Below are 57014 nucleotides of genomic sequence, written 5' to 3'. Positions count from 1 at the left end.
CTGTGGTTCATCGGTCTGGGTGTGGGCGCCCTGTATGCGGGGTTTCGGCCGCGCCAGAACGCGATGTTCCGGCGTTGACCGTTGCAGCCGCGGGCGGTGCAGGGGATGATGCACAGCCCCATTGCTGCAGATCGTTTGTCATCTATGTCCAGCGCGCCCGTACCTGCATCCCCCGTGACTGCGCCGTCGGCGCAGAGCTGGGCGCCGTCGAGCTGGCGCAGTAAACCCGCCGTGCAGATGCCGGTTTACCCGGATGCGGCCGCGCTGGCTGCGGCGCAAGACGAGTTGCGCACCCTGCCGCCGCTGGTGACCTCGCGCGAAATCCTGGCACTTCGCCAACAGCTGGCCGATGCCCAGGATGGGCGCCGGTTCGTTCTGCAAGGGGGCGATTGCGCCGAGAGCTTCGCCGACTGTAATGCCGGGGTCATCACCAACCGGCTCAAGGTGTTACTGCAGATGAGCCTGGTGCTGGTGCACGGGCTGAAGGTGCCGGTGGTGCGGGTGGGCCGCTTTGCGGGTCAATACGCCAAGCCGCGCTCGGCGGACACCGAAACCCGTGATGGCCAGACCTTGCCCAGCTATCGCGGCGACATGGTCAATGGCCCGGAGTTCACGGCAGCCGCGCGGGTGCCTGATCCGCGGCGGATGATCAAAGCGCACGCCCGTTCGGCGATGACCATGAACTTCGTGCGTTCGCTGATCGACGGCGGATTTGCCGACCTGCACCATCCCGAATACTGGGGGCTGGGCTGGGTTGAACAATCCCCGCATGCGGCCGAATACCAGAAGATGGTGGAGAGCATCGGCGATGCCGTGCGCTTCATGGAGACGCTGGCCGGGCGCACCATGCAGAGCCTGAACCGGGTGGAGTTCTACACCTCGCACGAGGCGCTGCTACTTCCCTACGAAGAGGCGCTGACGCGGCAGGTGCCGCGTGCCGACGGGTGGTTCAACTTGAGCACGCATTTCCCCTGGATCGGCATGCGCACGGCAGCGCTGGACGGGGCGCATGTGGAGTATTTCCGCGGCATCCGCAATCCGGTGGCGGTCAAAATCGGGCCGTCGGTGACCGCAGACCAGCTGTTGCGGCTGATCGATGTGCTCAATCCGGATGATGAACCCGGCCGGCTGACGTTGATCCATCGCATGGGGGCCAGCCAGATTGCCGAGCGTCTGCCGCCTCTGTTGGAGGCGGTGCGGCGTGCTGGGCGTCGGGTGCTGTGGATCTGTGATCCGATGCACGGCAACACCGAGTCCACCCATAACGGTTACAAGACCCGCCGTTTCGAGAACATTCGTCACGAGATCGAACAGGCCTTCGACCTGCACGCAGCAGCCGGCACACGGCTGGGCGGTGTGCATCTGGAGTTGACCGGGGAAAACGTCACCGAGTGCCTGGGCGGTGCGCGCGAGTTGACCGAGATCGATCTGCAGCGTGCATACCGCACCACGGTCGATCCCCGGCTGAACTATGAGCAGGCGTTGGAAATCGCCATGCTGATCGTGCGCAAGCGCGGCGCGATCGCCGGCTGATTGCGATCCGGGTCAGCGGGCGTCTGGCAGCACCACGCTGGGCAGAAACCGCGGTGGTGTGCGCGCCTTGCTGGCCTGCTCGAAGGCGTAGCCCAGCGCGATCAGACGCGGTTCGCTCCAGGCGGTGCCGATGAACACGATGCCGACTGGCAGGCCGTGCACGTCGCCCATCGGCACGGTGAGGCTGGGATAGCGCGCTACCGCAGCGGCACCGTAGCCAGCGCCGATGAAATGGTCGCCATTGATCGGGTCGGTCGGCCACGCCGGGGACATCGCAGGGGCGACCAGCGCATCCAGCTGCTGTGCCTTGAGCGCGGCGTCGATGCCTTCGGGGCCGGCCAGGCGGCGGATCCGGTCGCGTGCGGTGCGGTAGGCCGGGTCGGTCAGCGGCCCCTTGGCCTGGGCCTGCTCGAACAGCTCCTGTCCGAAATACGGCATCTCCTGCGCGGCATGTGCCTTGTTGAACGCGATCAGCGCCGCGAGCGAGGAATAGGGGGCGTGGCTGTCGGCCAGATAACGGTTCAGACCGTCCTTGAACTCATAGAGCAGTACGGTCAGTTCATCTTGATCCCACTGCCCCAGGGTGGGGATGTCGGCATCGACCACGGTGGCGCCGGCGGCTTTCAGGGTTGCGATCGCGCGTTCCATCGCGGCGTCGGTATCAGGCTGGTAGCCCATCAGCTTGCGCACGACGCCGATGCGGGCGCCTTTGAGAGCATCGGCTTTGAGGTAGGCGGTGTAGTCGGTCGGCAGGGAGGCTGGCCGTTCCGCGCTGGCCGGGTCTTTGGGGTCGGCGGCGGCAATCGCAGTCAACAGCACGGCCGCATCGGCCACGCTGCGGGTCATTGGGCCGGCGGTGTCCTGCGAGATCGAGATCGGAATGATGCCGCTGCGGCTGACCAGGCCTACGGTGGGCTTGAGGCCGACCAGCCCGGCCACGGCAGACGGGCAGATGATGCTGCCGTCGGTTTCGGTGCCGATGCCGACGGTGGCCAGGTTGGCGGCGATGGCGGTGCCGGTGCCGGCGCTGGAGCCGCAGGGGTTGCGATCCAGCGCATACGGATTCCGGGTTTGGCCGCCGCGCCCACTCCAGCCGGAGGTGGAGCGGGTGGAACGGAAGTTGGCCCATTCCGACAGATTGGTCTTGCCCAGGATCACCGCGCCGGCCGCACGCAGTTGGGCGACCAGGAAGGCATCGGTCTTCGGGTGATGTTCGGCCAGCGCCAGCGAACCGGCGGAGTTGGCCATCGGCACCGCGTCGATGTTGTCCTTGAGCAGCACCGGGATACCGTGCAGCGGCCCGCGCACCTTGCCCGCCTTGCGCTCGGCGTCCAGCGCATCGGCTTCTTTCAGGGCATCCGGGTTGCGTTCGATCACGGCGCGCAGGGCCGGCCCTGCGGCGTCGATGGCGGCGATCCGGTCGAGGTAGGCCTGCACCAGCGCGTGGCTGGTCAGCTGGCCTGCCGCCATGCGTGCCTGCAGATCGGCGACGGTGGCTTCCTCGAACGCGAATGCCGGCGCAGCGGCAGCCGTTTGCGGCGGTACTGCATCGGCGGCCTTCTTCGGGGGGCGCGAAGCGGGCTGGCAGGCGGCAAGCAGGCAGGCGAGGGAAAGCGCGAGAGGCAGAAGACGCATGGCGGGCTCCGGAATGGCACCGCCAGCATTGCGCGCACCGCGCGGGGATGCAACCAGGTCAGTGCCGACGGCGGCGCAACAGGTCGCGCGCCAGGGCATAGACCACGACCAGGTTGATCAGCAGCACCAGCGCCGACAGCCAGCCTGGATGCTGGTAGATCGCGCCGATGTCCAGTGGCAGATACAGCGCCGCCGAGACCACGCCCAGCCACGAGGCCCACGCGCGCACCCGCCACAGGCCCCATGCTTCGACGAAACGCAAGGTGGCATAGCCCAGCAGGACCAGCGCGGTCAGATGCACGGTATGGGTGCTGATGGTGTCCAGAAAATGCGCGATCAGGCCGCGTTCCGGATGCAGATGCAGGCGCCAGGTGAGCTCGAGCACCCAGTGCCGGATCGGCTGTGGGCCGAGCAGTGCCAGCCCGCTGGCCGAGGCCAGCGCCAGCACACCCTTGAACGCCTCGAACAGGGCGATGGCATGCAGGCCCGGGTGGGCGTGCGGATCCGGGTTGTAAGCAGGGGGCTTGCGCATGGCGTCGCGGCAGTCAGGGCCTATGGCTGTGGCAGCAGTGGCGCCATGATGGGGGGCTCAGGCGGCGCGGCTGGCGCGCTTGCGCTCGATCTCGGTTCGCAGCTTTTTGCGCAGGCGGATCTGTTTGGGCGTGACCTCCACCAGTTCGTCGTCATCAATGAACTCCAGCGCCTGTTCCAACGAAAACTTCAGTGGTGGCGTCAGCATCAGGTTGTCATCCTTGCCCGCAGCGCGGAAGTTGGTGAGCTGTTTGGCACGCAGTGCGTTGACCGTCAGGTCGTTGTCCTTGCTGTGGATGCCGATGATCTGGCCTTCGTAGATCTCCTCGCCGGGCTCGATGAACAGCCGGCCACGTTCCTGCAGGCCGAACTGTGCATAGGCGGTGGACGTGCCGGTGTCGTTGGAGATGAGCACGCCGTTCTGACGCTGACCGATCGCCCCGTCGGCCTTCGGGCCGTAATGGTCGAATACGTGAAACAGCAGGCCAGTCCCGGCGGTGAGGGTGCGGAACTCGGTCTGGAAGCCGATCAGCCCGCGCGCCGGGATGATGAACTCCATGCGCACCCGGCCTTTGCCGTCCGGTTCCATGTTGCGCAGCAGCGCCTTGCGCTCGCCCAGCCGCGCCATGACGCCACCCTGGTATTGCTCTTCGAGATCGACGACCAGCTGCTCGTAGGGCTCGTGAGGGACGCCGTCGATCTCGCGGATGATGACTTCCGGGCGCGAGACCGCCAGCTCATACCCTTCGCGGCGCATGGTTTCGATCAGGATCGACAGGTGCAGCTCGCCACGGCCGGAGACCTTGAACTTGTCGGCATCGGCAGTGTCTTCGACCTTCAGTGCGACGTTGTGCTGGGTTTCACGCAGCAGACGATCGCGCAACTGCCGGCTGGTAAGGAACTTGCCGCCGCTGCGTTCTTTGTGGCCGGCAAATGGCGAATCGTTGACCTGGAAGGTCATCGAGATGGTCGGCTCGTCGACGGTGAGCACCGGCAGCGCCTCGGGCGCGCTCGGGTCGCACACGGTTTCGGAGATGCCGAGGCCTTCCACGCCGCTGATGGCGATGATGTCGCCGGCCTGCGCCTCCGGCACCTCGATGCGCTCCAGGCCCATGAAGCCGAGCACCTGCAGCACCTTGCCGCTGCGCGGCTTGCCGTCGCGGTCGATCACCGTCACCGGCATGTTGGTACGGATCCTGCCGCGCTGGATGCGGCCGACGCCGATGATGCCGACATAGCTGTTGTAGTCGAGCGAGCTGATCCGCATCTGGAACGGGCCATCCGGATCGACCGGCGGCGCCGGGACGTGCTTCACGATCGCCTGAAACAGCGGTGTCATGTCGCCGCCACGCACGTCCTCGGTCAGGCCGGCGTAGCCTTGCAGGCCGGAGGCGTAGACCACCGGGAAGTCGAGCTGCTCGTCAGTGGCGCCGAGGCGGTCGAACAGGTCGAAGGTCTGGTCCAGCACCCAGCCTGGCCGGGCGCCGGGGCGATCGATCTTGTTGATCACCACGATCGGCTTGAAGCCCATCGCAAACGCTTTCTGGGTGACGAAGCGTGTCTGCGGCATCGGCCCGTCCATGGCATCGACCAGGATCAGCACCGAGTCCACCATCGACAGCACGCGCTCCACTTCGCCACCGAAGTCGGCATGCCCTGGGGTATCGACGATGTTGATCCGCCACTGTTCGCCGGTCTCAGGGTCGGTCCAGCGGATCGCCGTGTTTTTCGAAAGGATCGTGATGCCGCGTTCCTTCTCGAGATCGTTGCTGTCCATCACGCGATCCGGTACCACCGCGCGCTCGTTCAGGGTGCCGGACTGTTTGAGCAGCTGATCGACAAGGGTGGTCTTGCCATGATCGACGTGGGCGACGATGGCGATATTGCGAAGGCGTTCGACGGACATTCGTTGGCTCGTGGCGCGGCAGCAGACAGCGGTGTGGCTGCTGCGGGAGAGAAGGGAAAAGGCAAGCCGGCTATTATAGCCGGCAGATGGCCCACTCCCGGGCCCGGAGCTGAACCCATGACCCTGATCGCCGATTTCGATACTGACCGCGGCCACATCCGCGTGGCGCTTGCGGCCGAGCAAGCCCCGCTCACCGTGGCCAATTTCGTCAACCTTGCCCGGCGCGGGTTCTACGACGGGCTGAACTTTCACCGGGTCATTGCCGATTTCATGATCCAGGGCGGCTGCCCGGAAGGCACCGGTCGCGGCGGCCCGGGCTATCGGTTCGAAGATGAAACCGACAACGGGCTACGCCATGAGCGCGGCGTGCTGTCGATGGCCAATGCCGGCCCCAATACCAACGGCAGCCAGTTTTTCATCACCCATGTGCCCTGCCCGTGGCTGGATGGCCGCCATACCGTGTTCGGCACGGTGGTGGAGGGCATGGACGTGGTGGATGCCATCCGGCAGGGGGATGTGATCCGTTCCGTGCGCATCGAAGGCGATGCCGACGCCGTGCTCGCCGCTCAGGCCGACCGGGTGGCCGAGTGGAACCGGATCCTCGCCCCCTGAGGATGGGTCATTTCCAGCGCAGGGTGTCGAGCATGGCCGACACCTTGGCTTCATCACGCGGGTAGTAGTACTCGGCAGGCGCATAGAACATCGCCAGCGCCAGCCCTTTCTCGTGCTCGAAGCCCGCCACCATGGCGCGGTATTTCAGGCCGCTTGAGCTGTCGAGTGTCATCTCGAAGCGGAAGCCTTCGCGGTCACCGAAGCGGGCCGGGCGCAGGTTGAGGGTCGTGACATTGACTGCACCAGCGGCGCGCATACCGTCGGCGATCAGGTCACGCAGTTCGTCCGGGCGCATGCCGCGGTGATAGAACGCGCCATCCGGCCGGCGCTTGCTCTGGCGTTGGCCGAGGAAGATGAAGTCGCCCTCGCGTACGGTGGGGATCAGGTGCAGCGCATTGAGCAGTGGGCCGTCGATCGTCCACAGCTGTTCGCGTGGATCGCCCAGCCGGGTCCATTCCATGCCGGCTTCGATGCTCAGGTGGCCACCTGCGGTGGTGCGGCCTGGAGTGACCAGCGGGCCGCCGCTGGCGCAGGCCAGAAGCAGCAGTGTCAGGACGATCAGGGGGAACCAGCGCAACCGGGTCATCGGTCACCTCCGAGGCGGTCGAGTTCGCGTTGGACAAAGGCGCGATCATCGGCATCGGGTGCCTGCGCCAGATAGTGTTGCAGTGCCGTCCGGGCACCGTCGCGGTCGCCGGCATCGCGGCGGGTGTAGCCGTATTCGCGCCAGGCCGCGGGTGGCGCACCAGGCAGAGTGATCGCCTGGGCGTAGTAGCTGGCCGCGCGGGCGCGGTCATCGTTCAGGCCGCGCCGGCGGTAGGCTTCGCCCAGATAGAACGTCAGCAGGCCCTTGTCCTCGGCGGGCGCGTCTTCCAGCAGCTCGCCGATGACCAGAATCGAACCGGCATAGCGGCGTTGTGCCAGTTCTTCATCCAGCAGCCGGGGCAGCAGCGGGCGGATTGCCGCGTAATAGCGCTCCCGGCCGTAGTCCTGGGGCGGATTGGGGATTGCCTCGGCGGCCCGGCGGATGTCGTTCAGCCGTTCCTGCGAGGCCGGGTGGGTGGAGAACACCTGGGCCGGGCGGTCGTATTTGCGGGTCTGTTCCTCCCGCCACATCCGCGCCCACATGTCAGCGCCGGCCTGCGGGGCCCAGCCATGGGCCACCACGCTGGCAAACCCCAAGCGATCGGCCTCGCGTTCCATGTCGCGGGAATATTTCATCATCGCCATGACGCCGCCCAGACCAGCCAGTTCGGCCGCACCGCCAGCACCAGTGCCATAGGCGGCGACCTGGAAGACACTCAGCCAGGCACTGGCGCTCCTGGCCGTGCGCCATTGCCGTAGCGTGTGGCGGGCGGTGAAGTGCCCGACCTCATGCCCCAGCACAAAGGCCAGCTCGGCCTCGTTGCGCATGCGCAGCAGGGCGCCGGTCCACAGCAGCAACATGCCGTTGGGGGACATGCTGGCGTTGAACTGCGGCACGTCCATGATGTACAGGCGGATGTGCCCGCAGTGGTCGCCAGCCACTTTGCAGGCGACATCGCGCACATAGGCATTGAGTGTCGGGTCGCGGACCAAGAGCGGCGAGCGTTTGAGCTCGGCCTCGGCACGATCCATCGCGTACCACAGTTCGGCTTCATCACTGGCCTGGGCCGGTGGCGTGTTCGGGGTGTCGCCGGGGGCGTTGGCGGCGTCGGCGGGGCCCGCCAGCCCGGCCAGGATCAACGTCATGGCGCACAGGCGGGGCCAGGCGGTCATGGCTGCCTCCCGTTCACGGTGGCACCACGGATGCCCTTAAGCAGCTTGGTCGTGGTCTCGCGGGCGCCAGCCAAGGTGCGCAGATCTCCGGACTGGGCGATGAGCACGTTGTGCCAGACCACTTGGCCCGTGCGCAGATCGACCAGCGAGGCCAGACCCACCTGCATGCCGCCGCCGATGTCGCCGCCCAGCAGGAGCAGACCGGCGATGCGCAGAGCGGCGCGGCCGCTGCTGGTGTAGCTGTCGCGGATGTAGGTGAACAGGGCGTAGTCCGCCCCGGTGGCCTCGCGCAGCACGGAAACGCCGGGGCCGAGCGACCAGTCGAAGCGGCCGTGCTTGTTGCGCAGGGCCTGGGCGTTCTGGCTCTGGCTGAACTGCAGGATGCTCATCGAGACGGCCTGGTTGAGCAGTAACAGCTGGCGGCGGCGGTCGTCCGGGCCGACCTCAGGCGGGAGCAGGTAATCGGGCTGCATCCCGATGCCCTCTCGTGCCAGCACTTCCCGCGCCGCCTGGGAATACAGCCGGCGCGCGGCGGCAGTCCATTCCCGGCGTGGTTCGGTCATGCCGCCGGCCAAGACTTCCGCCAGCTCGATATCCGGTTCCACCAGCACCACCGTGCCCTGCACGGCCAGCGGAGCACCCCGCTCGTCACGGGCGGTACGTACAGACGTGCTGCTGCAACCGGTCAGTACGGCCAGCGCCAGCAGCATCAGCAGCCAGCCTGCGTGCGGCAGACGGCGGGCAGACGCTGCGACGGAAGGGATCGGGTCCAGGCGGTGTGCTAGCATCTGCGTGTTTCCTCCCACGTCATGCCGCTTTCGCGGCGCGTAATTCGAGGTTCACCACGATGCCCAACCTCGCACGGCGCATGGGTCGCGCCAAGCCAAGCGTCATCATGCAGGTCGCCGAGAAGGCCAAGCGCCTGAAGGCAGAAGGCCGCGACATCATCAGCTTCTCCATCGGGGTCCCCAACTTCCTGCCCGGCGAGCACGTCTATGCTGCCGCACGCGAGGCGTTGGCGAAAGACAGCGGCCAGTACGGCAGCAACCGGGGCAGCGATGCCCTTCTGGATGCGTTCATCCAGCATCTGGATGGCTTGGGGCTGACCGGCTACACCCGGGCGCACTGCAGCACCGGGATCGGCGCCAAGCATGTCATCTACAACCTGGCCGAAGCGCTGCTGGATGAAGGCGACACCATCGTCTTTCCAGTGCCGTACTGGACCAGCTACATGGACATTGCCGAGATCGTCAATGCCCGGGTCGAGCTGCTGCAGTGTCCGGCCAGCCAGGATTACAAGGTGACGCCGGCGCAGCTTGAGGCCGCGCTGGCGAAAAAGCCTAAGGTGTTCCTGTTCAACAACCCGTCCAACCCGACCGGGATGGTCTATACCCGCGACGAGATCGCCGCGTTGGCCGAGGTGTTGGTGAAGTATCCGGACACCTGGATCATTACCGACGACATCTACAACCGCATGCTGTTCGACGGCCTTGAGTACGTGAACTTCATGCACGTGCGCCCGGAGCTACGGGAGCGCACCATCTTCATCGATTCGCTGTCCAAGACCTACGGCATGCCCGGCTGGCGTGTGGGCTTCATGGCCGGGCCGGAGGTAGTGGCGCAGGCGGTGACCACGCTCAACTCCAACCACATCACCAATCTGCCGGAAATCACCACGGCGGCGGCGATTGCCGCGCTGACCGGGCCGCAGGACGTGCCCGCGGCCCGCTGCGCCGAGTTCCAGGCCAAGCGCGATCAGGTGCTGGCGGCGCTGGCGCAGATTCCCGGCGTGGTCTGCCCGCGCCCGCAGGGAGCCTTTTACGTGTTCCCCGATATCCGCTGTGCGTTCGGCAAGTCGCATGGTGGGGTCACGATCGAAAACGATGTCGATTTTTGCAATGCCCTGCTGGAAGCCAAGGGCGTGGCCTGCGTGCCGGGCTCGGCCTTCGGTGAGCCGCATGCCATGCGGATCAGCTACACCTGTCCCACCCCGCAGCTCGCGCCGGGTCTGGCCCGGCTTCAGGAATTCTTTGCCGAGCTGCGTTGACCCTGTCCTGACATTTCCATCCCAAGAATCACGGAGCATTCCATGAAAGCCCCCGTTCGAGTCGCCGTCACTGGCGCCGCTGGTCAGATCGGTTATGCCCTGCTGTTCCGCATCGCATCCGGCGAAATGCTGGGTAAGGATCAGCCGGTCATCCTGCAGATGCTGGAGCTGCCGCTGGAAAAAGCGCAGGCCGCGCTGAAGGGTGTGATGATGGAGCTGGAAGACTGCGCCTTCCCGCTGCTGGCCGGCATGATCGGCACCTCCGACCCGCTGGTGGCCTTCAAGGATGCTGACTATGCGTTGCTGGTGGGTGCCCGTCCGCGTGGCCCCGGCATGGAGCGCAAAGACCTGCTGCTGGAAAACGCCAAGATTTTCATCGAGCAGGGCAAGGCCTTGAACCAGGTGGCCAGCCGTGACGTCAAGGTGCTGGTGGTTGGCAACCCGGCCAACACCAATGCCTACATTGCCATGAAGTCGGCGCCGGACCTGCCGGCCAAGAACTTCACCGCGATGCTGCGTCTGGATCACAACCGTGCCCTGTCGCAATTGGCGGCCAAGGCCGGGGTGCCGGTGGCCGATATCGAAAACCTGGTGGTGTGGGGCAATCACAGCCCGACCATGTATCCGGACTACCGCTTCGCCACCGCCAAGGGGGTGTCGCTGAAGGACAAGATCAACGATCCGGACTGGAACGCCAACGTGTTCATCCCCACCGTGGGCAAGCGCGGTGCGGCGATCATCGAGGCACGCGGGCTGTCGTCGGCCGCCTCGGCGGCCAATGCCGCCATCGACCACATGCGCGACTGGGCGCTGGGCACCAACGGCAAGTGGGTGACCATGGGCGTGCCGTCCGACGGCAGCTATGGCATCCCGGAGGGCATCATCTACGGCGTGCCGGTGACCTGCGCCAATGGCGAGTACACGCGGGTTCGCGATCTGCCGATCGATGAGTTCAGCCGCGAGCGCATGGACAAGACCCTGGCCGAGCTGGAAGAGGAACGGGCTGGCGTGGCTCACCTGCTCTGATAACGGCATCCGTCTGTCGCCACCGCGCCGGGCCATGCCCGGCGCGCGTGTTTTGGGACGCCTGCCAGCGGCGTGCGCGCTAGAATCTTCGCCCGCAAGATCCGAACACGGCCATCCCTGGCCGCTGGATCCCCTGATTGGGTTCAGGGGTTTCTTTTTGCAAGGAGCCACGCATGTCGATGTCTGCCGGGGCGCGTTTCCGCGCCGCACTCGCCGCCGAATCACCGTTGCAGGTGATCGGGGCCATCAATGCCAACCATGCGCTGCTGGCCAAGCTTGCCGGGTATCGTGCGATCTATCTGTCCGGTGGTGGGGTTGCCGCGGGCTCCCTGGGGATGCCGGATCTGGGCATCAACACCCTCGAAGACGTGCTGGTGGACACCCGGCGGATTACCGATGTCTGCGACCTGCCGCTGTTGGTCGATATCGATACCGGGTTCGGCCCGAGCGCGCTCAACATCGCCCGCACCATCAAGAGCCTGATCAAGGCAGGCGCTGCCGCCTGCCACATCGAGGATCAGGTGGGCGCCAAGCGCTGCGGCCATCGACCCGGCAAGGAAATCGTGTCGAAGCAGGAGATGGTCGATCGCGTCAAGGCGGCGGCGGATGCCAAGACCGACCCCGAGTTCTTTCTGATCGCCCGTACCGATGCGATCGCCGTGGAGGGTGTGGATGCGGCGATCGAACGCGCGCTTGCCTGTGTCGAGGCCGGTGCCGATGGCATCTTCGCGGAGGCCGCCTACGATCTGGACACCTACCGCCGTTTTGTCGAGGCGGTCAGGGTGCCGGTGCTGGCCAACATCACCGAGTTCGGCAAGACCCCGCTGTTTTCGCGGGAAGAGTTGGCCAGCGCCGGTGTCGCCATCCAGCTGTTCCCACTGTCGGCGTTCCGTGCTGCCAACAAGGCAGCCGAGCAGGTGTATGAGGCCATCCGCCGCGATGGTCACCAGCGCAATGTGCTGGACAGCATGCAGACCCGCGAAGAGCTGTACGAGCGCATCGGCTACCACGCCTACGAGCAGCATCTGGACGCGCTGTTTGCGGCAAAGAAATAAACCTCGGCGATTTTTCAGGAGCACCCATGAGCGAGACCACGACCCCAGGCTTCAAGCCCAAGAAGTCCGTTGCCCTGTCCGGCACGACCGCCGGCAACACCGCGTTGTGCACGGTCGGCCGCAGTGGCAACGATCTGCACTATCGCGGCTACGACATTCTCGATCTGGCGGACGCCTGCGAGTTTGAGGAAGTGGCGCATCTTCTGGTCCACGGCAAGCTGCCCAACCGGGCCGAACTGGCTGCCTACAAGGCCAAGCTCAAGGCGCTGCGTGGTATCCCGGCGGCGGTCAAGGCCGCGCTGGAGGAGTTGCCGCCATCGGCGCACCCGATGGATGTCATGCGCACCGGCGTGTCGGTGTTGGGCTGCGTGACTCCGGAGAAGGACGACCACAACCATCCGGGGGCGCGCGACATCGCCGACAAGCTGATGGCCTCCCTGGGGTCGATGTTGCTGTACTGGTATCACTACAGCCACAACGGTCGGGTGATCGACGTCGAGACCGATGACGACAGCATCGGTGGTCATTTCCTGCATCTGCTGCACGGTGCGCCGCCGCCGGAGAGCTGGGTGCGGGCGATGCATACCAGCCTGATCCTGTATGCCGAGCACGAGTTCAACGCCAGCACCTTCACCGCGCGGGTGATCGCTGGCACCGGCAGCGATATGTATTCCTGCATCGCTGGGGCGATCGGGGCGCTGCGCGGGCCCAAACATGGCGGTGCCAACGAAGTCGCGTTCGAGGTGCAGAAGCGCTACGAGACACCGGATGAGGCCGAGGCCGATATCCGGCGGCGGGTCGAAAACCGCGAGGTCATCATCGGCTTCGGTCACCCGGTCTACACGGTGTCCGATCCCCGTAACAAGGTCATCAAGGAAGTTGCACGTCGGCTCTCCGCCGAGCAGGGCAACATGAAGATGTACGCCATCGCCGAACGTCTGGAAGCGGTGATGTGGGACATCAAGAAAATGTTCCCGAACCTCGACTGGTTCAGTGCGGTCAGCTACCACATGATGGGTGTGCCCACGGCGATGTTCACTCCGCTGTTCGTGATCGCCCGCACCAGCGGCTGGAGCGCGCATGTGATCGAACAGCGGATCGACGGCAAGATCATCCGCCCGTCCGCGAACTACACCGGGCCGGAAGATCGGCCGTTCGTGCCGATCGATCAGCGGCCGTAAGACGCGCCTGGTCTTGCACTTAAGGGTTAAGGGTGATCGGTCAGGGCTATCCGCTGGCAGCGTTGGTCACCGCCTTGGTGACCGCGCTGGTGGTGCTGATCCATTACGAGGGGCTGCGTTTGCTGGCGGCGGTGACCGCCGGCCGGGCGTTTCGCCGCCATCGCTCGGCGCTGCTGGCGATGATGTTTGCCCTGCTGGCCCTGCATGTGCTGGAGATCATCTGCTATGGCCTTGGGTACTGGGGGCTGAACGCCCTGCCCGTGTTGGGCAGTGTGCAGGGAGATCCTGATTTATCGCTGTTTGATGGTATTTATCTGTCGGCCATGGCGTATAGCACGGCCAGCTTTGGTGATCTGTGGCCGAGTGGCGCCATACGCGTCATGGCTGGAATGGAAGCAATCACCGGGCTGGTGATGATCGCCTGGTCGGCGAGTTTCACCTACATGGCGATGACCACCCTGTGGCCGGGGCACCGGCGACGCGAGTGATCGCACGGCGGATCGTGTCCGCCTGCGGTCGGGTGGGTGGCGTTGCATTCGGACAGGCTCACGTCCCGATGTGGGCGGATGCAGCCGGGATGTTTGCGCTTAAGGCGTATGCTCAGATGCGTTGCTGTGGCCGCAACGATTGCACCTTATAGAACGTGTGGTCGCCGATCGTGGCGACCTGCGCGGCATTGGCCCAGACCGGGCTGACCAGCGCGTGTGCTGCGAAATGGCTGGCGCCGGGGACCACCAACTTGCGCTGGTCGCGTGGCAAGGCCCAGTTGTGCTGCGAGTCCAGCGCGACACTGACGGCCTGGGTCCAGGCCGTGATGTTGGATAGCCGGGTCTGAGGCGGCAGTAGGGTGGGGGCGAACTGCCGACGGGCGGTGACCACCTCGCACAGGGTGCTGCCCCACAGGCCGCTGTCGCGGCGGCGCAGGGCAACCTCAGCGACGGCCTGCTGGCCGAGCGCGGGTTGGTTGCGTGCCTCCAAATAGACCGTCGTGGACAGGCACAGCGAATCGGCGGCGGGCTGCGGCAGGATATGCGACAGCCAGAGAATCCACGCCAGTTTCATGTCGTACTCCTTGCTCCGTTGCGGCGCAGGGCAGGACATCGGTGGTGCAGATGTCATGCGTCTGCGTCATGGCGTACTGGGGAGGGCGGCTGCTCTGTGGCGGCCTTTGCCCGGGCGCGTCGTCCGGATGGGCGATAGGGACGGCGCGCCGGTGTGCCTGCCGGTCGGGGGATGCGGGCCCGGTCAGGTCAAAAGTGCTGGCAAGGTAGGGGGTGGATTTGCAATGCCAGCTGAATCGAGGTGCTTTTCCCTATTGACTTTTCATGCTCGTCGATGATCAAAGTCGGGCAGCCAGCCGGCTGCCTTCCGCAATCGCTCGCTTGGCATCCAGCTCGGCAGCCAGCTGGGCGCCGCCGATCAAATGCGCCGTGCGTCCCTGTGCCTGCAGGGCCAGGTACAGGTCCCGGCAGGGCTCCTGACCGGCACAGATCACGACATGATCCACCTTGAGCCGCTGTTCGCGGCCGTCCACCCGGATATGCAGGCCGCTGTCATCGACGCCGAGGTATTCCACGCCACCCAGCATGTGCACGCCTTTGGACTTGAGGGTGGCGCGATGGATCCAGCCAGTGGTCTTGCCCAGTCGTGCGCCTGGCTTGCCAGGTGTCCGTTGCAGCAACCAGAGCTGGCGCGCCGGGTGCTCGCGGCGGGGCGGTACCAGCCCGCCGGGCGTGGACACGGTGGGGTCCACCCCCCATTCCGCCATCCAGCGCGCCGGGTCGAGACTGGGTGAGGGGCCGGATTCGACCAGGAATTCCGCCACGTCGAAGCCAATTCCGCCGGCCCCGATGATCGCTGCCCGTGCCCCGACCTGAACCCGGCCTTCCAGCACGTCCAGATACCCCACCACCTTGGGGTGGTCGGCGCCCGGAAAGGCCGGGCGGCGCGGAACCACACCGGTCGCAATCACGATCTCGTCGAACCCGGCGAGATCCTCGGGCTGGGCGCGATGGTTCAGGTGCAGGCTGACGCCGGTTTCCTCGAGCCGATGCCGGAAATAGCGCAGGGTCTCGTGGAACTCTTCCTTGCCGGGAATGCGCTTGGCCAGATTGAACTGGCCGCCGATGTCGGGGCCGGCTTCAAACAGGGTGACCCGATGCCCGCGTTCGGCGGCGACCGTGGCGCAGGCCAGCCCGGCGGGGCCGGCGCCGACCACGGCGATGCTGCGCGGCGTGGTGGTCGGGATGTAGTTCAGCTCCGTTTCTGCACATGCGCGGGGGTTGACCAGACAACTGGCGCGCTTGTTTTCGAAGACATGGTCCAGGCAGGCCTGGTTGCAGGCGATGCAGGTGTTGATGGTGTGTGACCGACCGGTGCGTGCCTTGTTCACCCACTGCGGATCGGCCAGCAGCGGGCGCGCCATTGAGACCAGATCGGCGTGACCTGTGGCCAGCACGGTTTCCGCCACCTCCGGCATGTTGATGCGGTTGCTGGCCACCAGCGGAATCTCGACATGTGGCTTAAGCCGTGCGGTCACGCCCGTGAATGCCGCGCGCGGCACCGAGGTGGCAATGGTGGGAATGCGGGCTTCGTGCCAGCCGATGCCGCTGTTGATGATCGTCGCGCCCGCGGCTTCCACGGCCTTGGCCTGGGCCACGATGTCCGGCCAGGCGTTGCCCTCTTCGACCAGATCCAGCAAAGAGAGGCGGTAGATCACGATGAAATTCGGGCCGCAGGCTTCGCGTACCCGCTGCACGATTTCGACCGGAAAGCGCATCCGCCGCTGGGCATCACCGCCCCAGGCATCGTGACGGCGATTGGTGCGCGGCACGGTGAATTCGTTGAGCAGGTAGCCCTCGGAGCCCATGATTTCCACGCCGTCATAACCGGCGTCCTGCGCCAGCCGGGCGGCGGTGGCGAAGTCGCGCAGGGTGCGCTCGATTCCCCGTGCCGACAGGGCGCGCGGTGTGAATGGATTGATCGGTGCCTGCAAACGCGAGGGTGCCACCGACAGCGGGTGATAGGCATAGCGGCCGGCATGCAGCAGTTGCAGGCAGATCTTGCCGCCTTCGCCATGCACGGCCTGGGTGACCTGACGATGCCGGCGCACATGCCAGGGCAGCGACAGCCGGCCGGCGAAGGGCTTCAGCCAGCCAACGATATTGGGGGCAAAGCCGCCGGTGACCATCAGGGCAACGCCGCCGGCTGCGCGTTCGGCGAAATAGGCGGCCAGCTTGGGGAAGTCCTGGGCGCGATCCTCAAGTCCTGTGTGCATCGAGCCCATCAGGACCCGGTTGCGCAAGGTGGTAAAGCCAAGATCGAGCGGGGAAAGCAGGTGCGGGTAGGGTGGCGTCATGGCGATAGCATACCGTTGCGTATGGCGGGAGATGAGTGCCAGCCCAATGGTTTTGCATGGCTATGAAGTTATGGTAGTGTTAACCCGCTTTCGCCTGTCCTTGCTGTCCGAGGCCGGCGAGCGGGCGCCGTGTGAATCACACGTTCCACATCCCGTTGCGTCGCACGTTTTCCACTGAAACCAAGGAGCTTAAAGCATGAACAAGAAACTCCTCTGCGCTGCCCTGCTGGGTGGTCTGGGTCTGGCACAGGCTGCGGCCGCCCAGGAGTTCGATGACCGTTGGTACGTCTCGGGCTCGGTCGGCGTGAACTTCCAGGACAAGGATCGCGGTACCGATGATGCAATTTTTGGGACCTTGGGCTTCGGCAAGTTCCTGACCCCGCGCGTGTCGTTGGATACCGAACTCAACTATCAGAATCCCAAGAAGCAGATCAACTCGAACTACCACTGGAGCCAGTACGGGGTTTCGCTGGATGCGCGCTACCACTTCCGTGATGCGGGCGACAAGTTCTGGCCATACCTGCGTGGTGGTTTCGGCGTGCAGCGGCACGAGGAGGAATACAACGGCACCCCGGGTCCGAACCCGGCCCGTCATAAGGCCTCCAACCTTGCGCTCAATCTCGGCATTGGTATGCAGCTCAACTCGGGCCGTGCCAATGTGCGCACTGAGCTCGGCGCGCGTATCGACTTTGATGACGAACAGGCGCGCATCGGTCATCAGCAAAACCAGTTCGTCGATTATCTGGCCTCGGTTGGACTGACCTACGCGCTTGGTCCGGAGCCGGTGGCCCCGGTGGCGCCTGCGCCTGCGCCGGAGCCGATGAAGACCTGCGCTGACATGGATGACGATGGTGACGGTGTCAACAACTGCGATGACAAGTGCCCGGGTTCGCAGGCTGGCCAGACCATCGGTCCGGATGGCTGCCCGGTGGCAGTGTCGATCGACCTCAAGGGCGTGAACTTCGACTTCGATAAGGACACCTTGCGGCCTGACGCGGTGGCGATCCTCAACGAGGCCGTTGAGATCCTCAAGCGCTATCCGGAGCTGAAGGTCGAAGTGGCCGGCCACACCGACCAGTGCGGCAAGGAGGGCTACAACCAGAAGCTGTCCGAGCGTCGCGCCAAGGTGGTCTATGACTTCCTGACCAGCAACGGCATCGATGCCAGCCGCCTGGCGGGCCCGAACGGTTATGGCTTTAGCCGTCCGCTCGAAGACAAGGGGCACAAGTTCCCGGCCTGCAAGAGCGAGCTCAACCGTCGCACCGAGCTGAACAGTCAGTAAGGCAAGTGCGCTTTCCGCGCATCATCGCGAAGCCCGGCTCTGGCCGGGCTTCGTTGTTTTTGACGTTGCTGCATGTGTATCTGCCTGGATGCAGTGTGCGTGCGCGTGTTGTCACCGCTGCACCTGCTGCCTACACTGTCGCAGGCATGTCTGCCGGAGTTTTTGCCATGTCCCCCGCACGTCGTTTTCTTGGCTTGTTCGTGTTGCTCGGGTGTCCGGCGCTGGCACAGGCGGGAGGCATGACCTGCCAGGCTGAAGCGGTGTCTTCCAGCCCGGTGCGCACTGCCGTGCTGGCTCCGGTGGCGATTGAGCTGGCCCCGTTGCTGAGCCCACTGGGAGCGGCACGCGGCGTGTTGGCGCAATCGTTCGACGAGGCGCTGGCGGCGGACTTGGTGCTTGCCCGCATTCGCCTGGATGGTTGTCTGGCGATGTTGCGCAAGGCCAGCCAGGTCGCGCCAGCGGCGCTGGATGCGGCGGCGTACAAGCCCAAAACCCAGTACGACAATACGCCGTGGCGGTTCAACATGACCCAGAACGGCAAGCGCATGACCGCTGACGAGTTCGACGCCTGGATGAAGGCACGTGGGGTGCGTGTGGTCGGTCGCAAGGACGCCGGTGCCGCTGCAACACCTGCAGCCACGGGGCAACCCTGAAGCGTCAGCGCGCACGACACATGCGGGGGGTAGGGCGCCCGTCTGCCGGGAACGACGGTGGTCGTCGGATCGGTTTGGCGCGGGTGCTGTCCAAGCGTGGGCTGTGTTCCCGCAGTCAGGCTCGACAGTGGATCGAAGCGGGCCGGGTGACGCTCGACGGCGTGATCGTGCGTGATCCCGAGTATCCGGTGCGCGACGTCATGCGTGCGGCGATCGAGATCGATGGCCGGCCTGTCGGCGCAGCCAATCGCCTCTATCTGATGCTCAACAAGCCGCGTGGGCTGGTGACGACCGCGCGTGACGAACATGGGCGCGATACCGTCTATCGCTGCTTTGACGGCGCTGGTTTGGGCTGGATCGCCCCGGTCGGGCGGCTCGACAAGGCCAGCGAAGGGCTGCTGTTGTTCACCAATGACCCACAGTGGGCGGCGCGCATCACCGATCCGGACACCGGTCCGGACAAGACCTACCACGTGCAGGTGGATCGGATTCCTGACGGGGCCCTGTTGGACGCCCTGCGCGCAGGAGTCGAGGTGGATGGTGAGTGGCTGCGCGTGGTGTCGGTGGATGTGCTTCGCGCCGGGGAAAAGACCGCCTGGCTTGAGATCGTGCTGGACGAGGGACGTCACCGGCACATCCGCCGGCTGCTTGCGGCGTTCAACATCGGCGTGCTGCGGCTGGTGCGGGTGGCGATCGGGCCGCTGGCCCTGGGCGAGTTGCCCAAGGGCCAGTGGCGGCCACTGACGGCGGATGAGGTCGCCGCGCTGGCTGGCGGCTGAGCGTCAGGCCTTCAGTACGCCCAGCTCGCGGCCGATCCGGGTAAAGGCGTCGATGGCGCGATCCAGGTGCGCGCGGGTGTGCGCGGCCGAGATCTGGGTGCGGATGCGCGCCTGGCCCTTGGGCACGACCGGATAGAAAAAGCCGATCGCGTAAATGCCTTCTTCCAGAAGCCTCTCCGCGAACCGCTGTGCTAACGGCGCGTCATACAGCATCACTGGGCAAATCGGGTGGATGCCGGGTTTGAGCTCGAATCCGGCAGCGGTCATACGCTCGCGGAAGTAGGCGGTGTTTTCGCGCAGCCGCTCGCGCAGGTCGTCGGCTGCGGCGAGCATGGCAAAAGCCTTGATCCCGGCCGCCACCACGTGCGGCGGTAGCGAGTTGGAGAACAGATAGGGCCGTGAGCGCTGGCGCAGCAGTTCGATCACTTCCTTCTTCGCCGTGGTGAAGCCACCCAGCGCGCCCCCCATGGCCTTGCCGAGGGTGCCGGTGAAGATGTCGATCTTGTCCAGCACGCCCTTGACCTCGGCGCTGCCGCGGCCGGTGGGGCCCAGGAAGCCGGTGGCATGGCATTCGTCGATGTGCACCAGCGCACCGTACTTGGCCGCCAGTTCGGTAATCTGATCCAGTGGCGCGATGAAGCCGTCCATCGAGAACACGCCGTCGGTGGTGATCAGGATGGTGCGCGCACCATCGGCACGAGCTTGCTGCAGCTGCTTCTCGAGGTCGGCCATGTCGCAGTTGGCATAGCGGTAGCGCTTGGCTTTGCACAGGCGCACGCCGTCGATGATCGAGGCGTGGTTGAGCACGTCGGAGATGATGGCGTCGTTTTCGTCCAGCAGCGGCTCGAACAAACCGCCGTTGGCGTCGAAGCAGGCAGCGTAGAGGATGGTGTCCTCGGTGCCGAAGAAATCCGCGATGGTGCGCTCCAACTGCTTGTGCAGGTCCTGGGTGCCGCAGATGAAACGCACGCTGGCCATGCCGAAACCATGGGTGTCCAGCGCCTCCTTGGCGGCGGCAATGATGTCCGGGTGGTCGGCCAGGCCCAGGTAGTTATTGGCGCAGAAGTTCAGCACCGTGCGCCCGTCGGCAAGCCGGATCTCGGCCGACTGCGGGCTGGTGATGATGCGTTCGGTCTTGAACAGCCCTTGGGCGCGAATAGCGTCCAGTTCCTCGGCATAGCGCCGGGTCAGTGGGGAGAGCGTGTCGGGGGGCGTCATGGTGGCCTGGCAGAGAGAGAAGAGGCAGAGATTTTAGGGAATCCCAGGACACGACGGAGATTTTTCGTCGGTCACGGATGGCATGGGCCGGACCCAGTTCCGCGACAATCTGGCCGTGGCGGCCGAGGATTACACCGACTGGAGCGTGGCCGTGTCCCGCAGCTTTGGCCCGGCCGAGGTGTCGCTGGGGTATTTCGGAACCGATGCCAGTGCGCGTGCGAGTTTCGGCAAGCTGGCCGACAACCGTCTGCTGCTGTCGAGTTTGCCCATTGATCGCCACCGCAGACAGAACGAAAAAGGCGCCGGAAGGCGCCTTTTTCGCATTAGCGCAGCGACAGCTCAGACCCAACTCAGCACCACTTTGCCGGCCTTGCCGCTTTCCATCAGGTCGAAGCCCTGCTGGAACTCCTCGATCGGCAGCTGGTGGGTGAGTACCTTGCCCAGCGGGAAGCCTGAAAGCACCAACTGGGTCATCTTGTACCAGGTTTCGTACATCTTGCGGCCGTAGATGCCCTGCACGGTCAGGCCCTTGAAGATGATCTTGTCCCAGTCCACCCCGGCACCTTTGGGCAGGATGCCGAGCAGGGCGATCTTGCCGCCGTGGTACATGCAGTCGAGCATGTCGTTGAAGGCGCGTGGGTTGCCGCTCATCTCCAGGCCCACGTCGAAGCCTTCCATGTGCAGGTCGGCCATCACGTCCTTCAGCGACGTGTTGGCCACGTTCACCACGCGGGTGGCGCCCATGTCGGCGGCCAGCTTCAGGCGGTAGTCGTTGACGTCGGTGACCACCACGTTGCGTGCGCCGATGTGCTTGCAGATGCCGGCGGCGATGATGCCGATCGGGCCGGCGCCGGTGATCAGCACGTCCTCACCGACCACGTCGAACTCCAGCGCGCAGTGTGCGGCATTGCCGTAGGGGTCGAAAAACGCGGCGAGCTCCGACGGGATCGGGTCCGGGATCGGCCAGAGGTTGCTGGCCGGCATCACGATGTATTCGGCAAACGCGCCGTCGCGGTTGACGCCGATCCCGACCGTATTCGGGCACAGGTGCTGGCGCCCGGCCCGACAATTGCGACAGTGGCCGCAGACGATGTGGCCTTCCGCACTGACCCGTTGACCCAGCCGGTAACCGCTGACGCCCGGCCCAAGCGCAGCGATGCGGCCGACGAACTCATGGCCGATCACCAGCCCCGGCCGGATCGTGCGCTGGCTCCACTCATCCCATAGGTAGATGTGGAGGTCAGTGCCGCAGATGGCGGTTTTTTCGACCTTGATCAGCACTTCGTTGGGGCCGGGCGTCGGCACCGGCACCTCGGCCATCCAGATGCCCTTGGTGGCTTCGCGCTTCACCAGTGCGCGCATGGTGGGGGTATTGGACATTGGCAGATTCCATCAGGAAGACACCACGATTCTACCGCCGCACTTGCGTCGCCACCCCTGACCATGGGCATGGGTCAGGGGGCGGGCGTGATGGTCTAATAGCGGGCGCCTGACGATGGCCGTCCTGGGCGTGTCAGAACCACGGCAAGTTTGAAAACAATCGCGTGCGCGGGCCCTGGTCATTCCGGGGTGTGAATCTTTGTGAGGTTCCGACACCGCGCGGTCGATGAGGAGAACCGTACATGCGTCGATGCCATCTGTCTGCTGTTCTGGGCCTGCTGTTGGCCTGTTCCGGGGCCCGCGCCGACGAAGGGATGTGGTTGCCCGCGCAGCTACCGCAACTGGCCGCCCAGCTGAAAGCGGCGGGGTTCAAGGGCGATCCCGCACAGCTCAACGATGTCACCCGACCGCCGCTGGCGGCGGTGGTGTCACTGGGCGGCTGCACCGCCAGTTTTGTGTCCCCGCAGGGGCTGATCGTCACCAATCATCACTGTGCGATGGGGGCGATCCAGCTCAACTCGACCCCGGAAAGGAACCTGATCCGGGATGGCTTCATCGCCGCCCAGCGCAGCGAGGAGCTCTCCGCGGGCCCTGCGGCCCGGGTTTGGGTGACGGTGGGCTTCGACAAGGTCACCGACCGCATCCTGGCGGGCGCCCGCGGCAAGACCGGGCGTGCCTACTACGATGCCGTCGATGCCGCGCGCAAGGCGGCGGTGGCGGCCTGCGAGGCCGAACCGGGCTACCGCTGCAGTGTGGTGGAGATGTATGGCGGCGCCGATTTTTACCTGATCAAGCAGCTGGAACTGCAGGACATCCGGCTGGTCTATGCGCCGCCGGAGTCGATCGGCAACTACGGCGATGAGATCGACAACTTCATGTGGCCGCGCCACAGCGGCGATTTTGCCTTCTACCGCGCCTATGTCGGCAAGGACGGCAAGCCGGCGCCGTTCAGCAAAGACAACGTGCCCTACCAGCCGCCGGCGCATTTCACCGTTTCCACCGCGCCGGTGCAGGTGGGCGATTTTGCGATGGTGGCCGGTTACCCGGGGGTCACCTTCCGCCATCGCACCGCCTCCGAGTTCGCCAACCAGATCGACTGGCTGCTGCCCAACCGGGTGGCGCTGCTGGACGGGCTGATCCGCACCATCGATGCCGCCACAGCCGGTGATCCCGACAAGCAGGTGCGCTATGCCTCCACCGTGGCTTCGCTGAAAAACAACCTCAAGCGTGCCCAGGGCGAGCTCGATGGCCTGCGTCGCAGTGATGCCGTGCGGGTGCGGCGTGAGGACGAGACGGCGATGCTGGCGTGGCTGGCCAAACAGCCGGATGGCCGGCGGGCACTGGCGGAAATCCGTGCTTTGCAGGTGCAACTGGATGCGCAGCAGGCCAGCCGAGAGCGCGACTTGATCCTGCCGTTCTTGCGCCCAGGGTTGTTGGGGGCGGCGGTGCAGATCCAGCGTCTTGCGCTGGAGCGCGGCAAGCCCGATGCGCTGCGCGAAACCGGTTACCAGCAGCGCGACGAGGCGCTGATCGAAGGCGGTTTGAAGCAGCTGCAACGCCGGTATGACCCGGAGGTGGAAAAGGCGACCCTGCGCTTCGCGCTGAAGCGCTATTTCGCGCTGACACCGGCGCAGCGGCTGCCGGAGTTCGATGCGGTGTTTGGCCGCGATGAGGCGGAAGCGGCACAACGGTTGGACGCGCTTTACGCCGGCACCCGGCTGGGCGATACGGCCACCCGTCTGGCCGCGCTGCGGCAGGATGCCGCGCAACTGGCTGCATCGGACGATCCTCTGTTGCGGGCGGCGTTGACGTTGCAGCCGGCGCTGCTGCGGCTGGAGGCCGAGAGCAAGCAGCGTGCGGGTGAACTGTTGCGGCTGCGTCCGGCCTATATGCGAGCGTTGATCGCCTATCGCCAGAGTCAGGGCCGTGCAGTCTATCCGGATGCCAATGGCACCCTGCGCGTCAGCTTCGGCAAGGTCAGCCCGCTGTCACCGCGCGATGGCATCGACTATCGCCCGCTCACCACCGTGGCCGGGATCGTCGAAAAGCACACCGGGGTGGCCCCCTTCGATGCCCCAAAGCCGTTGCTTGATGCCATTGCCCGCGGTGATTTCGGTAGCACCGCCGATCCGGTGCTCAAAACCCAGACTGTGGACTTCATGACCAATCTCGACACGACCGGCGGCAACTCCGGCTCGCCGGTGCTGGATGCCGAAGGCAGGCTGATCGGGCTGAACTTCGACAGCAATTGGGAGGCGGTCAGCGCCAGCTGGATGTATGACCCGCGCTACAAGCGCGCCATTCACGTGGACATGCGCTACCTGCGCTGGCTGTTGGCCAAGGTGTATCCAGCCCCGCACCTGTTGCAGGAAATGCAGCTGCCGGCGCAATGAGTGCCGCAGTTTTCTTTTCACTCACCAGAGGATGATGACGATGCACAAGACCCGACTTGTCGCTGCACTGGCAGCGGCGCTCGCCACGCTGGCACCGGCGGCCTGGGCCGATGAGGGCATGTGGGTGCCGCAGCAGCTGCCGGAGATCGCCGGTGCGCTCAAAAAAGCCGGCCTGAAGCTCGACCCCAAGCAGCTGTCCGATCTCACTGGCGATCCGATGGGCGCGGTGGTCTCGCTGGGCGGCTGCACCGGCAGCTTCGTCTCGCCGCAGGGCTTGGTGGCGACCAACCACCACTGCGCCTATGGCGCGATCCAGCTCAACTCCACGCCGGAAAAGAACCTGATCAAGGACGGCTTCAATGCGCCCACCCAGGCCGATGAGCTGTCCGCCGGCCCCAATGCCCGCATCTATGTGCTGGAAGGCATCACCGATGTCACCGCCCAGGCCAAGGCGGCGATGGCCGCGGCAGGCAATGACCCGGTGGCGCGCGCCAATGCGCTGGAGGCGTTTGAGAAAAAGATCACCAGCGACTGCGAAGCCGAGCCCGGCTATCGCTGCCGCGTGTACAGCTTCATGGGTGGGATCACCTACCGGCTGTTCAAGAATCTGGAAATCAAGGACGTGCGTCTGGTCTATGCCCCGCCGTCCAGCGTCGGCAAGTTCGGCGGCGACATCGACAACTGGATGTGGCCGCGCCACACCGGCGATTTCTCGTTCTACCGCGCCTATGTCGGCAAGGATGGCAAGCCGGCGCCGTACAGCAAGGACAACGTGCCCTACCGGCCCAAGCACTGGCTGAAGATCGCCGATACCCCGTTGGGTGAAGGCGATTTCGTGATGGTGGCCGGTTACCCGGGCCGCACCGATCGCTATGCCCTGGTCGCCGAGTTCGAAAACACCCAGAACTGGCTGTATCCGGCCATTTCCAAGGCCTACAAGGACCAGATCGCATTGGTCGAGGCCGCCGCCAAGGACAACCCGGAGATCGCGGTGAAATACGCCGCCGCGCTGGCCGGCTGGAACAATACCAGCAAGAACTTCGACGGCCAGCTGGAGGGCTTCAAACGCAATGATGTGCTGGCCATCAAGCGTCGCGAGGAGGCGGCTGTGTTGGAGTGGCTGCGTGCCCGTGGCAAGGCCGGTACGCCGGCGCTGGAGGCGCATGCCGCGTTGGTCAAGCTGGTCGCCGACACTGCCCGCACGCAGGAACGCGATCTGGTGCTGGGCAGTTTCAATCGCACCGGCATCATTGGTGTCGCGGTCAACCTGTACCGGCTGGCGATCGAACGGCAGAAGCCGGATGCCGAGCGTGAGCCGGGGTACCAGCAGCGTGATCTGCCGGTGATCGAAGGCAGCTTGAAGCAAATGGAACGCCGCTATGTGCCGGCGATGGATCGCCAGCTGCGGGCCTACTGGCTTGACCGCTACGTGGCACTGCCTGCCGCGCAGCATGTCGCTGCGGTCGATGCCTGGCTGGGCGGCAGCGACAAGGCCGCCGCCGAAGCGGCGCTGGCGCGCCTGGATCAGAGCCGGCTTGGGAGCCTGGAAGAGCGCCTGAAGTGGTTCAACGCTGACCGTGCCGCCTTCGAAGCCAGTACCGATCCGGCCATCCAGTACGCGGTGGCGGTGATGCCCACGTTGCTGGCGATGGAGCAGCAGGCCAAGACCCGGTATGGCGTGGCGCTAGAGGCTCGTCCGCGCTATCTGCAGGCGGTGGTTGATTACAAGAAGAGCAAGGGGCAGGCGGTGTATCCCGATGCCAACTCCACGCTGCGCATCACCTATGGGCATGTGAAGGGCTACACCGGTCTCAATGGCAAGGTGTACACCCCGTTCACGACGCTGGAGGAAGTGGCGGCCAAGGAAACCGGCGTCGAACCGTTCGACAACCCCAAGGCGCTGCTGGAGGCGGTGGCAGCCAAGCGGTATGCGGGGCTGGCGGATGCGCGGCTGGGGACGGTGCCGGTCAACTTCCTGGCCGATCTGGACATCACCGGCGGCAACTCCGGCTCGCCAGTGCTGGACGCCAATGGCCGTCTGGTCGGCCTGGCCTTTGACGGCACGCTGGAATCGGTGGCCAGCAACTGGGTGTTCGATCCGGTGCTGACGCGGATGATCTCAGTCGATCAGCGCTACATGCGCTGGATCATGCAGGAGGTCATGCCGGCGCCGCAGCTGCTTGAGGAGTTGGGCGTGCCGCCGCGGCAGTGAAACATCTGCGTGTCGCCATGGTCGGGCCGCGCCGGCCCGACCGACGCCCGCAAGCGCAACTGCTGCTGGTGACCGGGCCAGGATCGAGGGCTTCAGACCTTCTAAACTTGGCAACGTCCTAAACTTGGCAACGTCGCCACACTGGCCGGGTATCGGCCGTCGTGCGTCTGTGTTTCCATGCCACCGGCCGGCGGGGTCATGCCGCGCCGGTGTTTTTCATCCCACGGAACCAATCCATGAAAATCCTGCTTGCCCGCCACGGGGAAACCCCCTGGAACGCCGAAGGCCGCTATCAGGGCCGCACCGACATTCCGCTGTCGGACATTGGCATCGCCCAGGCCCAGGCGCTGGGGCGCCGCCTGGCCGACGTTCGCATCGACCGTGCGGTGGCGTCACCGCTGGCGCGTGCCGCCCAGACTGCCCGGCTGGCGTTGGGCGAGGCGCGTGCGGCCATGCTCACGTTTGACGACGGCTTTCTTGAGATCGGGCATGGTGATTGGGAGGGGCTGCTGACGGCGGAGATCGCCCAGCGCGATCCAGAACGCCTGAATGCCTGGCGGCAGGCGCCTGACACGGTGAAGATGCCGGGGCCGGGAGGGGAGTCGCTCCAGGACGTGGAGACCCGCGCCTGGGCAGCGTTGACCCGCGCCTGTGCCGGCCTCGGTGCTGAGGATGTGCTGCTGGTGGTGGCGCACGATGCGGTCAACCGCGTCCTGTTGGCGCGTTTGCTCGGTATTCCGCTGGTGCGGGTGTGGGACTTTCGGCAGGCACCGGCCACGCTCAATCTGCTGGAAGGGCCCAGCGTCGATGCGCTGGAGGTGGTGCGGCTCAACGACTGCACTCATCACACGCCGCTGTTCGGCGAGGCCAAGCATCGCGCGCTGTGAGCCGGTGCGTGGCCGTGCCGCCGTACAATGCCGATATGCCGCGTTCTCTGTCTGACTGGCTGGGCTTGATCGAGCGCCAGCACCCGCAGGCCATTGCCATGGGGCTGGAGCGGGTGCGGGCCGTGGCGCAGCGGATGGGCTTGGGTCATCCGGCCCGGCGGGTGATCACCGTGGCAGGCACCAATGGCAAGGGCTCGACCGTGGCCTTCATCGAGGCCATCGCGCGCGCCCAGGGCCTGCGTGTGGGCGCTTACACCTCGCCGCATTTATTGCGCTACAACGAGCGCGTCCGCATCGATGGCTGTGAAGTGGAGGATGCCGCACTGGTCGCAGGCTTCGAGGCGGTCGAAGCCGCCCGCGCCGACACCCCGCTGACCTACTTCGAATACGGCACGTTGTGCGCGCTGTGGCTGTTTGCCCAGGCGGGGCTCGATCTGGCCGTGCTGGAAGTGGGGCTGGGTGGCCGGCTGGATGCGGTCAACCTGGTCGATGCCGACGCGGCGGTGATCACCACTGTTGATCTGGATCACCAGCAGTGGCTGGGCCCGGACGTGGAGTCGATCGGGCGGGAAAAAGCCGGGATCGCCCGTGCCTTCAAGCCGCTGATACTGGGCGACGACGATCCACCCGCCAGCGTGCTGCGGCATGCCTATGCGATCGGGGCGCCGGCCTGGCGAATCAGTAACGATTTCTTTGCCGAGCCGATCGACGCGCTGCGTTGGCGCTGGCGGGAAGTGGGATTTTCGATCGAGTTGCCGATGCCGGCCCTGGCCGCGCCGGTGCAGCTGCGCAATGCCGCGTGCGCGATTGCCGCCCTGCGCGCATTGGGGCTGCGGCTGGAGGCCCACGCGCTGGCCGAAGGCGTGGCGCAGGCCCGGGTTGCCGGGCGTTTGCAGCGGTTCGAACGCGCCGGTGTGGAGGTGGTGGTCGATGTCGGCCATAACCCACAGGCGGCGCGTGCATTGGCCGAGTGGCTGCGTCGCCAGCCGCCGCGACGCACATTGGCGGTGTATGCCGCGCTGGATGACAAGGATGCTGCCGGCGTCGTGCAGGCACTGATCGGCGACGTGAATGCCTGGCATCTGGCTGGCTCACGCGACGCGGGTGCGCGTGGTCTGGCGGTGGACACCCTGGTGCAGCGCCTGTCTTCAGTGCTCGGAGCGCACACCCAGACCGCCCATCCCGATGTAGGCACTGCCTTGCAGGCAGCACTGGCGGCGGCGGCCCCGGACGGGCGGGTCCTGGTGTTCGGCGCGTTTCATGCAGCGGCCACGGCCTTGCGCTGGCTGGCGGCAGATTGATCACAGCGCCGGGCTGGGGCGGCATGTCGGTATAATCCTGGTTCCTACCGTGCCTGGCCCCGCGGAATGCCGATGGATGCTTCGCTGAAACAGCGCCTGGTCGGCGCGGCCGTGCTGGTCGCGCTTGCGGTCATTTTCCTGCCGATGCTGGTCAAGGGGCCAGCGCCGGACAGCGGTGTGTCGGGTGTGTCGATGAAAGTGCCGCCCGAGCCCCGGCCGGACGATCACGGCATGATCACGCAGGAGTTGCCGTTGATTGCCCCCGAGACGCCTGCGGGCCAGGGGGGCGTGAGCCTCCCTGAACCGGCGGCATCTGCCTCTCAGGCCGCGCAAACAGCGGCTACTGCGGTCACAGCGGAGACATCTGGCCCAGAGCAGGGCGCACCTCTGGCGGCCGTGGCCGCGGGTGACTATGCGGTCAGCTTTGGCAGCTACGCCAATGCGGCCGATGCCGACAAGGTCATCGCCGTCTTGCGTGCGGCCGGGCTGCCGGGCTATCGCGAAGCCGTGCAGCTGGGCACGACCCCGGCCCAGCGGGTGCGGATCGGGCCGTTTGCCGACCGCGCCAGCGCCGAGGCCGCGCGTGTGCGCGCAGCCCAGATTCGCCGCGACGTGCAGATTCAGGTGGTGACACTGAACGCGGAGCAGTCCCCGCCACCAGCCGCTGCCATTGCCGGACAGCAGGCCAATCCGTCGGCGCTAGCGGTGACCAAGACGGAACCGGCCAAAGCGCCGTCGGTCGCCACAGCCCCGGCGGCTGCAGCAAGCACGCCAGCGGCCAAGACGGCGCCAGGCACTGCATCTGCCGGACAGCAGGCCAATCCGTCGGCGCCAGCGGTCACCAGGGCGGAACCGACCAAAACGCCGCCAGCCACTACGTCTGCCGGGCAGCAGGCCAGTGCGACTCAGCCTGCGGCAAGCAACGCCGTGCCCGCCAAGACGCCGCCGGCGCCCACCGGTGTGCCTGACACCGGGTTTGTGGTGCAGATCGGGGCGTTTGCGTCGGCCACTGAAGCCCAGGCCCAACGCGATATGCTGCGCAAGGCCGGCTTCAATGCCTTCACTGATACGGTTCCCGGCCCCGACGGCAAGCTGCTCACCCGGGTGCGGGTGGGGCCGGTGTTGACCCGCGCCGAGGCGGATGCGCTCAAGGCCCGGCTCAAGGCGGCCGGCAAGGACGGCATGGTGCGGCCGCATCCCTGATCCCGGGGTGCGGCGGATACGCGGTTTTCTTTTTGACTCCCAGGCGGACTTTCTTGCATGTGTGGCATCGTCGGTATCGTCGGCCAGAATGAAGTGGCCGGGTTGCTCTATGACGGCCTGACCGTCCTTCAGCATCGGGGGCAGGATGCCGCGGGCATCGCGACCTGCGAAGGCGGGCGCCTGCGCGTGCATAAGGGCAACGGGCTGGTGCGTGATGTGTTCGATGACCGCTCGATGGCGTTGCTGCGTGGCCGCATCGGCATCGGTCATTGCCGCTACCCCACCGCCGGCAGTGAGGGCAGCGACGAGGCGCAGCCGTTCTATGTCAACTCGCCCTACGGCATCGCCCTGGCGCACAACGGCAACCTGATCAACACCGAGTCGCTGCGCCGCGAGGTGTTTGAACAAGACCGGCGCAACATCAATACCGAGTCTGATTCGGAAGTTCTGCTCAACGTATTCGCGCACGAGCTGGATACCCAGCATGCGCTGACGCCGGAGGCAGTGTTTGCGGCGATCGAGGGCGTCAACCGACGTGCCCGGGGCGGCTACGCGGTGGTGTGCACCGTGCTGGGGCTGGGGCTGGTGGCGTTCCGCGACCCGCACGGCATCCGTCCGCTGGTGCTGGGCAAGCGCAGCAGTGCGGGCGGCGATGAATACATCGTCGCGTCCGAATCGGTGGCGCTGGACGTGCTGGGGTTTGAGCGCCTGCGGGATGTCCGCCCGGGCGAAGGCGTGGTCATCACCGCCCGCGGCGAGCTGTTTGCGCGCAAGTGCGCGCTGGACATGCCGCATGCGCCGTGTATCTTCGAGTACGTGTACTTCGCTCGGCCGGACTCGATGATCGAGGAAATCTCGGTGCATAAGGCGCGCATGCGCATGGGCGTGGCGCTGGGCGAGAAGATCCTGCGCGAGCGGCCCGACCACGACATCGACGTGGTGATCCCCATTCCCGACACCAGCCGTGATTCCGCGCTGGAGCTGGCCAATGTGCTGGGCGTGAAGTACCGCGAGGGCTTCATCAAGAACCGTTACGTCGGTCGCACGTTCATCATGCCGGGGCAGGGCGAGCGCGCCAAATCGGTCAAGCGCAAGCTCAACCCGATTCCGCTGGAGTTTCGCAACCGCGTGGTGCTGCTGGTGGATGACTCCATCGTGCGTGGCACCACCTCGCAGCAGATCGTGCAGATGGCGCGCGAGGCCGGGGCCAGGAAGGTGTATCTGGCGTCTGCCGCGCCCCCGGTGCGCTATCCCAATATCTATGGCATCGACATGCCCTCGGCCGAGGAGCTGGTGGCGCATGGCCGCAGCGAGAAGGACGTTGAGCAGTTGTTGGGGTGTGACTGGCTGATTTACCAGGATCTGCCCGCTCTGGAGGCCGCCGTGGCCGGGCCCAAGTTCCCGGGACGCAAGTTCGACAGCTCCTGCTTCAGTGGCGAGTATGTCACCGGGGTCGATCCGGATTATTTCGAGCGGATCAAGCAGTTGCGCTCGGATGAGGCCAAGAAGAAGCGGCGGGCCGGCTGACTGCAGCGACGATCTGCCAAGCGGCGCTTGGCAGGCGCACGGCGGGCAATGCGTTTCAAGTCGCTCCCCGAGTCTTGCTTGGTTGCAACGCATTGCCCACCACGTGCCTGCATGACGGTGTCGTTGTCGATATGAAAGAGTTGTTTTCCGCTGCCCGCGCCTGCCTGGAGGCTGCAAGCCCGGACGACAAGCCAGCGCTGACCCTGGCGATGGCCGAAGCCTTCGCACGCGGCGAGCTGCCCATCCTTCAGGATGCGCCGCCGCCGGCGCCGATCGGCATGCCGGGCCGGCCTGCGCGGCCCCGGTTGGTGCATCCGCGCGATCTGCCGCGGCGCGGCTTTGGGACGGATGAAGGCCGCGCTGCGTTTCTGCATGCCGTCGCGCACATTGAGTTCAACGCAATCGACCTGGCCTGGGATGCGGTGTACCGCTTTCGCGGCATGCCGCAGGCCTACTACGCCGACTGGGTGCAGGTGGCGCACGATGAGGCCCGGCATTTCCAGATGCTGCGCGCGCGGCTGCGCGACTTTGGTCACGACTACGGCGATTTCGATGCCCACAACGGGTTGTGGGAGATGGCGCAGAAAACCGCGCACGATGGCCTTGCGCGAATGGCGCTGGTGCCGCGGGTGCTGGAGGCGCGCGGTCTGGATGTCACCCCGGGCATGATCGACAAGCTGCGTGCGCTGGGCGATGCGGACACAGCCGCCATTCTCGAGGTCATCCTGCGCGAGGAAGTCGGGCATGTTGCCGCCGGCAGCCGCTGGTACCGCTGGCACTGCGAACGCGCTGGCGTGGAGCCGCGCGCACGTTTCCGCGAGTTGCTGCGGCAGTACGCCAGTGGTGTGCTGCACGGGCCGTTCAACACCCAGGCGCGGCTGCAGGCCGGGTTTGATCCGGAAGAGCTGGAAAGCCTGCAGGAGAACGCTTGAGCAACGCCTCCTGGCGTTGTCAGCCCGCGCCGACGTCGACCAAGCGCCGGCCCTGCGCGCAGGCCAAACTGCTACATTTACCGCTCCACCGCAGCGTGCGGTGAGCATCCTCTCCACGGTGTACCTGTTGCCTTGAACACCTTCGGTCATCTACTGCGTGTGACGACGTTTGGCGAATCGCATGGGCCGGCGATCGGTTGCGTGATCGACGGTTGTCCGCCGGGCATTCCGATTGCGCCGGAAGACTTCGCCCATGACCTGGCGCGGCGTGCCACCGGCCGTAGTCGCCATACCTCAGCGCGGCACGAGGACGATCAGGTGGAGATCCTGTCCGGCGTGTACGAGGGGGTCACCACCGGCACCCCGATTGCGCTGCTGATTCGCAATGTCGATGCGCGCAGCAAGGACTACGCCAGGATTGCCGAGCGTTTCCGTCCCGGGCATGCCGATTACACCTATTGGCAGAAGTACGGCATCCGCGATCCACGCGGCGGCGGGCGCGCCAGCGCACGCGAGACCACGATGCGGGTGGCGGCGGCCGTCATTGCCAAGAAATGGCTGGCGCAGCGCGGGGTGACGGTGCGCGGCTGCATGGTGCAGTTGGGCGAGCTGGTGCCGCGCCGGCATGACTGGGATGCGGTCGAAGGCAATCCGTTCTTCTGGCCCTGTGCCGAGCAGGTGCCTGAGCTGGAAGCCTATATGGACGCCTTGCGCAAGTCTGGCGATTCGGTCGGCGCCCGGATTCAGGTGGTGGCCGAGGGCGTGCCGCCGGGCTGGGGCGAACCGGTCTACGGCAAGCTCGATGCCGAGCTGGCGGCGGCGATGATGTCGATCAATGCGGTCAAAGGCGTGGAGATCGGGGCCGGGTTTACCGCCGTCACCCAGAAAGGCAGCCAGCACCGTGACGTAATGACGCCGCAAGGGTTTTTGTCCAACCACGCCGGCGGCATTCTCGGTGGCATCTCCACCGGGCAGCCGATCGTGGTGTCGGTGGCGTTCAAGCCGACCTCCAGCCTGCGCCTGCCGGTGCCGGGGCTGGATGTGGACGGCAATCCGGTCGAGATCGTCACCACCGGTCGCCACGATCCTTGCGTGGGTATTCGCGCCACGCCGATCTGTGAAGCGATGCTGGCGCTGGTATTGATGGATCAGGCGTTGCGGCATCGTGCCCAGTGCGGCGATGTCGGGCCGGTGACGCCACGCATCCCTGGGCAGATGGCAGAGTGCTGATCCGGCGCGTGCACGCCTTGCCGTTCAGGGGAGGCAGTGGTTGTGGTCGTCCCAACGCAGGTGATGCCGGCGGGCGGATAGGACAGGTATTCGAGGACAGTCGATGAACACGCAGCAGTACAAGGTGGCGGTGGTCGGTGCGACCGGCGCAGTGGGTGAGACGATGCTGGCCATCCTGGCCGAGCGCCGGTTCCCGGTGCGGGAAGTGGTGGCGCTGGCCAGCGAGCGTTCGGCCGGCAGCACGGTGGAGTTTGGTGACGATGAACTGGTGGTGCAGGATCTGGCCAGCTACGACCCCGCCGATATCGATATCGCCCTGTTTTCCGCGGGAGGGGCGGTGAGCCGCGACTATGCCCCGAAGTTTGCGGCGGCGGGTGCGGTGGTGATCGACAACTCCTCCACCTTTCGCTACGACGACGACGTGCCGCTGGTGGTCAGCGAAGTCAATCCCGAGGCCATCCGCCAGCGGCCGCGCGGGATCATCGCCAACCCGAACTGCTCGACCATGCAGCTGATGCCGGTGCTGGCACCGATCCACCGCGAATACGGCATCGAGCGGATCAATGTGGCGACGTACCAGTCGGTGTCCGGAGCCGGGCGCAGCGCGCTGGAAGAGCTGGGCCGCCAGACCGCCGCCCTGCTCAGCTTCCAGCAGGCCGATCCACAGCGGTTTCCGGTGCAGATCGCATTCAACCTGATTCCGCACATCGACGAGTTTCAGCCCAACGGTTACACCAAAGAGGAGATGAAGCTGGTCTGGGAGACCCGCAAGATCCTCGGCGACGACCGCATCCAGGTGAACCCCACTGCGGTGCGGGTGCCGGTGTTCTACGGGCATTCCGAGGCGGTCAATATCGAAACCCGCAAAAAGCTCAGCGCGGACGAGGCGCGCGCCCTGTTGCGCAAGGCGCCGGGTGTGGAAGTGGTGGATGAGTGCAAGCCGGGCGGTTACCCGACCCCGGTCACCCACGCATCCGGCAAGGACCCGGTTTTCGTCGGCCGTATCCGCGAAGACCTTTCGCATCCGCGCGGGCTCAACCTCTGGGTGGTGGCCGACAACATCCGCAAGGGCGCTGCCCTGAACGCGGTGCAGATCGCCGAGCTGCTCCTGGCCGAGGGCTTGCCGGCCAAGGCGGCACACCGCTAGAGTCACGTTGCCACCATTGGGGATGCTGTGCACGTGAACCGTCGCCTGAACGCCGCGCTGGCGGCTGCATTGCTGCTGACTGCAGGTCACTCCTGGGCGCTTGGACTGGGCCGGATCGAGGTCAAGTCCCGGCGCAATGAGCCCTTGCTGGCGGAGATTCCCATCGTCTCCACCACGCCCGGCGAACTGGCCGCGCTGCAGGCGCGTCTGGCTTCGCCGGAGACGTTCCGCCGGGTGGGGTTGAGCCCGCCAGCGGGCATCGCGGCCGATCTGCAGTTCAGCCTCGGCCGCGATGGCAAAGGGCGGCCGGTGATCCGGGTCACCACCCTGCGCCCGGTGGAGCAGCCGGTGGTGAACTTCCTGATCGAGGTGGACTGGGGCAACGGTCGGCTGGTGCGCGAGTATTCCGCCCTGATCGATGTGCCCAACACCGCCGAAGCAGTGGCGGCGGCGCCGATGCAACTGCCGCAGCCGGCCGAAGAGAACCGGGTGCAGCGTGCGGTTGCGGCGGCGGAGGCCGCCCCGGCGCCAGTCGTTGCCCCGGAACCGACGCCGGCGCCGGAGCCAGCCAGCGCGCCGGATGCGGCCCCGGCTGCGCCGGCACCGGCGATCATCACCGAACCACTACCGCCTGCGCCGCCATCCCGGTCGGCAAGTGGCCTGGCAGGCGGCGAGTACGGGCCGGTCAAGGCGGGCGAATCACTGGCACGCATCGCCAGCCGGTTGGGGTTGCGTGAGGCGGGCAGCCTGGATCAGGCCTTGGTGGCCCTGCTGCGTGCCAATCCCGAGGTGTTCATCCAGGGCGATGTGAATCGCCTGCGCCGCGGTGCGGTTCTGCGCATTCCCAGCCGCGAGGACGTGGCAGCGGTGGACGCACGCGAGGCCGCGCAGATCATCGGTCGACAACTGCAGCAGTGGACGCAGGCGCGACAGGCAGTGGCCCAGCCGCAGGACGCCGAGGCGGGCACGAGCAAAGAGGCGGGCACGGGCAAAGACGCGGCCCCGGCACAGGCTGCCCGCGCTGCGACGCCTGCGGCGGCCGCGGCCCGGAGCGAGCCCGGTGGGCGTGGGGAAGCGCGGTTGAAGATCCTGCCACCGGCAGCGCCGGGCCAGGCCAAGGGAATCCAGACCGGCACCGGGGCCGGGGGCGAGGGCAGCATGTTGCAACAAGCGTTGCGTCAGCGTGACGAAGAAATTGCGGCCAAGAGCGCCGAGATCACCGAGCTGAAAGAGCGGGTGGCGGCGCTGGAAAAAATCAAGGACGAGCAGCAGAAGCTGATCGCCATGAAAGACAGCGAGCTGGCGGCGGCGCAGGCCCGGCTGGCGGCTACCAGCAAGGCGGCAACGGCGCAGCAGCCCGCTACGCCGCCGGCACCACCGGCCGAGACCAGCCGCCATGGAGCGTCCAGTTATCTCTGGGGCGGGCTGGGTGTGGTGGTGCTGGCACTGCTGGCGGGTTGGCTGGTGCGGCGTCGCAAGCCGTCGCCTCCGCCCAAGCGGCACGTGTTCGACATCGCGGACCTGGCTGCCAGCATGCCGGCGTCTGCCGGCCAGCGGCAAGCCGCCACGGGTGATCGTCCGGATGCCGATCCGGGCCTGGCCGCGACCGACACCCCGGAGCAAGCATCGGCTGTCGAGCCCGCTGAGCAGGCGTCGCCGGAAGGTGGCGATGCGGCGCCCGCGCAGCCGGCGGAGACGCCGCAATGGCACAAAGACGAGGTGACGTCCAGCGCCAAGGCTCCGTCGGTGTCGGCTGAATCGACAGATTCCGCAATGGCAGACGTGGCCGCCGAACCGGCGACAGCCACACCGCCGGTGAGCGAGATCCCGGCCCATGCCACGCCAGAGCAGCGTTTCAAACTGGTGCGCGCTTACCTCGACATGGGGGATGAGCAGTCGGCGCAGCAGCTGTTGCTGGAACTGCTGGAACATGAGGACGACGCCGTCAGCGATGAAGCCGCCCGCATGCTGAGCCGGCTGGTGGGTTGAAGAAGGCGAGGCGGATGCGGCTGGCACTGGGCGTCGAATACGACGGCAGCGGGTTTTCCGGCTGGCAGCGGTTGAGTGCGGCGGGCGCCATGGTGGCGGATGGCAGCGTGCAGGCCGCACTGGAGATTGCCTTGTCGCGGGTGGCGGCGGTGCCGGTGACGACCGTCTGCGCCGGTCGAACCGATGCCGGTGTGCATGCGCGCTGCCAGGTAGTGCATTTCGATTGCGCAGTGTCGCGCGATCCACGCGGCTGGGTGCTGGGAACGACGGCAAACCTGCCGCCGACGATGGCGGTGCGCTGGTGCGTGCCGGTGCCGGATACCTTCAGTGCGCGGTTTTCCGCAGTGGCACGGGCGTACCGCTATCGCATCCTCAACCGCAGCGCCCGCCCAGGGCTGGAGCGCCAGTATCTCGGCTGGGAGCGGATGCCGCTGGATGCGGATGCGATGCACGCCGCGGCGCAGGCCCTCTGTGGCGAACGCGATTTTTCCGCATTCCGTAGCGTGCAGTGTCAGGCCCGACATGCACGCCGCAACCTGCATTGGATTGCGGTCAGACGCCTTGGCGATGAGGTGGTGGTGGAGGTGCAGGCCAATGCGTTCCTGCACCACATGGTGCGCAACATCGTCGGGTCGCTGCTCATGGTAGGGCGTGGCGAACGGCCCGTGCACTGGATTGCCGATCTGCTGGAGGGACGTGACCGCACTGTGGCCGGCCCCACCGCACCGGCCGCGGGCCTGTTGTTTCTTGGTCCGCGTTATCCGCGCAGCTGGGGCCTGCCCGAGGAGGTCAGTCTGGATGCATGAGCTGCCGCCGCGGATGCGCACCCGCATCAAGTTCTGTGGCGTGACCCGGCCGGGTGATGCCCGCCTGGCGGCCGAGCTTGGCGTGGATGCGGTCGGGGTGATCTTTGCCGCCCGCAGCCGACGCCGGGTGGATTTGGCAACGGTGACGGCGGTGCGGGAGGCGCTGCCACCACTGGTCGCACTGGTGGCGCTGTTCATGGACAACAGCGAGCAGGAGGTACGCCGGGCGATCCGGCTGGCCCGGCCGACCCTGCTGCAGTTCCACGGCAGCGAGGACGATGCCTTCTGCCGCCAGTTCGGGTTGCCGTATCTCAAGGGTGTCGGGCTGGCGGGCACGCCCATGACCGCGCAGGGGCTGTGCGCGCGTTGGCCGCATGCCGCCGGTTTCGTGCTGGACGGGCATGCGCCGGGCGAACCGGGCGGCAGCGGGCAGCGGCTCGACGCCGCTTCGGTTCCGGCCGACCTGGACCGGCCGTGGCTGCTGGCCGGCGGGCTGACGGCAGACACCGTCGCCATGGCGATCCATGCGCTACGCCCCTGGGGTGTGGATGTGGCTGGCGGCATCGAGGTGGCGCCCGGCATCAAGGATGGCGACAAGATGCGGCGTTTCGTGGCGGCGGTGCGCGCGGCCGACGTTCAGGCCCACGCCGCCGCCGGGATCGGGTAGGCTATGACGTGATGTCCGTGACCTTCTCCCGTCGCCCGCCTGCTCCGTTTGGCCGCTCCCTGCGGCGATGGCGACGCGTGCCTGCTGCAGCGCTGCGATAACCGGCGCAGACCTGGCGGCCGATGCGCTGCCGATCATCGCTTGCCTGATGTCCACCGCGGTCGGAGAGACCGTGGCCTGTCCCGGAGAATCTTCACGTGAACACCCAACCTCACGCCGCTGCTGCGGCGATCGATTTCCATGCCTATCCCGATGCGCAGGGTCACTTTGGCCGCCACGGGGGTCGTTTTGTTGCCGAAACCCTGATCGGTCCGTTGCAGGAACTGGCGGCGGCCTACGACGCTGCGCGCGTCGATCCGGCGTTTATCGCCGCCTTCGAGAAAGACCTGAAGCACTACGTCGGTCGGCCCAGCCCGATCTATCACGCCGAGCGTTTGAGCCGCGAGGTCGGCGGTGCACAGATTCTGCTCAAGCGTGAGGATCTCAATCACACCGGCGCGCACAAGATCAACAACACCATCGGCCAGGCGCTGCTGGCGGCGCGCATGGGCAAAAAACGCATCATCGCCGAGACCGGCGCCGGCCAGCATGGCGTGGCCTCCGCCACCGTGGCCACCCGGCTGGGCCTGGAATGTGTGGTGTACATGGGGGCCACCGACATTGAGCGGCAGAAGATCAACGTCTATCGCATGAAACTTCTGGGTGCGACGGTGGTGCCGGTGACCTCCGGCTCAGCCACGCTCAAGGATGCGCTGAACGAAGCGATGCGCGATTGGGTGACCAACGTGCACGATACCTTTTACATCATCGGTACCGTGGCTGGCCCCGACCCGTACCCGCGCATGGTGCGCGACTTCAACGCGGTGGTTGGCCGCGAGGCGCGGGCACAGATGCTGGCCGAGTACGGCCGCCTGCCGGATGTCATCACCGCCTGCGTCGGCGGCGGCAGCAATGCCATCGGTCTGTTTCATGCGTTTTTGAATGATCCCAGCGTGCGCATCGTCGGCGCCGAAGCCGCAGGCGACGGCATCGACAGCGGCCGTCATGCGGCCTCGCTGGCGGCAGGCCGGGTGGGCGTGCTGCATGGCAATCGCACGTATGTGATCTGCGATGACGATGGTCAGATCATCGAGACCCACTCGATCTCTGCGGGTCTGGATTACCCGGGCGTTGGCCCCGAGCACGCCTTCCTGAAGGACACCGGCCGCGCCGAGTACGTGGGCGTGACCGACGAGGAGGCGCTGGCGGCGTTCCATCGCCTGGCCCGTACCGAGGGCATTCTGCCGGCACTGGAGTCCAGCCACGCGGTGGCGCAGGCGATCAAGCTGGCTCGCGAGCTGCCCAAGGACGCACTGGTGTTGTGCAACCTGTCCGGCCGTGGCGACAAGGACGTGCACACCATCGCCGCTCGCGACGGTCTGTCCCTGTGAGCCGTGACGTCAGTCTGCCGTGGGGGCGGGTGGTCGGCCCAAGATTTGGTCTGCGCCCGTCTTTCGGCGACAATGCACGGTTCAACATCACCACAACCTTTCAGGAGTCCGGCCATGGCCGAAGAAACCAATCAGCAGCCGCAACAGACCCAGGACGGCGCACAGCCGCAGGCGGGCACCCAGTTTCCGCCGGAGTTCTTCGAGTGTGTCAATGAGTATCTGGAGCTGACCCACAAGCAGTCTCAGAAGTACGGCGAGCGCAACATCAGCCTGGCGGTTCTGTTTGCGGCGGCGCGCTTCAATGCCCATGTGTTTCTGACCCTGGTCAAGCCGATCGATGCCGCCAACGAGCGCAAGCCGTTCCTTGATTACATGACCACCATGTACCGCCGCATGCTCAACGAGCATCTGGACGGCTTCGGCGAGGAGCGCGGCATTGACGTGGGCGACTCCGAGCTGGCCGATGAGTACCGCGCGGCCGGCATCAAGATCGGTCGCCTGAAGCAGGACGCCGAGACGGCTGCGGCCAACCAATGACCCGGTTGCAGCGGCGCCTGGCGGCCCTAGGGGCGGCCGGGCGCAAAGCCCTGGTGCCGTTCATCACCGCTGGCGATCCATTGCCGGAGGCCACGGTGCCGGTTATGCACGCCCTGGTGCAGGCCGGCGCCGACGTGCTTGAGTTGGGCGTGCCGTTTTCCGACCCGATGGCCGATGGTCCGGTGATCCAGCGCAGTTCCGAACGGGCGCTGGCGCGCGGGGTCGGGCTGTCACAGGTGCTGGACTGGGTGCGGGCGTTTCGTGTCGATGATGCGGACACGCCCGTCGTGCTGATGGGCTACCTCAATCCGGTCGAAATCCGGGGTGCCGAGACCTTTGCCGCACAGGCGGCGGAGGCGGGCGTGGACGGCGTGCTGCTGGTCGATCTGCCGCCAGAAGAAGCCGAAGGCTACCGGCAGGCGCTGGGACGGCATGGCTTGGTGTTGATCGCGCTGGCGTCGCCCACCACCCCGCCGTCGCGGCTTGCGGCGGTATGTGCGCAGGCCGAAGGCTATCTTTACTACGTCAGCTACGCTGGGGTGACCGGGGCGTCGCGTCTGGACGTGGCCGAGGCCGCCGGCCATTTGGCGCAGGTGCGGGCACGTACCCGGGTGCCGGTCATGGCCGGCTTTGGTATCCGCGATGCCCGCAGTGCCGTGGCCATGGCCGCCCATGCCGACGGCGTGGTGGTCGGCAGCGCCCTGGTGTCGGTGCTGGACGGCAGTCAGAATGCGGACGAGGCCGCTGCGCGGGCGCGTGCGTTCCTGCAGCCGTTGCGGCTGGCCCTGGACGGCGGGCCCGTGGCCGCTTGAGTAGACTGTCGGCAGACGCCCGGCGCCTCTCCGCCCGGGCGGGCCGCCTGCGCAGGCCGCCGGGCATTCACATTTCAGAACGGTGTTCGAGATCACATGAGCTGGCTCAAGAAACTGGTGCCGACATCCGGTATCCGCACCGCGGTGAGTGGTGAACGCAAACGCAGCGTTCCCGAAGGCGTGTGGGAAAAGTGCGAGCACTGCGGGGCCGCGCTGTACCGCCCGGAGCTGGAGGAAAACCTCGAGGTCTGCCCCAAGTGCGGCTTCCACATGCCGATCCGTGCGCGGGTGCGGCTGGCGGCCTTGCTGGACGACGGTCAGGGAGAGGAGATCGGGGCTGCGCTGGGGCCGGTCGATGTGCTCCGCTTCAAGGACCAGAAAAAATATTCCGAGCGAATCAAGGCAGCGCAGAAGAGCACCGGTGAGCGGGATGCCCTGGTGGCGCTGGAAGGCCGGCTGATGGGGCGGCCACTGGTCGCGGCAGCGTTTGATTTCGCCTTCATGGGCGGCTCGATGGGCTCGGTGGTGGGTGAGCGCTTTGCTTTGGCTGCCGAGCGTGCGCTGGAGCGGCGTTGCCCGTTCGTGTGCTTCTCCGCCAGCGGCGGTGCGCGCATGCAGGAAAGCCTGTTCTCATTGATGCAGATGGCCAAGACGTCGGCGGCGTTGGGCCGGCTGCGGGCGGCCGGGGTGCCGTATATCTCGGTGCTGACCCATCCCACCACCGGCGGTGTGTCGGCCAGCTTTGCCATGCTGGGGGATCTCAACATCGCCGAGCCGGGCGCGCTGATCGGGTTTGCCGGCCAGCGGGTGATCGAACAGACCGTGCGCGAGAAGTTGCCGGAAGGCTTTCAGCGCAGCGAGTTTCAGCTGCAGCACGGGATGGTGGATCAGATCGTCGATCGGCGTCGGATGCGCGAGCATCTGGCCCATGTGCTGGCCCTGCTGATGCGGCAGCCGGCGCCCTCGGCCACGGAGGGGCAGGCGGCATGAGTCGGCGCTACTTCGGGACCGATGGCATCCGCGGCCGGGTGGGCGAGCCGCCGATCTCCGCTGATTTCGTGCTGCGCCTGGGCAATGCCTATGGCCATGCCCTGGCGGCCGCCGCGCGTGACCGCCAGGAATGGCGCAAGCCGATGGTGGTGATCGGCAAGGACACCCGGATCTCCAACTACATGTTCGAAGCGGCGCTGGAAGCCGGGCTGGTGGCCGCCGGCGTGGACGTGCAGCTGATGGGGCCGATGCCGACCCCGGCGGTGGCCTACCTCACCCGCTCGCTGCGCGCCGATGGCGGCATCGTCATTTCCGCCTCGCACAATCCCCATCACGACAACGGCATCAAGTTCTTCTCGGCCCAGGGCGAAAAACTTGACGATGCCACCGAGCTGGCCATCGAAGCCGCGCTGGATGCGCCGTTTTCGACCGTCCCGTCAGAACGGTTAGGCAAGGCCGTCCGCACCCGCGATGCGGTCGGCCGGTATGTCGAAGCCTGTAAAGGATCGGTGCCGAAAGGGTTTCAGTTGGGCGGCCTGCACATCGTGGTCGATTGCGCCCATGGCGCGACCTACCAGCTGGCACCACTGGTCTTGCGCGAGCTGGATGCGCGGGTGGACGCAATCGGAGTCGAGCCGAACGGGCTCAACATCAACGAGGGCGTGGGTTCCACCCACCCCGAGGCGCTGGCCGCGCGCGTGCGCGCCACCGGCGCCGCGCTGGGGATTGCCTTCGACGGCGATGGCGACCGCGTGCTGTTCGTCGATGCCGACGGCCAGGTGCGCGATGGCGACGACCTGCTCTATGTGCTGGCCTGCGACTGGCAGGCCACCGGCCGCCTGCGCGGCCCGGTGGTCGGCACGCTGATGTCGAACTATGGCCTGGAGCAGGCGCTGACTGCGCGCGGGATCGGCTTCGTGCGCGCCCGGGTGGGGGACCGCTATGTGCACCAGCAGCTCCTGGCGCACGGTGGCGTGCTGGGGGGTGAGACCAGCGGCCACATCCTTTGTCTGGATCGCGCCAGCACCGGCGACGGCATCATCAGTGCCCTGCAGGTGCTGGAGGTGTTGCAGCGGCGTGGCATCACCCTCGCCGAGGCTGTGCAGGGGCTGCGCAAGCTGCCGCAGAAGACCGTCAATGTGAAGATCGCGCCCGGCACGCGTCCGGCCGAGGCGGCGTCCGTGCAGGCCGCCCTGGCCGAGGCGCAGCGTGCCGTGGCCGGCCGCGGCCGCGCGTTCCTGCGGCCGTCGGGCACCGAGCCGGTGGTGCGGGTCACCGTCGAGGCGGATGATCCAGCCCTGGTCGATCGCACCCTGCAAGCCTTGGCCGAGGCGGTGCGCGCCGCGGTTTGAGGCAGATCAAGCCGCCCCTGACGGGCGGGCCCCATCATGAGCACTTCCGTATAGATGGACGAGCACACTATGAGCGAGATTCACATTCCCACCCTGGACATCCGCCGGTTCGAGACCGACCGCGATGCATTCGTGGCCGAGCTGGGGGCTGCCTACCGCGAGTGGGGGTTCGCTGGCATCCGTGGCCATGGCATCCCGCAGGACGTCATCGACGGCGCCTACGATGCCTTCGTCGCCTTCTTCGCTTTGCCGGAGGAGGTCAAGCGTAAATACCACGTGCCTGGTGGCGGTGGTGCCCGCGGCTATACCCCGTTTGGCATTGAGACCGCCAAAGGGTCGCAGTACTACGATCTCAAGGAGTTCTGGCACGTCGGCCGCGAGACGCGCGATGAAAAATATGCCGATGTGATGCCACCCAACCTGTGGCCGGAAGAGGTGCCGGAGTTTCGCCCGCGTGCCCTTGCGCTGTACGCAGCCCTTGATGCACTCGGTGCGCGGGTGCTGTCTGCGCTGGCCCTGCATCTGGGGCTGCCCGAGGACTATTTCGCCGACAAGATCGACAACGGCAACTCCATCCTGCGGCCGATCCACTACCCGCCGATCACCAGTGCGGAAATCCCCAATGTCCGTGCGGGCGCCCACGAGGACATCAATCTGATCACCCTGCTGGTCGGTGCCAGCGCGGAAGGGCTGGAAGTGTTGTCGCGCAAGGGTGAGTGGATCCCGTTCACCGCCGATGCCGACACCATCGTGGTCAATATCGGTGACATGCTGCAGCGATTGACCAACCACGTGCTGCCTTCCACCACCCATCGCGTGGTCAATCCGCCGGGCGAGAAGGCGCGGCAGCCGCGCTATTCCACGCCGTTCTTCCTGCATCCAAACCCGGACTTCGTGATCGACGTGTTGCCCAACTGCGTCAGCGCTGACAATCCCAGCCGTTATCCCGAGCCGATCACGGCGCAGGGGTATCTGGAAGAGCGGCTGCGGGAAATCAAGCTCAAGTGAGCCATCCGGCAAGCGGGCGCGTTACCTGCGCGCTTGCCGGAACACGCGTTCACATCCCCATCCAGAAAAACACCGCCGCCATCCGCTCATCCTCCAGCACGCTGCCGAAATAGGCGGTGGCGCTGTGGATCATGGCGGCGGTGTAGAGCAGCAGGCGGTTGAAGCGGTTGGGGATGCGGACGTCCTCGACAAAAGAGCCCGGCGGCACGAAGCGGGTGCCGAGCGCATCGACCAGGTTGTCGTAAGGTTTGGTGACGGTGTTGCCGCCGAGCTGCCCGTTCGGGAGCCGTTGGCGGTAGAAACTGGTGCCGCATGCCTCGGGTGCGTCGGGCGTCAGATACAGCACCGCCGCAAACCGGCAGAGCGAGCGCGAGTCGGTATGCGGTTTGGCCTGGGCCTCATGTGCCCCGACCACCTGTACGCAGTTGTGGTTGAGGGTCTTGCCGTTGGGTGCCGGCTGCACCCACAGCTTGCGCACGCCGGTGGCCTGGCGGACGCGGGCTTCCACGTTGGCCAGTTCGTCCGGCAGCAGCGCTGGAATGGCGCGCCGGCCCGGCCAGGTTTCGCCGCTGTAGGGAAAGCCCAACTCCCAGTCCGGCTTGGTAAGGCAACGCCGACGGACTTCATTAGGATCAGGCAGGACATCGTCGAACACCCAGTAATCGCGCCCTTCGGTGGGTTTGCGGTAGGGCAGGACGCGCATCATCGGCAGCGGGCGGGACATGGCATATCCGGGTAGGACTGGGTTGCTAAACTTGCCATTTTCCGCAGGGGAATGCTGCATGCGCCGCAAAATCGTCGCCGGAAACTGGAAACTTCATGGCAACCGCGCCTTTGCTGCGGCGCTGGTGGCGGAACTCGCCGCCGCGCGGCCGAGCGGAGTCGAGCTGCTGGTGTTTCCGCCGTACCCGTACCTGGCCGAACTGGCCGGGCCGTGTGCCGCCGCTGGAATCGGGCTGGGTGCGCAGGACGTCAGTGCCCATGACAAGGGGGCTTACACCGGCGAAGTGGCGGCGGCGATGCTGGCCGATGTCGGTGCCCACTACGTGCTGGTGGGGCATTCCGAACGCCGTCAGTACCACGGCGAGAGCAGTGCGCTGGTGGCGGAGAAGTTTGCCGCCGCGCAGGCGGCCGGCCTGGTGCCGGTGCTATGCGTGGGCGAGCGTCTGGAGGAACGCGAGGCTGGGCAGACCGAGGCGGTGATCGCCGCGCAACTGCAGCCGGTGCTGGAGCGCGTTGGGGTGGCGGCGTTCAGTCGAGCCATCGTGGCCTATGAGCCCGTCTGGGCCATAGGCACCGGGCACACCGCAAGCCCGGCGCAGGCGCAGGCCGTGCACGCCTTCATCCGTGGCCAAATCGCCGCGCTGGATGCTAAGATTGCCGACTCGCTGCCGCTGCTGTATGGCGGGAGTGTCAAGCCCGACAACGCCGCCAGCCTGTTTGCCCAGGCCGACGTGGATGGCGGGCTGGTCGGCGGTGCCTCGCTGGTGGCGGCCGATTTCCTGGCCATCGCCCGCGCGGCGGCCCCTCATACCTGAGAACGCACGACATGCTGCTGCAACTCGTCAACATCCTCTATGTGCTGGTGGCCGTCGGCATCATCGCCTTCGTGCTGCTTCAGCAAGGCTCCGGCGCGCAGGCCGGCTCCGGTTTCGGTGGCGGTGCCTCGGCCACCGTATTCGGCGCGCGTGGGGCGTCCAACTTCCTGAGCAAGACCACCAAGTGGCTGGCGGTCGCCTTCTTCACGATCAGCATGGGGATGGCGGTGTATGCCAGCAAGCAGGCCAAGACCGGCCCGGTCAAGGCTGATCTGGGTGTGATGGCTCGGCAGGTGCAGGTTCCCAGCATGCCGGCACAGCCGCAGACCGACGGCACTCCGTCGGCGCCGGCTGCTCCGACGGCACCGAATAAGTGACGGAATCGAAGTCAGCGCTTAAACTCTTAGTACGCATTGCCCAGGTGGCGGAATTGGTAGACGCACTACCTTGAGGTGGTAGCGACGCAAGTCGTGGGGGTTCGAGTCCCCCCTTGGGCACCAGCAGATTGCTCCGGAAATGTCTGTACATGTCCGGAGGCTTCAAGAAAACCCGCCACGTCGGCGGGTTTTTTCTTGCCTGAGGCGACCGTGGGGTTCACCTGTCTGTTGCCATTGCTTCGGCCTGCGCACGGGTCCAGGCGCGCAGGCCGAGGATGGCCAGCACGATGAAGCCGGCGTAAAGCGCGGCGGTGATGTAGAGCTGCTTGACCAGGAACATGCCGACATAGGCGGTATCCACCGCGATCCACATCCACCAGGCGGCGGTATGACGGCGGTTTTGCCAGAACTGACCGACCAGGCTGAGTGCGGTCAGCAAGGCATCCAGCCAGGGCAGGGCCGCATCGGTATAGCGATGCATGATCGCGCCCAGCAGCAGGCCGCCACTGATGCCGGTGAGCAGGTGGCGCAGCGCGGCCGCTCGGGGCAGTGGGGCCACCTGCACGTGTCCGCTGGCGTCCAGATGTTGTTGCCAGCGGCGCCAACCAATGATCAGCATGCCGATCCAGAACAGTTGTAGCAGGACTTCCGAATACAGCCTGGCCTGCCAATAGACCCACAGGTACACGCAGACCGACGCCAGCCCCACCGGGTAGCACCATGGGGTGCGGCGGGTGGTCAGCCAGACCGCGCTGATGCTGAGCAGGGCCGCCAGCAGTTCGTGCGCGGGCATCACCATGCCACGCGCACGCTCAGCCGGGCCAGACGCGGGGCACCGGGGAACAGATACGTGTCGCCGTAGGCGCTGCCGACATCGCGCCAGTACACGCGGTTGAACAGATTGTCGATGCCCAGCTGCACGGTGGTTTCGCGCTGGCCCCATGCCCCTTGCCAGCGCAGGCCGGCGTCGAACACGTCGTAGGCCGGTGCCCGTACGTGTCCGTCGGCGGTCGCCGGGTTGGCGGCTGCATGTCGCCAGCCGCCTTGCAGGGCCAGCGTCGGTGTCAGTTGGTAATCGAGGTGCAGGCTGGCTCGCCAGGCCGGGACGTTGGCCAGGCTATGGCCTTCATAGGCGGGGACACCGGTGCCGCTGGCACGTGCGCGCAGCAGCGTGAGGCTGGCGGTCAGACGCAGGCGCTGGGTCAGTGCGCCATCGGCCGACACTTCCAGACCGCTGCGCTGTTCTTGGCCCTGCTGGACGAAGGTGAACCCGGCGCTGCTGCTGTCCGGCTGGGCAAACTGGTATGGCTGGCGCATGCGGAACAGTGCCAGCCCCAGCGCGAGATCATCGTGCCAGCGGTACTTGGCGCCCGCTTCCAGCTGGTGGGTGCGGCGTGGAGGCAGCATGTCGCCGTCATTGCTGGTCCAGAACGGGGCTTCCTTGCCGAGCGCGATGCCTTCGCTGTAGCTGGCATACAGGGTCAGATCCGGTTGGCCCTGCCAGAGCAATGCCACCTGTGGCAGGGTCTGGCGCAGGTGGGTGGTGCGGGTGACATGGCCGTGCTTGTCACGTGCGGTTTCGTCGAGATCGACGCGCTGTGCGCCTGCCAGCAGCTGCCAGCCGTCGGCAAGCTGGATGCGGTCGAGCATGAAAGCAGCGCGTTGCCAGCTGTCCAGCCGGCGCATGCGCGGCCCGGGCTGGCGCGGGGACGGGGCGTACACCGGCGGCTCTGGGTCATTGATATTCGCGCTGCCGACGTAGTCGTTGACGCTGGCTCGACGGGTGATGCTGCGGTGGAATGCCTGCAGGCCCAGGCTCAGGGTATGTTGCCAACCGCCGGTGGCAAAGCGGCCCTCGAGGGTGGCGCGGGCGCTGTCGGCCACTCGGGTGTCGTCGGGGCTGCGGTAATCGTAGATGTCGTATTCGCCGTTCGGGCCGAAGTGGTTGCCGGGCAGCGTGGCGCAGGCCGCCACGTAATAGCAGCCGTAGGCGAAGGCCACATTGTCATCGATCGTGCTGCGGCTGCGGCCTGTGGCGAGGCGGAGCGTCCAGCCGTTGTCGAAGGCATGGGTCAGGCGTGCGCTGGCATTGGTGGACACGATGCCCACCGGTTGCTGCCAGGGCTGGTATCCCAACATTCGGGTCGGATCCGGATGCGGCGGCAGACTCTGCCCGCCCAGCAGCTGGTAGCCGGAGACCGAGCGTTGTGCGCTGTCCTGGTGGTTGACATCCAGCAGCACCCAGGTGCGCTCTGACGGTTGCCAGTCGGCGGCCAGGGCGTAGGCAGTGCGGCGGCCGTCGGCGTGGTGGACGTAGCTGTGCAGGTCCTCCCAGGCCAGATTGGCGCGCACACCGAAGTCTGGCCTGAGCCAGGCGCCCGCATCGAGTGCGGCGTAGCGTGAGCCGTGCGAATCGGTGCCCAGGGTCAGGGTGCGCACGTCTTGCGGACGCTTGCTGACGACGTTGATCAGACCGCCCGGTTCGACGACGCCGGCATCAAGTCCCGCCAGGCCCTTGAGTACCTCGACCTGCGCTTTGTCCTCCGGCATCAGCAACTGCTCGCCGGTCAACAGCAGGCCGTTGAAGCGGTAGCCGCTGCCCAGGTCCAGCGGATAGCCACGGATGTTGAGATTCTGGTAGTAGCCCACCGGCGCATAGCTGTCGCCAAGTGAGGCGTCCTCGCGCGCCAGTTCGCTCAGGCTACGAACCTGGCGTGCGTCGAGGCGATCGCGACCAATCACGTCCAGGCTGGCCGGAGTGTCGTGTGGTGTGGCCGCACCCCAGGCCTGCAGCCCGGAGTCGGCGTTCGAGCGTTGGCCTTGTACCTGCACCGCCGGCAGGCGACGGATGGGGGACGTGTCCGGAGTCTTTTGCGGGTCATTGCCGGTGGCATGGGCCAGCAGCGGCAGCAGGGCAAGCAGCAGGGGGGAACGGGTGCGCATGGTCGTCGTCATCGTCGGTAAAGGGGCAACGAAGCGACGGCGAACGGGCATGCCATGGGCACGCCGTTCCGAGCAAGCTCCCTACGCCGGTATGACCCGGATCAGGTTCCAAGGGACTCTCTCAGCCCGGATGGCACCGGGCACCCCCGCTTCTTGTCAACATTGAAGCATGCCGGGGCGGCAGCAGGCCAGTGCCGGTCCTCGTCAGGTCTGAACACGCCCATCCGGGACGCATGCGGCATCACCCATCGTGTTCATAGGTCGGGGATCTGAGATCAGCCGTTGGGTGCGCCACGGAGTGCAGTGAGCAGCGCCTGCGCCTGGGGTTGGGCAAACCAGGCATGGTGGTCGAGCAGGAACCCGTGCCAGGTGACATCGGCCATCTGCGGTTGCTGCAGCACGGCGTGGAAATACTCCAGTTCCGACAGGGCAAACTCCAGATGGATCAGCGGCAGCAGGTCGGTCAGCAGGGCGCGTGTCGGGGCATCCAGCGGCCGGTGGCGGGCATAACCTTCGAGCAGGCCAAGGGCGATTTCCGGCCAGACCGGGCGTCGTACCGGATCCGGCTCCAGCCAGCCGATGGCATTGCGTTCGATGGCGGTGGCCAGATCCAGCAGGGCGAAGGTCGGTGCACACAGGCCGAAATCGAGGATGGCGGCAACCTCGGCCTCATTGCCGTCCGTGTTCCAGCACAGGTTGGACACGTGCCAGTCGCCGTGGGTCCATAACACGGGCAGGGCGGCCAAGCGGGGCTGCACGGTTCGCAGGGCCTCGGCCAGCGGCGCCAGGGCATGACGCCAGTCGCGCTCGGCCAGCGCCGCGGCCAGCCCCGGACGTACGGTGCAGGCATCGGCGATGGCCGCCAGCAGGTCGTCGGACCGCAGCAGTTGGGCGCTGCTGACCAGCAGTGACGTGCTGCGTGCTGGTGCCGTGTAGCTTTGGGCGGCGGTATGCAGCCGCGCCAGCATTGCACCAGCGGCGCGGGCATGGGCGGCCGAGGTCGGAGGTGTCCACGAGGGCGCATCGCGGTACAGGTCCAGGCCCGCAGCGGGAGCGTGGACTTCGTATGTCCAGTCGCCACAGGCGATCGCGGTGCGGCCCTGGGCATCGGTGAGCACGTGCGGGACAGGCAGCCCCTGTGCGCGCAGATGGGCGATGAAGGCATGCTCCTCGCTCAGGGCGGCAGCGGTACGCACGCGCCGATGATGGCGCTTGACGAATACCTCGCCCGCGGTGGTTTGTACCCGTGCGGCGGCCGAAAACGGCCGCGGGCTGTGCCAGTGCAGCCGTACCGGGCCGCGCAGGTCGGTAAACGCGGCCAGCACGGTGGCGACTTCATCGGGACGCAGCGGCGGCCAGTCGGGTGGGGCGGGATGACCGTCCCAGCCGTGGGCCAGATGCGGGCGGTGGCTCATCGCGGATTCTGCCGAGAGGGGTGGGGATTATGAAACCTGTGCAGACGCGAGAATGATGGTTCTGATCAGCCTGGGCAAAGATGCGTTCGCACGCATCCCTGTGACATGCTTGGCAAGCACGCGCACGAGCGCATTGTTGAGGCGTCTTGCAATGAAGACATCATGGTTGGCCACCCTGCTGGCGACTGCCCTGACGGTGGCGTCTGCCCATTCCACCCAGGATTTATCGCGCTACAGCGACGAGGGGCTGCGAGCAGAGCTGGCCGAGATCGCCGATGCCGACATCGCGCTACTGGTGCCGATGCGCGACGGGGTGGGGCTGTCCACCAACATCTGGCGGCCGAAGGGCGCCCGCGGCCCGTTGCCGACCATCCTGTGGAAGACGCCGTACAACGAGCATGTCCTGCGCGGCAGCACCGCCCGCTATGCACTGGAGGCGGTGCGGCGTGGCTATGTATTCATCGTGCAGAACGAGCGTGGCCGCTACTTCAGCCAGGGCAAATACGAAATCCTCGGGTACCCGCAGACCGATGGCTACGACATGCTGAGCTGGATCGCCAAGCAGCCGTGGTCGAACGGCAAGGTGGGCACGCTGGGGTGCTCGTCATCGGCGGAATGGCAGCTGGCGCTGGCGGCGATGAACCACCCGGCGCATGCGGCGATGGTGCCGATGGCTGCCGGTGCGGGCATCGGCAAGGTCGGCCCGTTCTGGGAGCAGGGTAATTTCTTCACTGGCGGCGTGCCGCGCACCCTGTTCGCAGTGTGGATGTACGGGGTGGACAACCCGCTGCGCGCGCAGATCCCCGATACCGTCACCGGGCCACTGCGTGCGCGCATCGCCCAGTACAACGATCTGGACGCCAAGAAGCCCGAGGTGGATTGGAAGAAGCACATCTGGCACCTGCCGTATGCCGAGCTGCTGTCCTCGCTGGGCGAACCGCCCGGCACGTTCGAACAACAGATCGCGCGCACGCCGGGCGACCCGGCCTGGAAGACCGGCGGCCTGTATGACGATTCGATGGGCTGGGGCGTACCGGCGCTGTGGTTCAACAGTTGGTATGACGTCTCCATCGGGCCGAACATGGCGCTGTACAACCACGCTCGCAGTGTCAACACAGACCCCGAGGCCAGCGCCCATCAGTACGTGGTGGTGGGGCCGAACCCGCACTGTCAGTTCGCCCGTCTAAGCAAGGATTACAAGGTGGGCGATCGCGCCATGGGCGATGCCAGTTTTCCGGTGGATGCGCAGATCTGGGCGTTCTTCGACCGCTGGCTGAAGGGCAACCCCAAGGCGTTCCCGGACAACACGCCGCATGTGCGCTATTTCACGATGGGCGCCAACCGCTGGCAGGCCGATGCGCAGTGGCCGCCGAAGGCCGCGCAGCCGGTGCGCATGTACCTGCATTCGCAAGGGCACGCCAACGCACTGTATGGCGATGGCGTGCTGTCGTTTGATCCGCCCGGAAAAGATGAGCCCAACGACACCTACCGCTACGATCCGGCCAACCCGGTGCCCACCATCGGCGGTGGCGATTGCTGCAACGGCGGCCTGGTGGTGCCCGGCGCGTTCGACCAGCGCCCGGTGGAAGTGCGACAGGACGTGCTGGTCTATACCAGCGCGCCGTTGGAGGCGCCGCTGGAGGTCACCGGCTTCGTCAATGCGGTGCTGAGCGTGTCGTCCAGTGCGAAGGACACCGACTTCGCAGTGAAGCTGGTGGACGTCGCACCCGACGGCACGGCCTGGATCATCGGCGACACCATCCTGCGTGCGCGTTACCGCGACAGCTACGTCAAACCGACGCTGATGCAGCCGGGGACGGTGTATGTGCTCAAGCCCACCCCGATCACCACCTCCATCCAGTTCGGCAAGGGCCATCGCATCCGGGTGGAGATCACCAGCTCCAACTTTCCCAAGTTCGCCCGCAACCTCAATACCGGCGGGCCGAACGAAACCGAACGCGCGGCGGTGGTGGCGGACAACGCCGTGCACCACTCGGCCGCGCATCCCAGCTACATCGAACTGCCGGTGGTGAAACGCTGACATGGCCGCGACCCTGTACGGATTGAAGAACTGCGACACCTGCAAGAAGGCGCTCAACTGGTTGCAGCGCTTCGGCATCGACCATGTGTTCGTGGACTACCGCGACGTGCGGCAGTCGCCGGAGACGCTGCTGGCGTGGAAGGATGCGGTGGGCGGCTGGGACGCGCTGATCAACAAATCGTCGACCACCTGGCGCCAGCTGCCGCCGCAGCGCAAGACGCCCGGCACCGATCCGGAATGGACGCTGCTGCTGAAGGAGTACCCGCAGCTGATCCGCCGCCCGGTGGTGGTGTTGGACGATGGCACCGTGTCGCAGGGCTTTTCCGACAACGGCTTCAAAAAACTGTTCGGAGCGGGGTGAGATGCGCAACGTCCTCGCGCTGGCCTGCGACCTCATCGCCCAGCCGTCGGTGACGCCGGACGACGCCGGTTGCCAGCGCCTGATCGCGGCGCGGCTGCAGGCGGCGGGGTTTGCCATCGAACACCTGCGCTTTGGTGCCGTGGACAACCTTTGGGCCAGCCACGGCAGCGGCGGCCCGGTGTTGCTGCTGCTGGGGCATACCGATGTGGTGCCGCCTGGGCCGCGCACGGCCTGGGCCAGCGACCCGTTCGTGCCGGAGATCCGCGATGGCGTGCTGTACGGCCGTGGCGCCGCCGATATGAAGGGCAGCGTGGCGGCATTCGTGGTGGCGCTGGAGCGTTTCGTCGCCGCGCATCCGGAGCATCCGGGCACGGTGGCGCTGCTGCTGACTTCGGATGAAGAAGGCGATGCCATCGACGGCGTGCGCAAGGTGGCGGAGGTGTTGCGCGAACGCGGCCAGCGCATCGACTGGTGCATCACCGGCGAGCCGTCGTCGCAGGAAATCCTGGGCGACCTGCTTCGCGTCGGCCGGCGCGGCACGCTGTCGGCCACATTGACCGTGCGCGGCATCCAGGGGCATGTGGCCTATCCGGAGAAAGCGTGCAACCCGATCCACCAGGCGCTGCCGGCGTTGGTCGCGCTGGCCGGGCGCCGCTGGGACGAAGGCTACGAGAGTTTCCCGCCCACCTCGTTGCAAATCAGCAATATCCACGCCGGCACCGGCGCCAACAACGTCATTCCGGGTGAGCTCCAGGTGCTGTTCAACTTGCGCTACAACCCGCACTGGCGCGCCGAGCAATTGGAAGCCGAATGCGAAAAGATCCTGCGTGGGCATGGGCTGGACTACGCCATCCACTGGCATCGCGGCGGCGAGCCGTTCTACACCCCGGAAGGGCGGTTGCGCGCCACCGCACGGGACGTGTTGGCGCAGGTGTGCGGCCGTGCCCCGGAGGAAAGTACCGGCGGCGGCACGTCGGATGCCCGCTTCATCGCGCCGCTGGGCGCGCAGTGCATCGAGATCGGCCCGGTCAATGCCAGCATCCACCAGGTGAATGAGCATGTGCGGGTCGCCGACCTCGAGGCGCTGCCTGGGGTGTATCTGCGCCTGATCGAACGGCTGCTGGTTGGCTGATCACGGCATTGCAGGCTGCAATACCAGCGTGTGACGGGCCGGGCCTGGCAGGAAGGGTGTCGGTCGGCCCTGAACCCAATCCGCATGACCTGCGCCCCAGAACGGCGACAACGGATGACTGCTCTGGCCACCGGGCATGTGAAACAGGCCATCGGCTTCATGCCCAGGCGCCACCACCATGCGTTCCGAGGCGCCAAAGTTGGGACGTGCCACCCGCGGCACGAGGCCATCGCCGGCCAGCGGCTGTGCGGGTATGCACAGCCAGCGCTTGCCCAGCCACGGAATGGCGGCGGCCAGCGGATGGCAGATCGCCGCGGTGTTCTGTTCGCCCCAACTGCGCTGCGTCAGTGGGCCTTGCTGTTGCAAGGTGTGACGCACTTCCATGGCGGCGTCCTCGAACAGCGCGTCCCAGCTTGAGAACTTGCGCGGCAGCAGGTGCGCCGGTCGCTGGCTGACCAGCGGCCAGGCGATGCCTTCCAGTTGCGGCAGCGTGGGCATGACGAAGGCATCGCCCAGCGCCGCCCGTGCCGGTGCGGTCAGACCCTCGGCGATACGTTGCTGCACGGCCTGTCGCCAGGCACGCACGATGCGGTAGCTGACCGATGTCGGTTCGGCCCGCCCCTGCCAGGGGTGTGCCGCGGCGGCCAGTGCGGTCAAGGCCGGTGTGCCGGCGACTCGGGCGCGTTCCAACAGCAGTTGCTGCCAGGGTGTCAGCAGCACGGCGCGGTCGTCGAGCTGGATGGCCAGCAGGTCGTGTTCACGGAAGCGGTTACGGCGCTGCAAATCGTCGCGGATCTGTGCGGCGCGGATGCCCAGCGCGTAGCCACCGTCACCCACCCGCGCGAGATCAGGGCCGTCCAGCACACGGGCGTTGGCGGTCCACAGCCGCGCATGCTGCGGTGAACGCAGGACTAACGCCCCGCCGCTGCTCAGTGGCCATGGCGGGCAGTCCTCATGACGCGGATCTTCGACGCTGGTGGCCAGCGTGCAGGTCGGCGCACGTTGGGGAATGGGGCCAAGCAGGCGCCAGGCGATCTGGCCGTGCTGATCGGCGATCACCATGTTCTGGGTCGGCATGGCCACGGTGTCGGCGATACGCAGGGCTGCATCAAGATCAGGTGCCTGCGCGAACCGCGACAGCTCAAGGTTGAGGGCGCCGGGCAGGTGGGCCGCCCAGCGCAGGGTCAGCACACTGCCGTCGGGTTGCCGCTGCAGGACGGGCCCCCAGTCGCTTTGTTCCACCGTCAGCGTGATCGGCTTGCCACCGGCGACGTCGATCCGTTCGACATGCCGCACCAGCGGGACGCAGCCGGGGCTGGCATACCGGCCGCAGGGCTGCTCCCGCTTCCAGTCCATGGTGTCGATGTAGCTGTTGGTGAAGCCCCAGGCGATCCGGCCGTTGCTGCCGACCACCACCAGCGGCAGTCCGGGCAGGGTGACGCCCTGGACCTCGACCTTGCCGCCGGGGGCGGCCGGATCGGGGTAGCGCAAGCGCGCCCGGAACCAGATGTTGGGCACGCGCAGGGTCAGGTGCATGTCGTTGGCGACGATCGCGCGTCCGTCGGCGGTCAGTGCGCCGGCCACCGCGAAGTTGTTGCTGCCCGGCGTGTCGTGGTTCGTGTGTGGGGCGGCTTCAGACGGCACAAATGGCAGGGTGCGCAGATCCACCTGGGTGGCAGTCGGCAGACGCGCATCGCCGCGTGGCGCGCCTTGCAGTGGGGCGTCCCAGCGCGAGCCGTCGTGCGTCAGCAGCGCGTACAGTGCCGGCGGCAGGTATGGGCGCATCCGCCACAGTGCCAGCGCATCCGGATCGGTCCCGCCCTGCAGATCGAAATACATCGCCATCGCCACCAGCGGAGTGTCCTCCACGCGCCAGGGGGCTGGCGTCTGCCGCAGCAGCAGGTAGGGCCATGGCCGGACGCGCAGTGCCTGCAGTCCGGCGTTGACGCCTGCCACGTAGGCATCGAGCTGAGCACGTTGGCCGCTTGCAATGGACGGCAGGGCATGACTGACCCTGGCGCGCAGCCGGTGCAAGCGATGCTGCTGATCCAGTGTGAGTGCCTTCGGGCCGACCAGCGCGGCCAGCTCGCCGGCGGCACTGCGCCGCATCAGATCCATTTCGAAATAGCGTTCCTGGGCATGCACATAGCCCAACGCACGCAAGGCATCGGCTTGGCTCTGCGCTTCGATGGTGACCGTGCCAAGAGCGTCGCGTGTGACCGTCACCGGCGCGGTCAGGCCTGGCAATGTCATCTGGCCATCAAGCGTCGGCAGGCTGCCGCGCAACAGCCACCACATGGATATGCCCAGGGTGAGCAGGAGCAGCAGCAATGCCAGTGTCAGGCGTCTGGCCCAGACCGGGGTGCGCAGGATGGGCATGGTCGGCGGACTCGAATGGGGGTCTTGAGGGCGAGCATAAAGGAACCTCAATCAGGCCAGACGCCACTGGCCTGGGGGATCGGTCGGCGCATGCAAGTGCTGCATAAGTTCAAACACCTTTGGCACTCCTTCGAAGCAGGAGGAGCGCCATGCAAGTGCACCATGCCGGGTACCGAATCCGGGGGTTCTATCGAATAGCCGCCTTGGGTCATCTTTGGGCAATGACCCCCAAAGACGCCCAACGAAGGCTGCACATCCTGCGCTTCTGGGGCACACACGGCCTCGAAGCCACCCAAGACGCCTTCGACGTGTCCCGGCGCACGCTCTACCGGTGGAAGCAGGCCCTGCGCGAACAGGGCGGCAATCCCGCCGCCTTGGCCGCTCGATCCTGCGCGCCCAAACGCCGGCGCACGCCCAAGACCGACCCACGGCTGGTGGCGGAAATCCGCAG

Annotated in this window: 50 protein-coding genes, 1 tRNA gene and 1 riboswitch (1 of these 52 running past the window's edge); of the genes, 36 read left to right on the top strand and 15 right to left on the bottom strand. The window is 66.4% G+C overall.

Going from position 1 to position 57014, the window contains the following annotated elements; translation table 11 throughout:
• On the top strand, positions 1–78 hold the end of the coding sequence (locus tag BUA29_RS04055) for a disulfide bond formation protein B (protein WP_072755344.1). Its footprint begins 441 nt before the window's first position; the window shows 78 of its 519 coding nt (coding positions 442–519); its start codon lies off the left edge, out of view; its stop codon occupies positions 76–78.
• Positions 79–144: 66 nt separating this feature from the next.
• Positions 145–1533, top strand: coding sequence for a class II 3-deoxy-7-phosphoheptulonate synthase (locus BUA29_RS04050; protein WP_072755343.1), 1389 nt, complete (start codon positions 145–147; stop codon positions 1531–1533).
• Between the two features lie 12 nt (positions 1534–1545).
• Here the strand turns inward: BUA29_RS04050 and BUA29_RS04045 are convergent, their stop codons facing one another.
• From BUA29_RS04045 to typA, 3 genes are read right to left on the bottom strand one after another with little or no spacing between them, the layout of a single operon-like run.
• Positions 1546–3168: an amidase gene (locus tag BUA29_RS04045; RefSeq protein WP_072755380.1), complete on the bottom strand. Its 1623-nt coding sequence runs from the start codon at positions 3166–3168 to the stop codon at positions 1546–1548.
• A gap of 58 nt (positions 3169–3226) precedes the next feature.
• Positions 3227–3700, bottom strand: a complete 474-nt coding sequence (locus BUA29_RS04040; protein ID WP_072755342.1) for a DUF2127 domain-containing protein — start codon at positions 3698–3700, stop codon at positions 3227–3229.
• A gap of 57 nt (positions 3701–3757) precedes the next feature.
• Complete coding sequence (gene typA / locus BUA29_RS04035) at positions 3758–5605, bottom strand: translational GTPase TypA (protein ID WP_072755341.1); 1848 nt, start codon at positions 5603–5605, stop codon at positions 3758–3760.
• A 117-nt stretch (positions 5606–5722) separates the two neighbouring features.
• On the opposite strand from typA, the gene BUA29_RS04030 reads away from it, so the two are divergent.
• The gene (locus tag BUA29_RS04030) at positions 5723–6217 is read left to right on the top strand and encodes a peptidylprolyl isomerase (protein ID WP_072755340.1); all 495 of its coding nucleotides are present in this window, start codon (positions 5723–5725) and stop codon (positions 6215–6217) included.
• 7 nt (positions 6218–6224) lie between these two features.
• Here BUA29_RS04030 and BUA29_RS04025 read toward each other — a convergent pair whose 3' ends face one another.
• From BUA29_RS04025 to BUA29_RS04015, 3 genes are read right to left on the bottom strand one after another with little or no spacing between them, the layout of a single operon-like run.
• The gene (locus BUA29_RS04025; protein ID WP_072755339.1) at positions 6225–6803 is read right to left on the bottom strand and encodes a hypothetical protein; all 579 of its coding nucleotides are present in this window, start codon (positions 6801–6803) and stop codon (positions 6225–6227) included.
• Positions 6800–7975 (bottom strand): M48 family metallopeptidase, encoded by a 1176-nt coding sequence (locus BUA29_RS04020; protein ID WP_072755338.1) that lies wholly within the window; start codon positions 7973–7975, stop codon positions 6800–6802. Before BUA29_RS04020 ends, BUA29_RS04025 begins: the two co-directional genes overlap by 4 nt.
• Positions 7972–8763, bottom strand: coding sequence for a hypothetical protein (locus BUA29_RS04015; protein ID WP_072755337.1), 792 nt, complete (start codon positions 8761–8763; stop codon positions 7972–7974). Before BUA29_RS04015 ends, BUA29_RS04020 begins: the two co-directional genes overlap by 4 nt.
• A gap of 59 nt (positions 8764–8822) precedes the next feature.
• Here BUA29_RS04015 and BUA29_RS04010 point away from each other — a divergent pair, with 59 nt between their 5' ends.
• From BUA29_RS04010 to BUA29_RS03990, 5 genes are all read left to right on the top strand, one after another.
• On the top strand, positions 8823–10022 hold the full coding sequence (locus BUA29_RS04010; RefSeq protein WP_072755336.1) for an aminotransferase class I/II-fold pyridoxal phosphate-dependent enzyme: 1200 nt from the start codon (positions 8823–8825) through the stop codon (positions 10020–10022).
• Between the two features lie 42 nt (positions 10023–10064).
• Positions 10065–11048: a malate dehydrogenase gene (locus BUA29_RS04005; RefSeq protein WP_072755335.1), complete on the top strand. Its 984-nt coding sequence runs from the start codon at positions 10065–10067 to the stop codon at positions 11046–11048.
• A gap of 173 nt (positions 11049–11221) precedes the next feature.
• Positions 11222–12103 (top strand): methylisocitrate lyase, encoded by an 882-nt coding sequence (gene prpB, locus BUA29_RS04000; protein ID WP_072755334.1) that lies wholly within the window; start codon positions 11222–11224, stop codon positions 12101–12103.
• A 26-nt stretch (positions 12104–12129) separates the two neighbouring features.
• Entirely contained in the window at positions 12130–13284 is a 1155-nt protein-coding gene (prpC, locus tag BUA29_RS03995; protein ID WP_072755333.1) for a bifunctional 2-methylcitrate synthase/citrate synthase, read from the top strand.
• 32 nt (positions 13285–13316) lie between these two features.
• The gene (locus BUA29_RS03990; protein WP_072755332.1) at positions 13317–13772 is read left to right on the top strand and encodes an ion channel; all 456 of its coding nucleotides are present in this window, start codon (positions 13317–13319) and stop codon (positions 13770–13772) included.
• 112 nt (positions 13773–13884) lie between these two features.
• Here the strand turns inward: BUA29_RS03990 and BUA29_RS03985 are convergent, their stop codons facing one another.
• Both BUA29_RS03985 and BUA29_RS03980 read right to left on the bottom strand, forming a co-directional pair.
• Positions 13885–14346 (bottom strand): cell wall hydrolase, encoded by a 462-nt coding sequence (locus tag BUA29_RS03985; protein ID WP_072755379.1) that lies wholly within the window; start codon positions 14344–14346, stop codon positions 13885–13887.
• A gap of 277 nt (positions 14347–14623) precedes the next feature.
• Positions 14624–16642 (bottom strand): NADPH-dependent 2,4-dienoyl-CoA reductase, encoded by a 2019-nt coding sequence (locus BUA29_RS03980; protein WP_072755331.1) that lies wholly within the window; start codon positions 16640–16642, stop codon positions 14624–14626.
• 196 nt (positions 16643–16838) lie between these two features.
• Between BUA29_RS03980 and BUA29_RS03975 the strand changes: the two genes are divergently transcribed.
• The 3 genes from BUA29_RS03975 (at position 16839) to BUA29_RS03965 (ending at position 19356) form a co-directional block, all read left to right on the top strand.
• The gene (locus BUA29_RS03975; RefSeq protein WP_072755330.1) at positions 16839–17924 is read left to right on the top strand and encodes an OmpA family protein; all 1086 of its coding nucleotides are present in this window, start codon (positions 16839–16841) and stop codon (positions 17922–17924) included.
• A 167-nt stretch (positions 17925–18091) separates the two neighbouring features.
• The gene (locus BUA29_RS03970; RefSeq protein ID WP_143148796.1) at positions 18092–18577 is read left to right on the top strand and encodes a hypothetical protein; all 486 of its coding nucleotides are present in this window, start codon (positions 18092–18094) and stop codon (positions 18575–18577) included.
• A gap of 20 nt (positions 18578–18597) precedes the next feature.
• Entirely contained in the window at positions 18598–19356 is a 759-nt protein-coding gene (locus tag BUA29_RS03965; RefSeq protein ID WP_084602336.1) for a pseudouridine synthase, read from the top strand.
• A gap of 3 nt (positions 19357–19359) precedes the next feature.
• Here BUA29_RS03965 and kbl read toward each other — a convergent pair whose 3' ends face one another.
• On the bottom strand, positions 19360–20574 hold the full coding sequence (gene kbl / locus BUA29_RS03960; RefSeq protein ID WP_072755328.1) for a glycine C-acetyltransferase: 1215 nt from the start codon (positions 20572–20574) through the stop codon (positions 19360–19362).
• Positions 20575–20913: 339 nt separating this feature from the next.
• Positions 20914–21936, bottom strand: coding sequence for an L-threonine 3-dehydrogenase (gene tdh, locus BUA29_RS03955; RefSeq protein ID WP_072755377.1), 1023 nt, complete (start codon positions 21934–21936; stop codon positions 20914–20916).
• Positions 21937–22196: 260 nt separating this feature from the next.
• On the opposite strand from tdh, the gene BUA29_RS03950 reads away from it, so the two are divergent.
• The 18 genes from BUA29_RS03950 to BUA29_RS03865 all read left to right on the top strand — a co-directional run bounded on the left by BUA29_RS03950 (position 22197) and on the right by BUA29_RS03865 (position 44377).
• On the top strand, positions 22197–24347 hold the full coding sequence (locus tag BUA29_RS03950) for a S46 family peptidase (protein ID WP_072755327.1): 2151 nt from the start codon (positions 22197–22199) through the stop codon (positions 24345–24347).
• A gap of 118 nt (positions 24348–24465) precedes the next feature.
• Positions 24466–26559 (top strand): S46 family peptidase, encoded by a 2094-nt coding sequence (locus BUA29_RS03945; protein ID WP_143148800.1) that lies wholly within the window; start codon positions 24466–24468, stop codon positions 26557–26559.
• 236 nt (positions 26560–26795) lie between these two features.
• A complete protein-coding gene (locus BUA29_RS03940) occupies positions 26796–27446 on the top strand; it encodes a histidine phosphatase family protein (RefSeq protein WP_072755326.1) in 651 nt (216 codons plus the stop codon).
• A gap of 35 nt (positions 27447–27481) precedes the next feature.
• The gene (folC, locus tag BUA29_RS03935) at positions 27482–28747 is read left to right on the top strand and encodes a bifunctional tetrahydrofolate synthase/dihydrofolate synthase (RefSeq protein WP_072755325.1); all 1266 of its coding nucleotides are present in this window, start codon (positions 27482–27484) and stop codon (positions 28745–28747) included.
• Positions 28748–28819: 72 nt separating this feature from the next.
• On the top strand, positions 28820–29950 hold the full coding sequence (locus BUA29_RS03930; protein ID WP_072755324.1) for an SPOR domain-containing protein: 1131 nt from the start codon (positions 28820–28822) through the stop codon (positions 29948–29950).
• A 57-nt stretch (positions 29951–30007) separates the two neighbouring features.
• On the top strand, positions 30008–31477 hold the full coding sequence (purF, locus tag BUA29_RS03925; RefSeq protein WP_072755323.1) for an amidophosphoribosyltransferase: 1470 nt from the start codon (positions 30008–30010) through the stop codon (positions 31475–31477).
• A gap of 131 nt (positions 31478–31608) precedes the next feature.
• Positions 31609–32409, top strand: coding sequence for a ferritin-like domain-containing protein (locus BUA29_RS03920; protein WP_072755322.1), 801 nt, complete (start codon positions 31609–31611; stop codon positions 32407–32409).
• 132 nt (positions 32410–32541) lie between these two features.
• Positions 32542–33639, top strand: a complete 1098-nt coding sequence (gene aroC / locus BUA29_RS03915; protein WP_072755321.1) for a chorismate synthase — start codon at positions 32542–32544, stop codon at positions 33637–33639.
• Between the two features lie 103 nt (positions 33640–33742).
• Positions 33743–34786, top strand: coding sequence for an aspartate-semialdehyde dehydrogenase (locus BUA29_RS03910; RefSeq protein ID WP_072755320.1), 1044 nt, complete (start codon positions 33743–33745; stop codon positions 34784–34786).
• A 33-nt stretch (positions 34787–34819) separates the two neighbouring features.
• Positions 34820–36775 carry a FimV/HubP family polar landmark protein gene (locus BUA29_RS03905; protein WP_245770502.1) on the top strand — a complete coding sequence of 652 codons (1956 nt, stop codon included), beginning with the start codon at positions 34820–34822 and terminating at the stop codon, positions 36773–36775.
• Positions 36776–36789: 14 nt separating this feature from the next.
• Positions 36790–37581: a tRNA pseudouridine(38-40) synthase TruA gene (gene truA, locus BUA29_RS03900; RefSeq protein WP_072755318.1), complete on the top strand. Its 792-nt coding sequence runs from the start codon at positions 36790–36792 to the stop codon at positions 37579–37581.
• Entirely contained in the window at positions 37574–38248 is a 675-nt protein-coding gene (locus tag BUA29_RS03895) for a phosphoribosylanthranilate isomerase (RefSeq protein ID WP_072755317.1), read from the top strand. Before truA ends, BUA29_RS03895 begins: the two co-directional genes overlap by 8 nt.
• 230 nt (positions 38249–38478) lie before the next feature.
• Positions 38479–39678 carry a tryptophan synthase subunit beta gene (gene trpB / locus BUA29_RS03890; RefSeq protein ID WP_072755375.1) on the top strand — a complete coding sequence of 400 codons (1200 nt, stop codon included), beginning with the start codon at positions 38479–38481 and terminating at the stop codon, positions 39676–39678.
• A 114-nt stretch (positions 39679–39792) separates the two neighbouring features.
• Entirely contained in the window at positions 39793–40215 is a 423-nt protein-coding gene (locus BUA29_RS03885) for a DUF3144 domain-containing protein (protein WP_072755316.1), read from the top strand.
• On the top strand, positions 40212–41027 hold the full coding sequence (gene trpA, locus BUA29_RS03880; RefSeq protein ID WP_072755315.1) for a tryptophan synthase subunit alpha: 816 nt from the start codon (positions 40212–40214) through the stop codon (positions 41025–41027). The genes BUA29_RS03885 and trpA overlap by 4 nt, the downstream gene beginning before the upstream one ends.
• 96 nt (positions 41028–41123) lie before the next feature.
• On the top strand, positions 41124–42017 hold the full coding sequence (accD, locus tag BUA29_RS03875) for an acetyl-CoA carboxylase, carboxyltransferase subunit beta (protein WP_072755314.1): 894 nt from the start codon (positions 41124–41126) through the stop codon (positions 42015–42017).
• On the top strand, positions 42014–43369 hold the full coding sequence (gene glmM / locus BUA29_RS03870) for a phosphoglucosamine mutase (protein ID WP_072755313.1): 1356 nt from the start codon (positions 42014–42016) through the stop codon (positions 43367–43369). Before accD ends, glmM begins: the two co-directional genes overlap by 4 nt.
• Before the next feature lie 69 nt (positions 43370–43438).
• The gene (locus BUA29_RS03865; RefSeq protein ID WP_072755312.1) at positions 43439–44377 is read left to right on the top strand and encodes an isopenicillin N synthase family dioxygenase; all 939 of its coding nucleotides are present in this window, start codon (positions 43439–43441) and stop codon (positions 44375–44377) included.
• Positions 44378–44426: 49 nt separating this feature from the next.
• Here BUA29_RS03865 and BUA29_RS03860 read toward each other — a convergent pair whose 3' ends face one another.
• Positions 44427–45101: a DUF6445 family protein gene (locus BUA29_RS03860; RefSeq protein ID WP_072755311.1), complete on the bottom strand. Its 675-nt coding sequence runs from the start codon at positions 45099–45101 to the stop codon at positions 44427–44429.
• 58 nt (positions 45102–45159) lie between these two features.
• On the opposite strand from BUA29_RS03860, the gene tpiA reads away from it, so the two are divergent.
• The 3 genes from tpiA to BUA29_RS03845 all read left to right on the top strand — a co-directional run bounded on the left by tpiA (position 45160) and on the right by BUA29_RS03845 (position 46415).
• Positions 45160–45915 (top strand): triose-phosphate isomerase, encoded by a 756-nt coding sequence (gene tpiA / locus BUA29_RS03855; protein ID WP_072755310.1) that lies wholly within the window; start codon positions 45160–45162, stop codon positions 45913–45915.
• Between the two features lie 11 nt (positions 45916–45926).
• Entirely contained in the window at positions 45927–46292 is a 366-nt protein-coding gene (gene secG, locus BUA29_RS03850) for a preprotein translocase subunit SecG (RefSeq protein WP_072755309.1), read from the top strand.
• A gap of 38 nt (positions 46293–46330) precedes the next feature.
• Positions 46331–46415: transfer RNA gene (locus tag BUA29_RS03845), tRNA-Leu, on the top strand.
• Positions 46416–46509: 94 nt separating this feature from the next.
• Here BUA29_RS03845 and pnuC read toward each other — a convergent pair.
• The 3 genes from pnuC to BUA29_RS03830 all read right to left on the bottom strand — a co-directional run bounded on the left by pnuC (position 46510) and on the right by BUA29_RS03830 (position 50650).
• Positions 46510–47085 (bottom strand): nicotinamide riboside transporter PnuC, encoded by a 576-nt coding sequence (pnuC, locus tag BUA29_RS03840; RefSeq protein WP_072755374.1) that lies wholly within the window; start codon positions 47083–47085, stop codon positions 46510–46512.
• Positions 47085–49235 carry a TonB-dependent receptor gene (locus BUA29_RS03835; protein WP_245770500.1) on the bottom strand — a complete coding sequence of 717 codons (2151 nt, stop codon included), beginning with the start codon at positions 49233–49235 and terminating at the stop codon, positions 47085–47087. Before BUA29_RS03835 ends, pnuC begins: the two co-directional genes overlap by 1 nt.
• 61 nt (positions 49236–49296) lie before the next feature.
• A riboswitch (TPP riboswitch) is annotated at positions 49297–49393 on the bottom strand.
• Positions 49394–49510: 117 nt separating this feature from the next.
• A complete protein-coding gene (locus tag BUA29_RS03830) occupies positions 49511–50650 on the bottom strand; it encodes a phosphotransferase enzyme family protein (protein WP_072755307.1) in 1140 nt (379 codons plus the stop codon).
• A 151-nt stretch (positions 50651–50801) separates the two neighbouring features.
• On the opposite strand from BUA29_RS03830, the gene BUA29_RS03825 reads away from it, so the two are divergent.
• Genes BUA29_RS03825 through dapE form a run of 3 tightly spaced genes read left to right on the top strand, consistent with a single transcriptional unit; the run spans position 50802 to position 54184 of the window.
• The gene (locus tag BUA29_RS03825) at positions 50802–52691 is read left to right on the top strand and encodes a CocE/NonD family hydrolase (protein WP_072755306.1); all 1890 of its coding nucleotides are present in this window, start codon (positions 50802–50804) and stop codon (positions 52689–52691) included.
• 1 nt (position 52692) lies between these two features.
• On the top strand, positions 52693–53052 hold the full coding sequence (locus BUA29_RS03820) for a Spx/MgsR family RNA polymerase-binding regulatory protein (protein ID WP_072755305.1): 360 nt from the start codon (positions 52693–52695) through the stop codon (positions 53050–53052).
• A 1-nt stretch (position 53053) separates the two neighbouring features.
• On the top strand, positions 53054–54184 hold the full coding sequence (gene dapE / locus BUA29_RS03815) for a succinyl-diaminopimelate desuccinylase (protein ID WP_072755304.1): 1131 nt from the start codon (positions 53054–53056) through the stop codon (positions 54182–54184).
• Here the strand turns inward: dapE and BUA29_RS03810 are convergent, their stop codons facing one another.
• Positions 54185–56563 (bottom strand): penicillin acylase family protein, encoded by a 2379-nt coding sequence (locus BUA29_RS03810; protein ID WP_143148794.1) that lies wholly within the window; start codon positions 56561–56563, stop codon positions 54185–54187.
• A gap of 221 nt (positions 56564–56784) precedes the next feature.
• On the opposite strand from BUA29_RS03810, the gene BUA29_RS03805 reads away from it, so the two are divergent.
• The coding region (locus BUA29_RS03805; RefSeq protein WP_218587154.1) for a helix-turn-helix domain-containing protein at positions 56785–57014 on the top strand (230 nt) is incomplete at its 3' end.

This window comes from Thermomonas hydrothermalis (genome assembly GCF_900129205.1).
Classification (GTDB): domain Bacteria; phylum Pseudomonadota; class Gammaproteobacteria; order Xanthomonadales; family Xanthomonadaceae; genus Thermomonas; species Thermomonas hydrothermalis.
Note: the sequence above shows the minus strand (reverse complement) of the source record. Positions and strands in the feature narration are given on the sequence as shown.

Coding starts and splice junctions, on each gene's coding strand:
- pnuC (WP_072755374.1), bottom strand. CDS start 47,085: ATGCCCGCGCACGAACTGCTGGCGGCCCTGCTCAGCATCAGCGCGGTC.
- BUA29_RS03950 (WP_072755327.1), top strand. CDS start 22,197: ATGCGTCGATGCCATCTGTCTGCTGTTCTGGGCCTGCTGTTGGCCTGT.
- BUA29_RS04010 (WP_072755336.1), top strand. CDS start 8,823: ATGCCCAACCTCGCACGGCGCATGGGTCGCGCCAAGCCAAGCGTCATC.
- BUA29_RS04040 (WP_072755342.1), bottom strand. CDS start 3,700: ATGCGCAAGCCCCCTGCTTACAACCCGGATCCGCACGCCCACCCGGGC.
- prpB (WP_072755334.1), top strand. CDS start 11,222: ATGTCGATGTCTGCCGGGGCGCGTTTCCGCGCCGCACTCGCCGCCGAA.
- BUA29_RS04025 (WP_072755339.1), bottom strand. CDS start 6,803: ATGACCCGGTTGCGCTGGTTCCCCCTGATCGTCCTGACACTGCTGCTT.
- purF (WP_072755323.1), top strand. CDS start 30,008: ATGTGTGGCATCGTCGGTATCGTCGGCCAGAATGAAGTGGCCGGGTTG.
- BUA29_RS03965 (WP_084602336.1), top strand. CDS start 18,598: ATGCGGGGGGTAGGGCGCCCGTCTGCCGGGAACGACGGTGGTCGTCGG.
- BUA29_RS03945 (WP_143148800.1), top strand. CDS start 24,466: ATGTGGGTGCCGCAGCAGCTGCCGGAGATCGCCGGTGCGCTCAAAAAA.
- BUA29_RS04015 (WP_072755337.1), bottom strand. CDS start 8,763: ATGCTAGCACACCGCCTGGACCCGATCCCTTCCGTCGCAGCGTCTGCC.
- tdh (WP_072755377.1), bottom strand. CDS start 21,936: ATGCGCGCACTGGTGAAGCGCGAAGCCACCAAGGGCATCTGGATGGCC.
- BUA29_RS04030 (WP_072755340.1), top strand. CDS start 5,723: ATGACCCTGATCGCCGATTTCGATACTGACCGCGGCCACATCCGCGTG.
- BUA29_RS04045 (WP_072755380.1), bottom strand. CDS start 3,168: ATGCGTCTTCTGCCTCTCGCGCTTTCCCTCGCCTGCCTGCTTGCCGCC.
- BUA29_RS03820 (WP_072755305.1), top strand. CDS start 52,693: ATGGCCGCGACCCTGTACGGATTGAAGAACTGCGACACCTGCAAGAAG.
- BUA29_RS03865 (WP_072755312.1), top strand. CDS start 43,439: ATGAGCGAGATTCACATTCCCACCCTGGACATCCGCCGGTTCGAGACC.
- BUA29_RS03895 (WP_072755317.1), top strand. CDS start 37,574: ATGCATGAGCTGCCGCCGCGGATGCGCACCCGCATCAAGTTCTGTGGC.
- tpiA (WP_072755310.1), top strand. CDS start 45,160: ATGCGCCGCAAAATCGTCGCCGGAAACTGGAAACTTCATGGCAACCGC.
- BUA29_RS03910 (WP_072755320.1), top strand. CDS start 33,743: ATGAACACGCAGCAGTACAAGGTGGCGGTGGTCGGTGCGACCGGCGCA.
- glmM (WP_072755313.1), top strand. CDS start 42,014: ATGAGTCGGCGCTACTTCGGGACCGATGGCATCCGCGGCCGGGTGGGC.
- folC (WP_072755325.1), top strand. CDS start 27,482: ATGCCGCGTTCTCTGTCTGACTGGCTGGGCTTGATCGAGCGCCAGCAC.
- BUA29_RS03930 (WP_072755324.1), top strand. CDS start 28,820: ATGGATGCTTCGCTGAAACAGCGCCTGGTCGGCGCGGCCGTGCTGGTC.
- BUA29_RS04005 (WP_072755335.1), top strand. CDS start 10,065: ATGAAAGCCCCCGTTCGAGTCGCCGTCACTGGCGCCGCTGGTCAGATC.
- BUA29_RS03985 (WP_072755379.1), bottom strand. CDS start 14,346: ATGAAACTGGCGTGGATTCTCTGGCTGTCGCATATCCTGCCGCAGCCC.
- BUA29_RS03940 (WP_072755326.1), top strand. CDS start 26,796: ATGAAAATCCTGCTTGCCCGCCACGGGGAAACCCCCTGGAACGCCGAA.
- BUA29_RS03980 (WP_072755331.1), bottom strand. CDS start 16,642: ATGACGCCACCCTACCCGCACCTGCTTTCCCCGCTCGATCTTGGCTTT.
- BUA29_RS03810 (WP_143148794.1), bottom strand. CDS start 56,563: ATGCCCATCCTGCGCACCCCGGTCTGGGCCAGACGCCTGACACTGGCA.
- kbl (WP_072755328.1), bottom strand. CDS start 20,574: ATGACGCCCCCCGACACGCTCTCCCCACTGACCCGGCGCTATGCCGAG.
- BUA29_RS03885 (WP_072755316.1), top strand. CDS start 39,793: ATGGCCGAAGAAACCAATCAGCAGCCGCAACAGACCCAGGACGGCGCA.
- secG (WP_072755309.1), top strand. CDS start 45,927: ATGCTGCTGCAACTCGTCAACATCCTCTATGTGCTGGTGGCCGTCGGC.
- BUA29_RS03920 (WP_072755322.1), top strand. CDS start 31,609: ATGAAAGAGTTGTTTTCCGCTGCCCGCGCCTGCCTGGAGGCTGCAAGC.
- BUA29_RS04050 (WP_072755343.1), top strand. CDS start 145: ATGTCCAGCGCGCCCGTACCTGCATCCCCCGTGACTGCGCCGTCGGCG.
- accD (WP_072755314.1), top strand. CDS start 41,124: ATGAGCTGGCTCAAGAAACTGGTGCCGACATCCGGTATCCGCACCGCG.
- prpC (WP_072755333.1), top strand. CDS start 12,130: ATGAGCGAGACCACGACCCCAGGCTTCAAGCCCAAGAAGTCCGTTGCC.
- BUA29_RS03970 (WP_143148796.1), top strand. CDS start 18,092: ATGTCCCCCGCACGTCGTTTTCTTGGCTTGTTCGTGTTGCTCGGGTGT.
- BUA29_RS03830 (WP_072755307.1), bottom strand. CDS start 50,650: ATGAGCCACCGCCCGCATCTGGCCCACGGCTGGGACGGTCATCCCGCC.
- BUA29_RS04020 (WP_072755338.1), bottom strand. CDS start 7,975: ATGACCGCCTGGCCCCGCCTGTGCGCCATGACGTTGATCCTGGCCGGG.
- BUA29_RS03825 (WP_072755306.1), top strand. CDS start 50,802: ATGAAGACATCATGGTTGGCCACCCTGCTGGCGACTGCCCTGACGGTG.
- trpA (WP_072755315.1), top strand. CDS start 40,212: ATGACCCGGTTGCAGCGGCGCCTGGCGGCCCTAGGGGCGGCCGGGCGC.
- BUA29_RS03835 (WP_245770500.1), bottom strand. CDS start 49,235: ATGCGCACCCGTTCCCCCCTGCTGCTTGCCCTGCTGCCGCTGCTGGCC.
- truA (WP_072755318.1), top strand. CDS start 36,790: ATGCGGCTGGCACTGGGCGTCGAATACGACGGCAGCGGGTTTTCCGGC.
- BUA29_RS03975 (WP_072755330.1), top strand. CDS start 16,839: ATGAACAAGAAACTCCTCTGCGCTGCCCTGCTGGGTGGTCTGGGTCTG.
- BUA29_RS03860 (WP_072755311.1), bottom strand. CDS start 45,101: ATGTCCCGCCCGCTGCCGATGATGCGCGTCCTGCCCTACCGCAAACCC.
- dapE (WP_072755304.1), top strand. CDS start 53,054: ATGCGCAACGTCCTCGCGCTGGCCTGCGACCTCATCGCCCAGCCGTCG.
- typA (WP_072755341.1), bottom strand. CDS start 5,605: ATGTCCGTCGAACGCCTTCGCAATATCGCCATCGTCGCCCACGTCGAT.